This is a genomic window from Aquimarina macrocephali JAMB N27, assembly GCF_000520995.1.
GTDB lineage: Bacteria > Bacteroidota > Bacteroidia > Flavobacteriales > Flavobacteriaceae > Aquimarina > Aquimarina macrocephali.
In genome coordinates this window covers 1-57,671 of sequence record NZ_JACA01000048.1, presented here as the reverse complement: position 1 = coordinate 57,671, position 57,671 = coordinate 1, and the positions used below count along the sequence as shown (strand labels likewise).

General features: G+C 32.7%; 53 protein-coding genes and 1 tRNA gene (1 of these 54 running past the window's edge). 30 read left to right on the top strand and 24 right to left on the bottom strand.

The window, feature by feature from the left end; all coding sequences use genetic code 11:
* Both Z054_RS0122635 and Z054_RS0122630 read right to left on the bottom strand, forming a co-directional pair.
* Nucleotides 1–762, bottom strand: the 5' portion of a protein-coding gene (locus Z054_RS0122635) for a serine hydrolase domain-containing protein (protein ID WP_024772311.1). The gene continues 435 nt to the left of window position 1, outside the view; only the first 762 of its 1,197 coding nucleotides appear in the window; it begins with the start codon at nt 760–762; its stop codon lies beyond the left edge, outside the window.
* A 70-nt stretch (nt 763–832) separates the two neighbouring features.
* Complete coding sequence (locus Z054_RS0122630; RefSeq protein WP_024772310.1) at nt 833–3,526, bottom strand: DUF5916 domain-containing protein; 2,694 nt, start codon at nt 3,524–3,526, stop codon at nt 833–835.
* 281 nt (nt 3,527–3,807) lie between these two features.
* Here Z054_RS0122630 and rplM point away from each other — a divergent pair, with 281 nt between their 5' ends.
* The 9 genes from rplM (at nt 3,808) to asnS (ending at nt 15,680) form a co-directional block, all read left to right on the top strand.
* Complete coding sequence (gene rplM, locus Z054_RS0122625) at nt 3,808–4,263, top strand: 50S ribosomal protein L13 (RefSeq protein WP_024772309.1); 456 nt, start codon at nt 3,808–3,810, stop codon at nt 4,261–4,263.
* Nucleotides 4,263–4,685 carry a 30S ribosomal protein S9 gene (rpsI, locus tag Z054_RS0122620; protein WP_024772308.1) on the top strand — a complete coding sequence of 141 codons (423 nt, stop codon included), beginning with the start codon at nt 4,263–4,265 and terminating at the stop codon, nt 4,683–4,685. Before rplM ends, rpsI begins: the two co-directional genes overlap by 1 nt.
* Before the next feature lie 128 nt (nt 4,686–4,813).
* Nucleotides 4,814–5,680 carry a 30S ribosomal protein S2 gene (gene rpsB / locus Z054_RS0122615; protein ID WP_024772307.1) on the top strand — a complete coding sequence of 289 codons (867 nt, stop codon included), beginning with the start codon at nt 4,814–4,816 and terminating at the stop codon, nt 5,678–5,680.
* Between the two features lie 171 nt (nt 5,681–5,851).
* Nucleotides 5,852–6,817 carry a translation elongation factor Ts gene (gene tsf / locus Z054_RS0122610; RefSeq protein ID WP_024772306.1) on the top strand — a complete coding sequence of 322 codons (966 nt, stop codon included), beginning with the start codon at nt 5,852–5,854 and terminating at the stop codon, nt 6,815–6,817.
* Between the two features lie 454 nt (nt 6,818–7,271).
* On the top strand, nt 7,272–7,979 hold the full coding sequence (pyrH, locus tag Z054_RS0122605) for a UMP kinase (protein ID WP_024772305.1): 708 nt from the start codon (nt 7,272–7,274) through the stop codon (nt 7,977–7,979).
* A gap of 46 nt (nt 7,980–8,025) precedes the next feature.
* Nucleotides 8,026–8,589: a ribosome recycling factor gene (gene frr, locus Z054_RS0122600; protein WP_024772304.1), complete on the top strand. Its 564-nt coding sequence runs from the start codon at nt 8,026–8,028 to the stop codon at nt 8,587–8,589.
* A 91-nt stretch (nt 8,590–8,680) separates the two neighbouring features.
* A complete protein-coding gene (locus tag Z054_RS0122595) occupies nt 8,681–11,122 on the top strand; it encodes a DUF5686 family protein (RefSeq protein ID WP_024772303.1) in 2,442 nt (813 codons plus the stop codon).
* An 84-nt stretch (nt 11,123–11,206) separates the two neighbouring features.
* Nucleotides 11,207–13,615: an efflux RND transporter permease subunit gene (locus tag Z054_RS0122590; protein ID WP_024772302.1), complete on the top strand. Its 2,409-nt coding sequence runs from the start codon at nt 11,207–11,209 to the stop codon at nt 13,613–13,615.
* 622 nt (nt 13,616–14,237) lie between these two features.
* Nucleotides 14,238–15,680, top strand: coding sequence for an asparagine--tRNA ligase (asnS, locus tag Z054_RS0122585; RefSeq protein ID WP_024772301.1), 1,443 nt, complete (start codon nt 14,238–14,240; stop codon nt 15,678–15,680).
* Nucleotides 15,681–15,775: 95 nt separating this feature from the next.
* Here asnS and Z054_RS0122580 read toward each other — a convergent pair whose 3' ends face one another.
* The 9 genes from Z054_RS0122580 to Z054_RS0122540 all read right to left on the bottom strand — a co-directional run bounded on the left by Z054_RS0122580 (nt 15,776) and on the right by Z054_RS0122540 (nt 26,721).
* Nucleotides 15,776–16,534: a LytR/AlgR family response regulator transcription factor gene (locus tag Z054_RS0122580; RefSeq protein ID WP_024772300.1), complete on the bottom strand. Its 759-nt coding sequence runs from the start codon at nt 16,532–16,534 to the stop codon at nt 15,776–15,778.
* Nucleotides 16,515–17,549 (bottom strand): histidine kinase, encoded by a 1,035-nt coding sequence (locus tag Z054_RS0122575; RefSeq protein ID WP_024772299.1) that lies wholly within the window; start codon nt 17,547–17,549, stop codon nt 16,515–16,517. Before Z054_RS0122575 ends, Z054_RS0122580 begins: the two co-directional genes overlap by 20 nt.
* 133 nt (nt 17,550–17,682) lie before the next feature.
* A complete protein-coding gene (locus tag Z054_RS30505) occupies nt 17,683–18,684 on the bottom strand; it encodes a sensor histidine kinase (protein WP_161635324.1) in 1,002 nt (333 codons plus the stop codon).
* Nucleotides 18,685–18,792: 108 nt separating this feature from the next.
* Entirely contained in the window at nt 18,793–20,244 is a 1,452-nt protein-coding gene (locus Z054_RS0122565) for a hypothetical protein (protein ID WP_024772297.1), read from the bottom strand.
* A 399-nt stretch (nt 20,245–20,643) separates the two neighbouring features.
* Nucleotides 20,644–21,390: a matrixin family metalloprotease gene (locus Z054_RS0122560; protein ID WP_024772296.1), complete on the bottom strand. Its 747-nt coding sequence runs from the start codon at nt 21,388–21,390 to the stop codon at nt 20,644–20,646.
* Between the two features lie 598 nt (nt 21,391–21,988).
* A complete protein-coding gene (locus tag Z054_RS0122555) occupies nt 21,989–22,570 on the bottom strand; it encodes a hypothetical protein (RefSeq protein WP_024772295.1) in 582 nt (193 codons plus the stop codon).
* Nucleotides 22,567–23,034, bottom strand: coding sequence for an ankyrin repeat domain-containing protein (locus tag Z054_RS0122550; RefSeq protein ID WP_024772294.1), 468 nt, complete (start codon nt 23,032–23,034; stop codon nt 22,567–22,569). The genes Z054_RS0122555 and Z054_RS0122550 overlap by 4 nt, the downstream gene beginning before the upstream one ends.
* Before the next feature lie 101 nt (nt 23,035–23,135).
* The gene (katG, locus tag Z054_RS0122545) at nt 23,136–25,379 is read right to left on the bottom strand and encodes a catalase/peroxidase HPI (protein ID WP_024772293.1); all 2,244 of its coding nucleotides are present in this window, start codon (nt 25,377–25,379) and stop codon (nt 23,136–23,138) included.
* 583 nt (nt 25,380–25,962) lie between these two features.
* The gene (locus tag Z054_RS0122540) at nt 25,963–26,721 is read right to left on the bottom strand and encodes a helix-turn-helix domain-containing protein (RefSeq protein WP_024772292.1); all 759 of its coding nucleotides are present in this window, start codon (nt 26,719–26,721) and stop codon (nt 25,963–25,965) included.
* 322 nt (nt 26,722–27,043) lie between these two features.
* Here Z054_RS0122540 and Z054_RS0122535 point away from each other — a divergent pair, with 322 nt between their 5' ends.
* From Z054_RS0122535 to Z054_RS0122470, 14 genes are all read left to right on the top strand, one after another.
* Nucleotides 27,044–27,439, top strand: a complete 396-nt coding sequence (locus Z054_RS0122535; RefSeq protein WP_024772291.1) for a type III secretion system chaperone family protein — start codon at nt 27,044–27,046, stop codon at nt 27,437–27,439.
* Between the two features lie 112 nt (nt 27,440–27,551).
* Nucleotides 27,552–28,142: a hypothetical protein gene (locus Z054_RS0122530; RefSeq protein ID WP_152538647.1), complete on the top strand. Its 591-nt coding sequence runs from the start codon at nt 27,552–27,554 to the stop codon at nt 28,140–28,142.
* Nucleotides 28,143–28,255: 113 nt separating this feature from the next.
* The gene (locus Z054_RS30500) at nt 28,256–28,738 is read left to right on the top strand and encodes a MarR family winged helix-turn-helix transcriptional regulator (protein ID WP_024772289.1); all 483 of its coding nucleotides are present in this window, start codon (nt 28,256–28,258) and stop codon (nt 28,736–28,738) included.
* Nucleotides 28,738–29,274, top strand: coding sequence for a GNAT family N-acetyltransferase (locus Z054_RS0122520; RefSeq protein ID WP_024772288.1), 537 nt, complete (start codon nt 28,738–28,740; stop codon nt 29,272–29,274). The genes Z054_RS30500 and Z054_RS0122520 overlap by 1 nt, the downstream gene beginning before the upstream one ends.
* A gap of 52 nt (nt 29,275–29,326) precedes the next feature.
* On the top strand, nt 29,327–29,788 hold the full coding sequence (locus Z054_RS0122515; protein WP_024772287.1) for a GNAT family N-acetyltransferase: 462 nt from the start codon (nt 29,327–29,329) through the stop codon (nt 29,786–29,788).
* A gap of 259 nt (nt 29,789–30,047) precedes the next feature.
* Nucleotides 30,048–30,764, top strand: coding sequence for a hypothetical protein (locus Z054_RS0122510; protein WP_152538646.1), 717 nt, complete (start codon nt 30,048–30,050; stop codon nt 30,762–30,764).
* Nucleotides 30,754–31,422, top strand: coding sequence for a hypothetical protein (locus Z054_RS0122505; RefSeq protein WP_024772285.1), 669 nt, complete (start codon nt 30,754–30,756; stop codon nt 31,420–31,422). The genes Z054_RS0122510 and Z054_RS0122505 overlap by 11 nt, the downstream gene beginning before the upstream one ends.
* Nucleotides 31,423–31,766: 344 nt before the next feature.
* Entirely contained in the window at nt 31,767–32,744 is a 978-nt protein-coding gene (locus Z054_RS0122500; protein ID WP_024772284.1) for a hypothetical protein, read from the top strand.
* A gap of 362 nt (nt 32,745–33,106) precedes the next feature.
* Entirely contained in the window at nt 33,107–33,811 is a 705-nt protein-coding gene (locus tag Z054_RS0122495; protein ID WP_024772283.1) for a hypothetical protein, read from the top strand.
* Nucleotides 33,812–33,834: 23 nt separating this feature from the next.
* Nucleotides 33,835–34,500 (top strand): hypothetical protein, encoded by a 666-nt coding sequence (locus Z054_RS31855; protein WP_024772282.1) that lies wholly within the window; start codon nt 33,835–33,837, stop codon nt 34,498–34,500.
* The gene (locus Z054_RS0122485; RefSeq protein WP_024772281.1) at nt 34,473–35,267 is read left to right on the top strand and encodes a sensor histidine kinase; all 795 of its coding nucleotides are present in this window, start codon (nt 34,473–34,475) and stop codon (nt 35,265–35,267) included. The genes Z054_RS31855 and Z054_RS0122485 overlap by 28 nt, the downstream gene beginning before the upstream one ends.
* Nucleotides 35,268–35,309: 42 nt before the next feature.
* Nucleotides 35,310–35,951 (top strand): response regulator transcription factor, encoded by a 642-nt coding sequence (locus tag Z054_RS0122480; protein ID WP_024772280.1) that lies wholly within the window; start codon nt 35,310–35,312, stop codon nt 35,949–35,951.
* 540 nt (nt 35,952–36,491) lie between these two features.
* Nucleotides 36,492–37,952 carry an RNA polymerase factor sigma-54 gene (gene rpoN / locus Z054_RS0122475; protein ID WP_024772279.1) on the top strand — a complete coding sequence of 487 codons (1,461 nt, stop codon included), beginning with the start codon at nt 36,492–36,494 and terminating at the stop codon, nt 37,950–37,952.
* The gene (locus tag Z054_RS0122470) at nt 37,952–38,557 is read left to right on the top strand and encodes a hypothetical protein (protein WP_024772278.1); all 606 of its coding nucleotides are present in this window, start codon (nt 37,952–37,954) and stop codon (nt 38,555–38,557) included. The genes rpoN and Z054_RS0122470 overlap by 1 nt, the downstream gene beginning before the upstream one ends.
* Here the strand turns inward: Z054_RS0122470 and Z054_RS0122465 are convergent.
* From Z054_RS0122465 to Z054_RS0122410, 13 genes are all read right to left on the bottom strand, one after another.
* Nucleotides 38,552–39,259, bottom strand: coding sequence for a porin family protein (locus tag Z054_RS0122465; protein ID WP_024772277.1), 708 nt, complete (start codon nt 39,257–39,259; stop codon nt 38,552–38,554). The genes Z054_RS0122470 and Z054_RS0122465 overlap by 6 nt on opposite strands.
* 118 nt (nt 39,260–39,377) lie before the next feature.
* Nucleotides 39,378–39,854, bottom strand: coding sequence for an ExbD/TolR family protein (locus tag Z054_RS0122460; RefSeq protein ID WP_024772276.1), 477 nt, complete (start codon nt 39,852–39,854; stop codon nt 39,378–39,380).
* A 16-nt stretch (nt 39,855–39,870) separates the two neighbouring features.
* Nucleotides 39,871–40,077, bottom strand: a complete 207-nt coding sequence (locus Z054_RS32655; RefSeq protein ID WP_316929944.1) for a hypothetical protein — start codon at nt 40,075–40,077, stop codon at nt 39,871–39,873.
* 160 nt (nt 40,078–40,237) lie between these two features.
* Nucleotides 40,238–40,486 carry an ExbD/TolR family protein gene (locus Z054_RS32650; RefSeq protein ID WP_316929943.1) on the bottom strand — a complete coding sequence of 83 codons (249 nt, stop codon included), beginning with the start codon at nt 40,484–40,486 and terminating at the stop codon, nt 40,238–40,240.
* A 397-nt stretch (nt 40,487–40,883) separates the two neighbouring features.
* Complete coding sequence (locus Z054_RS0122450) at nt 40,884–41,366, bottom strand: ExbD/TolR family protein (RefSeq protein ID WP_024772275.1); 483 nt, start codon at nt 41,364–41,366, stop codon at nt 40,884–40,886.
* A 23-nt stretch (nt 41,367–41,389) separates the two neighbouring features.
* Nucleotides 41,390–41,998: an ExbD/TolR family protein gene (locus Z054_RS0122445; protein WP_024772274.1), complete on the bottom strand. Its 609-nt coding sequence runs from the start codon at nt 41,996–41,998 to the stop codon at nt 41,390–41,392.
* A gap of 6 nt (nt 41,999–42,004) precedes the next feature.
* Complete coding sequence (locus Z054_RS0122440) at nt 42,005–42,499, bottom strand: hypothetical protein (RefSeq protein WP_024772273.1); 495 nt, start codon at nt 42,497–42,499, stop codon at nt 42,005–42,007.
* 99 nt (nt 42,500–42,598) lie between these two features.
* Nucleotides 42,599–43,408: a MotA/TolQ/ExbB proton channel family protein gene (locus Z054_RS0122435; protein WP_024772272.1), complete on the bottom strand. Its 810-nt coding sequence runs from the start codon at nt 43,406–43,408 to the stop codon at nt 42,599–42,601.
* Between the two features lie 82 nt (nt 43,409–43,490).
* Nucleotides 43,491–43,578 (bottom strand) — tRNA-Ser (locus Z054_RS0122430).
* Between the two features lie 69 nt (nt 43,579–43,647).
* Nucleotides 43,648–44,682: an asparaginase gene (locus Z054_RS0122425; RefSeq protein ID WP_024772271.1), complete on the bottom strand. Its 1,035-nt coding sequence runs from the start codon at nt 44,680–44,682 to the stop codon at nt 43,648–43,650.
* 38 nt (nt 44,683–44,720) lie between these two features.
* Nucleotides 44,721–45,509, bottom strand: a complete 789-nt coding sequence (locus Z054_RS0122420) for a TatD family hydrolase (protein WP_024772270.1) — start codon at nt 45,507–45,509, stop codon at nt 44,721–44,723.
* Between the two features lie 110 nt (nt 45,510–45,619).
* Nucleotides 45,620–46,357, bottom strand: a complete 738-nt coding sequence (locus tag Z054_RS0122415; protein WP_024772269.1) for a tetratricopeptide repeat protein — start codon at nt 46,355–46,357, stop codon at nt 45,620–45,622.
* Entirely contained in the window at nt 46,354–46,941 is a 588-nt protein-coding gene (locus Z054_RS0122410) for an RNA polymerase sigma factor (RefSeq protein WP_024772268.1), read from the bottom strand. The genes Z054_RS0122415 and Z054_RS0122410 overlap by 4 nt, the downstream gene beginning before the upstream one ends.
* Nucleotides 46,942–47,046: 105 nt before the next feature.
* On the opposite strand from Z054_RS0122410, the gene Z054_RS0122405 reads away from it, so the two are divergent.
* The 7 genes from Z054_RS0122405 to Z054_RS0122375 all read left to right on the top strand — a co-directional run.
* A complete protein-coding gene (locus tag Z054_RS0122405; RefSeq protein WP_024772267.1) occupies nt 47,047–48,084 on the top strand; it encodes a hypothetical protein in 1,038 nt (345 codons plus the stop codon).
* Between the two features lie 149 nt (nt 48,085–48,233).
* Nucleotides 48,234–50,228 (top strand): PKD domain-containing protein, encoded by a 1,995-nt coding sequence (locus Z054_RS0122400; protein ID WP_024772266.1) that lies wholly within the window; start codon nt 48,234–48,236, stop codon nt 50,226–50,228.
* The gene (locus tag Z054_RS0122395; RefSeq protein WP_024772265.1) at nt 50,209–52,821 is read left to right on the top strand and encodes a CHAT domain-containing protein; all 2,613 of its coding nucleotides are present in this window, start codon (nt 50,209–50,211) and stop codon (nt 52,819–52,821) included. Before Z054_RS0122400 ends, Z054_RS0122395 begins: the two co-directional genes overlap by 20 nt.
* A complete protein-coding gene (locus tag Z054_RS0122390) occupies nt 52,818–53,255 on the top strand; it encodes a retropepsin-like aspartic protease (protein WP_024772264.1) in 438 nt (145 codons plus the stop codon). Before Z054_RS0122395 ends, Z054_RS0122390 begins: the two co-directional genes overlap by 4 nt.
* Before the next feature lie 472 nt (nt 53,256–53,727).
* A complete protein-coding gene (locus Z054_RS0122385; protein WP_024772263.1) occupies nt 53,728–54,321 on the top strand; it encodes a phage tail protein in 594 nt (197 codons plus the stop codon).
* An 83-nt stretch (nt 54,322–54,404) separates the two neighbouring features.
* The gene (locus Z054_RS0122380) at nt 54,405–55,568 is read left to right on the top strand and encodes an ABC transporter substrate-binding protein (RefSeq protein WP_024772262.1); all 1,164 of its coding nucleotides are present in this window, start codon (nt 54,405–54,407) and stop codon (nt 55,566–55,568) included.
* Nucleotides 55,569–55,673: 105 nt separating this feature from the next.
* Nucleotides 55,674–57,671 (top strand): hypothetical protein (locus Z054_RS0122375; protein WP_024772261.1); only part of this gene is annotated, 1,998 nt, incomplete at its 3' end.

Below are 57,671 nucleotides of genomic sequence, written 5' to 3'. Positions count from 1 at the left end.
TTTGTTTGAATAATGATTATATTTATGTGGTAAAGCTACATTATCATTCTTTTTTATTGCCGAATATGTACTTGATGCAGTACGCATCCCTGCCGGGTCAAATATTCTCTCCTTAAGAAGAGTTTCAAACGATTTTTCGGTTTGGTTTTCCATTATTTTTTCAATAACCGAAAATATTGCATTTTGATATTCATAATCAACGCCTTCTTTAGATACAACTCCTTTTCTTTTAAAATTTTTGATAATTTGTTCTAAAGACCATCCTTTTTGTATAAGCTTGGTATATGTATAAGGGTAAAGTCCTGTTGTATGTGATAATAAATGATTTACTTTAAGTCGATCTGCCTGTTCACTATTTCTTAAACTAAATGTTTTTACTGATTCTCTAACTTTTTGATCCCATTGTAATTCATCACGATCTACTAAATTTCCTGCCAAAACAGCTGTCACGCCCTTGGATAAGCTTGCGATTCTAAAGACTGTATTTACATCTACAGAATCTTGTGTATGAATTTCTTTTACCCCAAAGCCCTTTTTATAAATAACAGCATCACCTTTAACCACCACAACTGCTGCTCCAGGACATTCTGAAACATTAAAATTAGTAGCAAAAAACTTTTCATAGTGCTCTAAAAAGAAAGATATAGAGTCCTTTTTTGACACTTCTGGTTTCTCATCAAATACAACAACTCTTTCTTTAGGTTTTGAGGTAGTACAAGCCACTAAAAAAACCAGAGTTAATACAACATAAAAATACTTCATATTACGACATTCTATATTGTCGCAAAATACGTTTAATATTATTTATTGTATAAAAACTTTTTCAGAAACTTTACAATACAAAGCGATATGTTGCTTTGATTAAAAATGTGTTCTCTGGCTGCTGATTCAGAATCTGATTATCTAAACTTTTAAATAGGTCATCAGAAGCATTTCCATCTCCGGTAACACCTTGTGACCAAACTAAAAATATTTCAGAACCAGGAATATATTCCCAACGCAACACTAGATTAGAACGAAACTGAACAAATGCAAAATCAGGATTATCAATAGTATAATCTACATTACCATCTCTATCTTCATCTACAGAATACTCATCATCTGCAAACGAAATCTGATCCTGATCATACCATGTTACACGTTGGTTAAGATCTTTTGCAATTGGATTATTAACACTATTGAAATCTGTATACCTTCCTCGAGATATAAACGGTTGCCCATAATATTGAATCGTAAGGTTCGGATTAATACTATAATTTAATCGTATACTCGCACTTAGAGTTTGTTGATCAATGTTAGCGGTTATATATCTCGGCGTATCATTAAAATCGACATCGGTAACATATTGTGTTTTACTACGGCGTCGTACAAATTCTGGATTTATAGACATACTAAACGAATTAAATGGCTGATACCTAAGTCTTAACACGTATCTTTTGAAAGAAAAATTATTCTGCTTCGTCCATGAATTTACATGACCGACGGTAAAATTAAATTTCTTTCTTTGATCTGACCCAAAAAACAACACTCCTATATTTTCTTCAGAGAATCTCCAACGAGGACCACCACGCAGAACTGTATTGGTAAAAATTCGAGGTTTATGAATCATTTCTACCTCGGTCCACCAATTATTCTTATAATCAATATTTCCTCCTAAAACGTATTCAATACGATTATAGTTACCTTCGAAATCAAATGCTGATGATTGGTTAAATCTAAGATTAGCTCTTCTATAAAATTTGGTAGGTTTCAAAAAGAGATAACGAAGGTTTGCAAATTGTCTAATATCATCTGCTTGTCGTAAAAAACCGATATCATTTAATTCTAATTCTGGAGAACGCCAATAAATTCCTCCCCCATATCTCCAATTTCCGCCTCCGGATTTCCCTCCTCTAAGTTTACCACCAGTTCCGGTAAGTGAAGTACGATTAGGGTCTAAGTTTACATGATCTGCATCAATACGTTGAAAAAGATGTGTGAGTGAATTCTGAGTATTTTCGATAGCTTCTTCAGAACCTTCTACATGACTAGCTACGATATTACCTTCTACAAAATACTTTCTATCTTTCCAGTTATGTCTAAAATCTAATCCTGCTGTGTATGCAGATTTCCGAAGAAGATTAAGATTATTTTCTCTTGTTCCTGCTACTTCTGATGTTTCATCTGTATTTGGATCATCCTCATCTATATCAAAAGTGTCTCCAAGATTTCGATTCGTAGCTGTTATAATTCCGCCAATAAATGAGTTACGCTGATTAAAGTCCTTTTGTACCCTACCTACCATATAATTAGTTAATGGCTCTACAATAGCTTCTCTTTTATTTCCATTCTCATCTTCAATTTTGGCAATTTCTCTAGAAGTTACACTCTCCAAAATACCGATAGACCATCCATCTTTGGTTTTTCCGCTAAACTTTGCAGCTCCAAGAATTGTAGTATTAGTGGGCTTATCTATAAACTCATTATCAATTCCTGAAATTGACCCTTGCGGGCTTCTTCCAATTCTACGAGAATAAAATAAATTATCCTGGTTATTGGCAAAACGGTAATCAAAAATATTTTTATTTTCTACAAAAAAAGGTCGTTGTTCTCTAAAGAAAATCTGAAATCCATCTAATGCTATAGCTGCAGGATCAGCTTCGACCTGGCCAAAATCAGGATTTACAGTTAGATCCAAAGTTAGATCATTTGTGATTCCGATTTTTGCATCTAACCCTCCATTCAATTTAAAATCTTCACCATCTCTAAACGGGTTTCCTTTTTCCTCGGGATACGTATCAAATTGTGTTACTGCAAATGGCTGGATTTCTAATTGTTTTTGTGCTTCGATATTAATCAAACCATGTAATTCTCCAAATTCACTTACAAATCCAGAGGCATCTCTAGGGATACGTTGCCATACAGATCGTTCATCTTTTCGAAAAAGTAGTCTGTTTACTTGCAATCCCCATACCTGTTCTTTGCTTTTACCAAATTTCACCTGGCTTAAAGGAATTTTTATTTCTGCTGTCCACCCTTCATCATCTATATTACTTGCAGCATACCATATTGGATTCCAGCTACTATCCCAGTTATCACCATTTCGCGAAACAAACTCATCCCCTTTCACTCCAGCAGCAGTTATAGTAAAAGAAAAAGCAGTTCTTTTATCGTGATACGTATCCAGGATAAGTGTAATACGATCTCCTGCAAAACCATCTCTTCTTGATAGTCGTTTTTCTATTTTATCTGGTTCGGTATCATAACATCGATATGCTACGTATAGATATTTCTGATCATATACAATTTTGAATTTAGTTTCTTGACTTGGAGGTGTATTTTCATCAGGTTGATTTTCAATAAAATCACTAGTCCATTCTACTACATCCCAACCAGGTTCATCAATCAGACCATTAATTGTTGGTGTTTCGCCATTATTAAGTGGTTTTGTAGTATAAATTCGTTTTTTAACAGTACTAGTAGAATCTTGCGCAATGGCAATAATAGGAAACAAAAAGAGTACCAATAAATAGGCATAACATTTCATGATGATTAGAAGTTTGATGATTGATATAACTAAGATGACAGAAATTATTTTAGTTTGTCACACTTTATGCTGTTTTTTAGTAAAAAATTAACAAGAGAAGGTGATTACAGAGCACAAAACAAACAAGACAACTCCTTATTACATTAATATAGCTGAAAACCAATGAATCATACTTTAAAAATAATATCTACTACCTGTTTGCTATATAAATATATAATTGTACATTTGCACCCCTATTTTATATAGGAAAAGGAATGTTTAATTAAGTAAAAATAATTAGTGTGGACACATTAAGTTACAAAACAGTATCTGCCAACAAAGCTACCGTTACAAAAGAATGGTTGCATGTAGATGCTGAAGGACAGACTTTAGGGCGTCTTTCTTCTGTAGTTGCATTACTACTAAGAGGAAAACACAAGCCTAACTTTACCCCACACGTTGATTGCGGTGATAATGTTATCATTACCAATGCCGAGAAAATCAACTTAACAGGAAAAAAGTGGACAGATAAATCGTATATCCGTCACACTGGATACCCTGGAGGGCAAAGAAGTCTTACTGCTCAGGAATTGTATGACAAAAATCCAGAGCGTTTAATTGAAAAAGCGGTAAAAGGAATGTTACCTAAGAACAAATTAGGTGCAGTTTTATTCCGTAATTTAAAGGTATATGCAGGAGCAGACCACAGTCAGGAAGCTCAGCAACCTAAAACTGTTAACTTAAACGAATTTAAGTAATGGAAGTTATTCACAAAATTGGTCGTAGAAAAACGGCTGTAGCCAGAGTATATCTTAAAGAAGGTTCTGGAAAGATCGTGGTAAACAAAAAAGATTTAAATGATTATTTCCCTACTGCTACATTGCAGTACAAAGTAAACCAACCATTGGTTTTAACAGGAAATGATGGAAAATTTGACATCTTAGTAAATGTTTACGGTGGCGGTATCACAGGACAAGCTGAAGCAATACGTTTAGCAATATCAAGAGCAATGTGTACTTTTGATACAGATGAAGCTGAAGAAACAGAAGACGGAAGAGCAACAGGAAACAGAGGTATTCTTAAGCCAGAAGGTTTATTGACCAGAGATCCAAGAATGGTAGAACGTAAGAAATTCGGTCAGAAGAAAGCTCGTAAGAAATTCCAGTTCTCTAAACGTTAATTTATTAAAACAGTATTTGTTGTTACCTCAATTCATGAGGGGTTAGTTTAGCATCTAAATGCACAAGGTCGTACAAAAAGTAGTCACTTGAGCATTGCTAATTCAACAGAACGTAAACTATTACAAAAATGGCAAACAATATCGAAGTAAAAGAATTACTTGATGCAGGTGTACACTTTGGTCACCTTACAAGAAGATGGGACCCAAATATGGCACCATATATTTATATGGAGCGTAATGGTATTCACATCATTAACTTATATAAAACTGCTGCAAAAATCGATGAAGCTGGTGAGGCTTTAAAAAAGATAGCAGCGTCCGGCAGAAAAATCCTTTTTGTTGCGACTAAAAAACAAGCTAAAGAAATCGTAGCCGAAAAAGCAAGTAAAGCTAATCAGCCATATATTACAGAAAGATGGCCTGGTGGTATGCTTACTAACTTCGTTACTATTCGTAAAGCAGTCAAAAAAATGGCTTCTATCGATAGAATGAAGAAAGACGGTACCTTTAACACACTATCTAAAAAAGAACGTTTACAAGTAGATCGTTTAAGAGCAAAATTAGAAAAGAACTTAGGTTCTATTTCTGATATGACTCGTCTACCTGGGGCATTATTTGTTGTAGATATTACTCGCGAACATATCGCAGTAAAAGAAGCTCAGAAATTAAACATTCCAATTTTCGCAATGGTTGATACCAACTCTGATCCACGTCAGGTACAGTATGTAATCCCTGCAAATGATGATGCTTCTAAATCTATAGACAAAGTTATGACTTATGTAAGTGATGCTGTTATAGAAGGCTTAAGCGAAAGAAAAGCAACAAAAGAAGCACCTAAAAAAGATGCTCCTAAAAAAGATGCAAAAGCTGAAGCTCCGGCAAAAGCCGAAGCAACCGCAAAGGTTGAAGCTCCTGCAAAAGTCGAAACACCTGCAAAGGTTGAAGCTACAGTAGAAGCCCCAACAACTGAAGCTGCAAAGCAAGAAGAAGAATAAACAAATAGATATACAATCTATTAAAATTCGAAGTTAAACTTTTGTCTCTACGATAAAACTTAACTTTAATATAAAATTGATAAGTCGTTTGGTTCTTTACTTTTGCAGTACTAACTAAACGACTTGTTTTTTATACAAACAATACATTTTACACATTAAATATTTAAAGATATGGCAAATATTACAGCAGCCGAAGTAAGTAAATTGCGTAAAGCTACAGGTGCCGGAATGATGGACTGCAAAAAAGCCCTTGTTGAGGCCGAAGGAGATTTTGACAAAGCTATCAAGGTCCTTAGAGAAAAAGGACAAAAAATTGCTGATAAAAGAGCAGATAGAGAATCTGCCGAAGGTGCCGTTATTGCAAAAGTTAATGACGCAAAAAACAAAGGAGTAATCGTTTCTCTTAACTGCGAAACTGATTTCGTAGGAAAAAATGATTCTTTTGTTTCTTTAGCACGAGAATTAGCCGAACTAGCACTTAGCACTTCTTCTAAAGAAGAATTTTTAGCTGCAAATTTTAATGGTATGACTGTTCAGGAAAAACTTACTGAGCAAACTGGTGTTATTGGAGAAAAAATCGAAATAGGAGATTTTAAAGTATTAGAGGCTCCTTTTGTAGGATCTTATATCCACGGTAATAAAATTGGTGCTTTAACCGGTTTATCCACCGAAATAGATAGTGCAGAAACACTTGCAAAAGATATCTCTATGCAAGTAGCTTCTATGGGAGCAACTACATTATCTTACAAAGATTTTGATCCAGAATATGTTGCTTCAGAAACTCAAGCAAGAATTGCTGCAATCGAAAAAGAGAATATTGAACTTGGTCGATTAGGGAAAACGTTGAAAAATATCCCTCAATTTATTTCAAGATCTCAATTGACTGATGATGTAATTGCACAAGCAGAAGAAAAGTTGAAAGAAGAACTTAAAGCAGAAGGTAAACCTGAGCAAATCTGGGATAGAATTCTTCCTGGAAAATTAGAAAGATTTATTTCTGATAATACTACACTAGATCAAGAACAATGTCTTCTTGACCAAAATTTCATTAAAGATGAAAAGAAAAGTGTTGCTGATTATGTAAAAACACTTGGTGATGTATCTGTAGTAGCTTTCGAAAGAGTAGCTTTAGGTTAATCCAAAAATCACATAGTATTCAGACTTATCTGAAAAAATAAAAACCGCTTCTATTACAGAAGCGGTTTTTTATTCATCATTTTCAAAATATTTTCTTTCTGGTTCTTAACGTTTATAAGTTTTGAATTTCTTCAAAAACTTACCCCCAATACAGACTAACTCCCCAATCAGCCTATAATACACTAATACCTATATGGCATTAGTACACTAAAAAACGTTTTATCTCCTTTCTAAAAATATTTATCATCCCCCAACACCTTTTTTGTTTTCCTTGATGCAAACCTATAACATAATTCAACACCAATCAATACCTTGTACAGGGGAAAACCACCCTTTTTTAAATAGTTTTTAAACTCTAATGTTTAACAATTTAACTTAAAAATCCACCTTTATAATCCAAACTATTTTCTAAATTAAGAATATCGCTATATTTGCACCACAGTTAAATCTCATAATGGAATATAAAAGAATATTACTTAAATTATCTGGCGAAGCTTTAATGGGTGATCGTCAATATGGAATTGATCCTAAAAGATTGGCAGAATATGCCTATGAAATCAAACAAATCACAGAAAAAGGTGTACAAGTTGCTATTGTGATCGGAGGAGGTAATATTTTTAGAGGTGTCGCAGGTGCCAGTAAAGGAATGGATAGGGTTCAAGCGGACCACATGGGTATGCTTGCAACCGTTATTAATGGATTAGCCCTGCAGAGTGCTCTTGAAGATGCCGAAATACCTACTCGACTACAGTCTGCAGTAAAGATTAATGAAGTAGCAGAACCGTTTATACGCCGAAGAGCAATGCGTCATCTTGAAAAAGGAAGAGTTGTAATATTTGGTGGAGGAACAGGAAATCCTTATTTCACTACTGATTCTGCTGCAGTACTTAGAGCTATAGAAATTAATGCAGATGTTATTCTAAAGGGCACAAGAGTAGATGGAATATACACCTCTGATCCAGAAAAAAATGCTGATGCAACAAAATTTGATTTCATATCATTTGATGATGTTTTACGTAAAGGTCTGAAAGTTATGGATACAACAGCATTTACATTAAGTCAGGAAAATGAATTACCTATTATAGTCTTTGACATGAATAAAGCTGGAAATTTACTAAGAGTAGTTTCTGGCGAATCCATAGGTACTCAAGTAAACCTTTAATCATATTGGCTTATTTTTTGATTAGTCAGAAGAAAAGAACTAAAACATGAACGAAGAAATAGATTTTATTATAGATTCGACCAAAGAGTCAATGCAAGCAGCAATTACTCATTTAGAAAAAAAATTACTCAATATTAGAGCTGGTAAAGCATCTCCTGCCATGTTAGGTAGTGTTATGGTAGAATACTATGGCTCTCCTACCCCATTAAACCAAGTAGGAAATGTATCCACTCCTGATGCAAGAACTATTACAATTCAACCTTTTGATAAATCTGTAATCCCTGAGATTGAGAAAGGTATTCAGATAGCTAATTTAGGGTTTAATCCAATGAATAATGGCGAAAGCGTTATCATAAGCGTCCCTCCTCTTACAGAAGAACGTCGTAAAGATCTTGCAAAACAAGCAAAAGCTGAGGCAGAAGATTCTAAAGTTGGTATACGTAATGATCGTAAAAATGCCAATAATGAGATTAAAAAATTAGAAAAAGATGGATTGTCAGAAGACTTGGCAAAAAATACAGAAGTAGACATTCAAGCATTAACAGATACATATATTAAAAAGGTTGATGAGATGCTTAGTCATAAAGAAAAAGAAATTATGACAGTTTAACATTTCTAATGTATAGAAATTATAAATAAAGCGTTTTCTAATTAGAAACGCTTTTTTTGTATCTTCGTCATTTTTGAACCTATTTGGTATAATGCAGAACAAATTTTTTTGTTTATTATTTTTTGTACACTTTGTCTTAATTTCTCAAGTTAGTATTAACGGTATTGTCATTGATGAAAGTTCTAATCAACCCTTACCTTTTGCCACTATAAAAACCAGTAGTTCTTCATACGCTTTAACTTCTGTTAAGGGTGATTTTGTCATACGATGTAGTACTTACCCTGTTAGCCTTACTATAAGTTATCTAGGGTACCAAACAAAGACTGTTTTAATTACATCCAGTAATTCAGAAAAAATAGAAATACGACTTACTACTAAAGAAGAAAATCTTGAGACAGTAAAGCTCGATACTCCCGAGAACATTGCAACTCAAATTATTGTAGAGGCAATACGTAGGAAAAACAAAAATAACCCCAAGAAGTTATTACGTAGTTTTAGCTATAAAAGTTACAATAAATTAAAAATCACAGAAGATAATCAGGCTCAATTGAATACCCCAGACACTACTAGTGTCGATATGGAGCATCTATTTAACAAAGCTCATTCTTTCCTTTCAGAGAAGATAAGTTTACATCAATTTAGAAAAAATGCTGGCGAAAAAGAAACAGTTTTAGCGACTCGAATGAGTGGTTTTAAAGAACCTATCTATAATGTGTTAGGGATCAAAATACAATCCAACTCTCTTTACAATGAAGATTATACAATTTTCAACAACAAATACATAGGACCATTATCAAACAGAGCTCTTAGAAATTACTATTATAAAGTCCTGGATACTGTACAGGGCAAAAATCCAGCTTTTGCTATTCTTTTTCAACCTCGTAAGTCTAAAAATTATGCGAGTTTAGAAGGCGTACTATACATAGACACAAAAACATTTGCAATTCAAAAAGCTATTATAGAGCTGCGAGGTGAACTTAATGTGATGGCAACTCATAGTTTTAAATACTTCTCTGAACAAAAAAGCTGGTTTCCAACCAAACAAGACATCGCAATAAGACCAGGAAATGGAAGACAAAAAGTGAGTTTATTTGGAGGGCAAATCTCTGTAGGAAGATTAGGGAATGATAAAAAAAGTTTTTCTGGAAATAATGATTTTTTAGTTTCTACAACAGACTTATTTGATATCAAATTAGATTCCACTCAAAACATTAAACAAAATCAAGCAGCGATAAGGATAGATCCCGAAGCCAATAACAGACCCGAGTCATATTGGAATCAATATCGCACCAGTGCAATTACAGAAAAAGACCTAAACTCGTTTCATGTTATAGATAGTATTGTAAAAGCACAAAACATTGAACGTAGAATTGATGTTATCCAAAGTTTTAATATTGGATATTACCCTGTAGGGTTTTTCAATTTTGATCTCACTTATCCTATAAAATATAATAATTATGAAGGATTACGATTAGGAGTTGGTGGCTTAACAAATACAAAATTCTCTAATCAATTTAGACTAGAAGGGTATTTTGTCTATGGTTTTAGAGATTCAAAATCTAAATATGGTATAGGGGGAGGTTTATTGGTCAATAAAAAATCAAACTCATGGTTTAATTTTAATTATACCGATGATATTAGAGAAGTAGGTAGTTTTCTCTATCTTACAGATAGAAGGGTATATTCTTTATTCGAGCCACGTTTAGTAAATATAGATTTCTATTACAAACACAGAACATGGAGTGCTAGTTTACAGCAACAGATATTTCCTAAACTGCTTTCAGAAACTCAATTTTCTATGAGCAATATAAATCAAACAGGAGGGTATCAATATCTAAATGACGGTAATCTATTTTCGGGATATAAAACAGCAGAAGCTACAATTGCATTGAGATGGAGTCCATTTAGTAAATTTCTAAAAACACCTAATAGGTATAAAGAAATTCATGATGGATATCCAAAAATCACAGCACAATATACGCAAGGTTTTAAGGGCGTATTTGATAGTAATTTCTCTTACAGTAAAATAGGACTAAAAGCAGAATATATTATTAGCCGTATTAATCAATCTAAAACGAGTATTTTATTTGAAGCAGATATTGCCACTGGAGATATCCCACTTACACATTTGTACCATGCTTATCCCAATGCGCCAACCAAAGAAACAGTACTTCAACGATTTTCTGTAGCTGGCAGAAGAACCTTTGAAACCATGTATTTTGGTGAGTTTTTTAATGATAGATTGACAACATTACAAATTAAACATAGAATTAAACCCGTAAAAGTGACGAATTGGTTTAAACCAGAACTCGTTTTTATAACTCGTTATGCAATCGGAGATGTAAGTAATCTTGAAAATCATCAAGGGGTAAATTTTTCATCTTTGCAACATGGCTATCAAGAATCCGGATTTGAAATCAACAAATTATTTGCTGGCTTTGGGCTTAGTTTTGCATATCGCTATGGAGCCTATCATCTTCCTCGTTTTGAGGATAATATTTCGGGCAAGTTTACTTTTTACCTAAAACTATAATCATTATACAATAAATCATTTTCTTTTCAGAAATACATAAATAATAATTCCCCAATCCTTACATTTGCAGCAGGAAAATAAAGGATGGCAAAATTATTCAGTTTCGGGTTTTGGAATGCACTGGCTGGAATTATACTTCGTAATAGAGCGATAATATTTCTAGCAATAATAGGAATTACAATTTTTTTAGGTTTTCAGTGGAAAAACATGAAGTTTTCTCACTCAGAGGCGAATCTACTCCCCGATGATCATGAGGTAAATATATTATATCAAAAATTCCTTCAAAAATTTGGAGAAGAAGGCAATCTAATTGTAATGGCTGTCAAAGACAGTACACTTTTTACTTCTAAAAAACTGAAGGCTTGGAATGATTTTAATAATTCGTTCAAAAAATATGAAGAAATTGATCTGGTTGTTTCTATTGCCGATCTTAAAACTTTAAAAAAAGAAGATAACCCTGCACGATTTGAGTTAGTCCCTTTTATTAAAGATTCTAGCTATACCGAAAAACAGGTATCTAAATACGAACACGAGTTATTTAATAAGTTACCATTTTATGAAGGTCTTGTATACAGCAAGAAATCAAAAACTATCCAAAGTGCACTATATCTAAAAAAGGATATTGTAAACACCAAAAAGCGAAAAAAGTTTATTGAAGAAGTGTTACTCCCTTCTGTTTTAGCTTTTGAGAAAGAGTATAACATGGATGTAAAAGTATCTGGTATGCCATATATCAGAACTTTGAATTCTCAAAACATAATGGATGAAATAGAAATCTTCATTCTTGCAGCTTTACTGGTTACTTCATTGATTTTCTTTTTCTTTTTTAGATCCTTAAGGGCCACTTTTATATCCATGACTGCTGTAATTATTGGAGTAATGTGGGCTTTTGGAATTTTAGGGCTTTTAGAATATGAAATAACTGTACTTACGGCCATTATTCCTCCATTAGTGATTGTAATTGGTATTCCTAATTGTATTTTCTTAATCAACAAATACCAACAAGAAATAAAAAAACATGGAAATAAAGCAAAATCCCTTCAACGGGTAATTACCAAAGTAGGTAATGCTACATTAATGACTAATGTAACTACCGCTTCGGGATTTGCAACCTTTGCCTTAACCGAAAGTAAATTACTTAAAGAGTTTGGTATTGTTGCCTCATTAAATATAATTGCTCTATTTATACTTTGTCTTCTGGTCATCACCATCATTTATAGCTATATGCCCCAACCAAAAGAAAGACACTTAAAACATCTGGGCAAAGGATGGATTGAGAAGTTAATGGATTGGATGGAAAAAATGGTAAAAACCAGAAGGGTAACAATTTATTTTTCTTCTGTCATTATTTTAATCGTTAGTATTATTGGTATTTACACCATAAAAGTTTCTGGAAGTCTATTAGAAGATATGCCAAAATCTGCTGGATTTTATAAGGATATTGAATTTTTTGAAGAAGAATTTGATGGTGTTATGCCTTTAGAGATATTAGTAGATACTAAGAGAAAACAAGGAGTATTAAAATTATCTACATTAAAACGGATGGAAAAACTTCAGGAACTTCTCGAAGAAACTCCTGAGTTATCAAAACCTATTTCTATTGTTAACCTTGTTAAATACTCTAAACAAGCTTTCTATAATGGAAATCCAAAATATTATCAAATACCGACAAGCCAGGAACGAAATTTTATTTTACCATACGCCAAAAGTTTTGAGTCTAAAGTTGGAATAATGAATAGCTATGTGGATTCTACCGGCCAATATGCAAGAATCACTACCTTCATGAAAGATGTAGGGACAGAAGAAATGGAGCGTATAGAAGCGACTCTAAAACCACAGTTAGAGAAAATTTTCCCTAAAGAAAGATACGATGTTTCTTTTACCGGTAAGGCGCTTATTTTTCAGAAAGGAACCAAATACCTGGTATGGAACTTATCTCTTTCTCTGGGGCTTGCAGTAATTCTGATTGCCCTTTTTATGGCCTGGATGTTTCGATCCTGGAAAATGATTGTCATATCTCTGATTCCAAATTTATTACCATTACTTATGACTGCGGGTCTTATGGGATATCTTGGAGTACCAATAAAACCTTCTACAATATTAGTTTTTAGCATTGCATTTGGTATCTCTGTAGATGACACCATACATTTCCTTGCAAAATACCGACAAGAATTAAAATCAAATCATTGGAGAATTAGAAAATCTGTTCTTGCTTCATTGCGAGAAACAGGTGTGAGTATGTTTTATACCTCAACCGTTTTATTTTTTGGTTTTTCTGTATTCATGATATCTAGCTTTGGAGGAACCAAGGCACTTGGAGGTCTGGTATCAACAACCTTATTATTTGCCATGCTAGCAAATCTTTTATTACTTCCATCTCTATTACTTTCGTTAGAACGAAGTATTGCAAATAAGAAAACTCTTAAAGAGCCTACCCTGAAAATCATTCCTAATGATGAAGAACTTGAAGAAACTCAAGACGAGGAAGAATAAAGGAAATAAAGCACAAAGAATACGTAATATCTTCATAAAAAAAGCCCCGCTAGAAACTAGCGGGACTTCTGTAAGATAGATTACCCCAAAACCTATCGAACTAAACTTAACGTAAACACAATCGTCATAATTGCATATGCAAGATACTGCCCCTTTTTATATTTTGAAATACCTAATAGGGGGGAAAAATCCCCTTTTTATACAAACAACATAAACTTTAACACTATTTAAACAAGTAAAATTTAACAAAACAGTATTTAAGTTACTGATTTGCAGTATATTAAATATTAATAAAAACTTCCTTCTTTTACGGTATTTTATCAAAAAAACTCTAAAAAACATCTGTTTTTCAATCGAAAACATACCTATTTACGGTTTTTACGTAGAATAATATTTCCGAAAAACGTCAGATTTTGGTATTTTGATTATACTAGGTTGCCGGTCCAAAAAAGAACATCAAAATATATTTTGATTACTATACCTTTTTTGGATTCATAAGATTATGCTTCAATCGGATTAAAAAATTATCTTTGCTACCTCAAAATTCAAACATCTTTGGTTTTACGCCTACCAATTCTATTAGTAGATATAAGATCAAAAACAAATAATATTTAAAAAACAGATGAAACATACTAAAATAATAGAGGTACTACAAAGTGATAAGCTATTACAGCCCGTACTTGTTAAAGGCTGGGTTCGTTCTTTTAGAAATGATCGTTTTATAGCGGTTAATGATGGATCAACTATTAATAATATTCAGTGTGTTTTAGAAGATAATACAATCGACGCTGCTGTCCAAAGCAGGATAAATGTTGGGGCAGCAATTGCGATAACCGGTACTCTTACAGAAAGTCAAGGAAAAGGACAGCGTGTAGAGATCCAGATATCTAATGTAGAAATCGAAGGAGATGCTGATCCGGAAGAATTAAAACTTACTATCTTATCTCCAAAACGACATACACTAGAAAAATTACGTGAGCAAGCTCACCTAAGAGTTCGTACCAATACCTTTGGAGCCATCATGAGAGTGCGCTCAAAATTATCTTTTGCAATACATGAATATTTTCAAAAGAATGATTTTTACTACGTACATACACCAGTAATTACAAAAAGTGATGCCGAGGGTGCTGGAGAAGCATTTAAGGTAACCAATATGGATCTTAATAAGATTCCGAAAAATGAGAATGGCGAGGTTGATTATAAAGAAGATTTTTTTGGTGGTGAAACAAACCTAACCGTTTCTGGCCAATTAGAAGCTGAGACTTATGCTATGGGATTAGGCCAGGTGTATACTTTTGGTCCTACTTTTAGAGCTGAAAACTCAAATACATCCCGGCATCTTGCAGAATTCTGGATGGTAGAACCAGAAGTTGCTTTCTGTGACCTGGATGGCAATATGGATTTGGCAGAAGATTTTATTAAATACGTAATCCAATTTGTTTTGGATAACTGTCAAGATGATCTTGAGTTTTTAGAAAATCGTCTGGTACAAGAAGATAAGCAAAAGCCTCAGGCAGAACGTGCCGAAATGTTATTACGAGATAAGTTAAAGTTTATATTAGAAAACAATTTTAAACGAGTAAGTTATACCGAAGCCATTGACATTCTTAAAAATTCTAAACCCAATAAAAAGAAGAAATTTAAATTTCCTATTGATGGATGGGGTGCTGATTTACAAAGTGAGCACGAAAGATTTCTTGTCGAAAAGCATTTTAAATGCCCTGTGATTTTATTTGATTATCCTGCAGATATTAAATCGTTCTATATGCGACTTAATGAAGATGGAAAAACGGTAAGAGCTATGGATATCTTATTTCCTGGTATTGGAGAAATTGTAGGTGGTTCTCAACGTGAAGAGCGTTTGGATGTTCTTAAAGAAAAAATGGCTGCTCTTAATATTCCTGAAGAAGAATTATGGTGGTACTTAGATACTCGTCGTTTTGGTACGTGTACACATAGTGGTTTTGGACTTGGGTTTGAGCGTCTTGTTCTTTTTGTAACAGGAATGGGTAATATTCGTGATGTAATCCCTTATCCAAGAACTCCTCTTAATGCAGAGTTTTAATCTTCCTGCTATTTATTAAAGATTAAAAATATCAGATTAATTCCTCAACAATGAATTATATTCATTGTTGAGGAATTTTTATATTATCATGTGTTTTAATTCCCTTCAAACCACTGTTTAAAATCTGTAACTTTTTCCCGACTTACAATAACCTCTTTATCTATGTTTTGGCTTAAAGTAAGCTTTAAACGTCTGTTAGAATAGACCAATACATCTTCAATAGCATTGATATTGACGATAAAAGTTCGGTTTACTCTAAAAAAACTTTTGGGTTCCAGTAATTCTTCAAGAGTTTCTAATTTATATTCTATCATGTATTTTTTTCGGTTCTCTGCAACAAGATATGCATCCCGTCCTTCTGCAAAGAAAAAGGAAATATCCTCACTCTTAACAGAATGAATATGATTTCCCAGGCGGACCAAAAATCTATTCTTATATACAGTACTAGTCATACTCTTAACCGCATGACTAACACTAATCCCTCCCAAAAACTGAGATCGTAGAGTTTCCAATTTTTTCAATGCTTTTGAAAGATCTGTAAACAATACTGGTTTTAGAAGATAGTCTATACTATTTACCTTAAAAGCATCAATTGCAAACTCATCAAAAGCTGTAGTAAAGATTACAGGTTTATTTACTTTAACTTTATTAAAAATCTCAAAGCTAAGTCCATCTATAAGCTGAACATCCATAAAAAAAAGATCTACTTCTTCCTGATGTGAATCTATCCAAAGTACAGCTTCTTCTATTGAGGCCAGTTTACCTATCACCTGGATATCAGAATCATACTTCAGCAAGTAACGTTCTAACTTTTCTGCCGCTAAAGGTTCGTCTTCAATTATCGCTACTTTCATCAATAGTAAGTTTTGGTATATAAATTATAATATAAATATCATCTTTGATAACAGTAATTGGTATATCTGTATAGAATCGATACATATCCAGAATATCTTTGATACTATTGCTGTCCATAGTATAACTAATCTTTTCCTGATGCGGGTATTTTAATAAAACATATTTTGAATCCTGAGTCATCGTCACAACAAGTTCTGTTTCTCTCGAAACAATTGTACTTCTTATAATCTGTTCTGCACAGGATAAAAGACTCCCGGGAACCACCAAAGTATGTATCGATTCTTCTTTAATAAATTTCGTTTTTCTGTACGGCAAGTATTCAAACAAAAGTAATAATTGATCCAAGACATCGAGTTCATCATTAATAGGCACTAACTCTTTGGTTGTTTTAGAAAGGATATATCGGTATACCGCCGAAAAATGATCTACTAAAAATTCTGCTTTATTAGTATCCTTTTTCATTACCAGTATCAATGATTCTAAAGTTTCAAACATTAATGTAGGGTTTATTCCTTTTTTAAATTGAATAAAGTCCTGTTCTATCCCCTCTTTCAGGGATAGTTCTTTTGTCATTATTTCAGTATTTATTTTATGTAAAAACTGATGACTTAGATATAATGAAAGATATATTATTGTAATAACCGAAAAGATACTATTGAAAATAACAAGCTCTGAACTGTTTGGTGTAAACCCTAATACCAAATCAAAATATAGAAACATCGATCCAGAAACTAAAAGTATAGAGGTAATTACCGAAATGACAATCTGCAACATAATCTTACCTATCAATGAATTTGGAAATTTTAGTCTTTCAAAAAAGAACAAAGAAATTCTAGAATATTCCTGAATAAGATATGCTAATCCAATACACACATATAACTCCTGCCCAAGAAATTCTTCTTGTAACTGGGTCACATTATTATTAACCAATAAAATAAGCAGATACACTAGAGCACCACTACATAGAGGGCCAATGATTCTAAATATTGGATGATGTATAAACAGCTTATTCACACGCTTTCAATTTATTAATATTTGTTTCATCCATTTTTTATCGTTTTAGAGTTAAGATCTGTATTAATACAAATCAGTATAGCATCGTATCATAATCACTTTGGGTTGACACTAACATTATCAGGTATATTTTTCATAAAACAATAGGAAGTTTTACGGTAAACTGTTCATCATCTATTACCTCGATAGCCTTATTAAAAATTAGATCATACCTTAATTTAATATTACCTAATCCTATTTTAAAAGAATCCACTCCTTTAGGTTTTACTGTCTTATTATTTGATACACTAATATTATGAGTATCACAGGTAATAACTATTTTTAATACTTCAGAAGAAGTCATTTGATTATGTTTTACAGCATTCTCTATCAACATTTGAAGTGCTAATGGTGGGATTTTGCTTTTTAATACCCAATCTGGCAATCTAATTTCTAAATTAATACGATCATTAAATCGTGTACGCAATAAAAAGTGGTAAGAATTCACAAATCGTAACTCTTCTTCGACAGTTAACCATTTACTTTCGTATTTGTTTAAAATATATTGATAGGATTTAGCAAGTTCTCGAATAAATAATTCTGCTTTTTTTACATCACTAAACAACAAAGAAGATATTGTGTTTACACTATTAAACAAAAAGTGAGGGCTTAATTGCGATTTTAGTGCTGTTAATTGTAATTCGGTTTGTTTTCGTTCTAATTGTAATGCTATTATTTGGCCTTTTGCATATTGATAATAAGAATGTATTGCAAAATAGATGATCGTATAGACCAGAGAAGCAAAAAATATTAGAATGACAAGTTTTAATAATATTTCGCTATAATCTTCAATAAAAGAAATTTGTGCATTTTTTATAAAAGTATACCCATATAAAACAACACTTATGAATAGAAAGGAAATGATCGTATTGGATAACACTCCTATTAAAAGGCGAAATCCTGTGTATTTTTTCCAGGAAATAAATTTGTTAAACATTTCATTGAAGATCGTATTGATATAGGCTATAATAATCCCCAAAAGTCCTGATAGCCATAATAGCCTCGTATTATCTTCTTCTTGGGTAAACCCCAAAAAACTATACGTAAGCATTCCTAGAATGAATCCTACTAAAATGATAGTGAAATACTTTTTCACGATTGATGATGGTTGGTATATATGATGATCTATACTATACTTCATCCTACCAAAATAGTCAATAATACAGATATATAAAAGACCATTGGCAGGATGAAATATGTATTGTTATTTTAATGCACGAAGAGCTCTTCCGAAATATGTTTCTGATGAAATATTTTTACAAGCGTTACGGTACGCTTCTTTTACATTATCTCCGGATTTATTAACCGATGGAGCAAAAGCCACTAGAGTTTCTGATAAATAATGATCCGAACTTATTTGACCTGTTGCATTTTGAAGTACATCTATAAGTTGCCCGCTACTAAGGTTTTTTCTTGCTAATTTAATTAAAGCCACAGAAGCATAATGATCAGAACTAACACTTGATAATGCTCGAATAAAGATATCCATATTCTCACCATCCAAACCTTGTCTATCTACAACCTTGGTCAGGACTTCTACCAAATAATGATCAGATCCAACAGAATTTCCTGCAAGTGAAAGTAATTCACCTAATTCATTACTATTTAATTTCTTATCCAATAGTTTAGAAAGAACTGTAGTAATATAATGATCCGATTGAATATCTTCTAATGTGGACAAAAAAGAATTGTAATTACCTTTAGAAAGACCTGGAAGCTCTAGTGCTCTATTTAATACTTGTGCTTTGTAATGATCTGACCCAATTTGCTTAGAGTTTTCAATTAAAAGATTAAGGTTTGTAGCATTTAGTTCTCGTTTCTTCATTACATTGATAAGTACCTGAGACATATAATGATCAGAATCAATTCCTGTTGTTATCTTAAATAGTTTACCTATTTGATCATCAGAGAGGTTACCATCTTCAATAGCAGTATTTAATACTACAGTAGCATAGTGATCTGACCCAATACTTTTTGTTGCTTCTATATAAGCAGATATCAGCGCATTAGAGGCAAAAAAGTTTTGTTGTTTATATCTTAATAGCTCAGCTAGGTAGTGATCTGATTTTATTTCTTTTCCTGCTAATCTTAATAGTGATTCCATCTCTTGAGGAGATAGATTTTTTTCTAATATTAATTTCAAATAGGCCGATTTTACGTGGTCGCTTTCAAAAGACCTAATTTCATTAAATACCATATTGGCACCGCCCTGATTATAAAGTCGATCTATTCTACCTTTTGCTCCTAAAGTTGTTGTTTTTACAATTTCTGGCAAAATCTCACCAAGCCATTTCTTACCTTCAGAGTTGAAATCTTTTCTAGAAGAACCAACAAAATACTTTTTGTTAAGCTTTCCATTACCTTCGGATTCGATTACAATCCGGCGCTTACTTCCAAAAGCAGATTTTTTTATTTCGAGATAACCGCCATCAGAAATAGCAATTATATCTTTATCATCATTTGATAATGTGATCTCTCCTTCATAATTAATCGAGAAATTATCAAACATGCCATTTTGAACCTTAATAGTGGTTTTACCTTTATTATAATTTACGGCATAAGATTGGGCATTAATATTTGATATAAAGAGTAGAGAAGCAATTAACAGTATTACCTTAAACAGGTTTGCGACAATAATTCTTGATATTAGATTCATAACTGTTCGTTTTTTGATTAATTGATTGATTGATTTTATTAATGCAAAGGTGGAACACTATGTCGTATATAAAAAACTAAATGAATTGAACTGTACTGCTAATGTATTGAACTGTACATTAGTTTTTTTCTGTTTTTAAAATTCTGTTTTTTCTTAAATCAATTTTATTACCAGCACTTTACCACTATTAAAAAATGGTAGTTATTTTTTAAGGATGATTATCCTTTCTGCATGCGGTCGGGAAGTAGTTACTAAAAAAATTACAGGTTTATTTATGTATGGTCTAAGTATATGAATTTACTGTAGTATAGGGTATAAAGAAAATACTTTACTATATATAATTTGACATCTGTAGCATATTTTATATTTCATCATAATCAAATTATGAATTAGTTGAGCTTAATTTTTTAAGTTAATTTGATCAATTCGATTCTTTATTTTCTTTTCTTGATCTTCATTAAAATTATGTCTGGAATTCTTGTTTACAGTATTCATAATATTTTCTGATTCGTGACTATGAAATAAACCTAAAGCATGACCAATTTCATGTGGGGCAGTTGAAGTAAATAAGTTCTCATCTGTTATCAATACTCTTTGATCTCTCCCAATTCCAGCAATACCAAGGATATTACACCTTTTAACTATATATATGTTTACTTTGCTTTTATCATAAGATTCTTGAGATTGCATCAAAAATGTACTAGGTTCTGAACCTTCATTATCTCTAAGGTCATAAAGTTCTTCATTAATTAAACTTTTAGATTCACCTAACTCTAGTCCTATTCCAAATCTGTGAAAATATTCTCCATTCAAATAATTTATAAACTCTGTTTCGTCAAGACTATATGATGATTTATCTAAAGTTTCTGAAGATTCTACATAAATAATATTAACTTTTATAATCTTCTCTGGGGTTGCAAATTCTGGTTCTATAGCTACAGAATCAAGATCATCACCAGCACTACAAGATAATAAGAGTGGGATTGATACCATAAAAAAGAATCGTTGATATATTATTTTAAATGTATCCTTAGCACCATTTCCATTAACCGAAGTCTTAAGAAAGAAGTTATTGAAAAAATTCTTGATCTGAAGTATACTATCAAATATAGTACTGTCTAGTGTAGGTTTAGTAGTTTTCGTCATTGTTTTTAAGATTTGGGATACCTCCGGGGTAATAGAAGTATTGGCATTTTAAAAGAGGGATCTTTTCTTTGATCTTTAATCTTTTAAACCGTGTTAAACATTCTTCTGGGGCAATAGAAGATTATTTTACATTTTGACGAATTTATTTTTACTCTAGAACTGACATAGTTTTTCGTAATCAATTCATTATAAAGGTAGTATAGATTCTTAATATCCGAATACGGGAAAAACGTAATATGTTTACGTAATCACCAAAACACTATGTATTTCGGCGATAAATAGGTGTTTTCATTGAAATTTTAACATTTTTTCACTCAAAAATGAAGGTTAAATACTACAAGTGTTAACACAAAACAAGTGATTTTAGGGGGTTTTTCCCCCTGTTCACAACCTTGATATTTAAAACATTATCTCAATATTGTAGTTTTTTTCCTAAAGCTAAACCTTAAAATCTGACATGCTACTATCAATTTAGCTATAGAAATAAGAAAATAAAAGATATATGCTTTTTATCAATTGTGTACATATTCATAATATTGAATAGCGTATTGATATGTAAAAAATGTACAATTAGGATAACTTAGACTCTAAAATAGGGTTAATTAGAATGCTTTTTTAATAAAATTTCAGAAATTAAGTTTTCAATAATACTTTTATCAAGATCAGGTTTCTGAGCTTTGTTTTTTGCTTTTTTTATCTTTTCGTAATGTGGTATTTTACCTGTCTTCAAGAGCACTTTAAGCACTTCTTCAAAAAAACGATTTAAAATGGGAATCACAAATGTGCTCGATTTGTTTTTTTCTTTGAGATGAATAAACTTTTTGGCGTACGCCAAAAAGATTTGAGAATATTGAGAAAATGTAATTAATGCTTGGCAAAAACTTTGATATACTTCTTCTCTATTTTGATTATTTTTAAATTTAAGTTTTTTGTGATCTATTTGAGTAAGTGTATATAATAGGATACTTTCTCTAATAAATGTACTATAGTCATTATTAGAAAAATAATATACCTCCATTCCTATATTAGTATTTATCACTAATACCTCATTTCCGATACTTTCTTTTAAGAAAGATTCAAAAATAGCTACCATAGCAGAGGACATTAATAATTGCCTTTTAAAATCAATAGATCTAATATTTACTGATTTTATGCTTTCTATATCGTCATTTTTGTTCACTGAGTAAGCTTAAATAATTCGGAAATCTCTAAACCCTGATTTTTTGCATGCATTTCTGCTGTAAATCCACGGTTATCTCTAGGAGAAATATCAGCTCCGTTTTCTACTAATAATTTAATAATTTCTTTTTGACCAAAAGTCGCTGCATAAATTAGTGCAGTAGCTTCATTACTATTTTTTTGATTTACATCTGCTCCAGATTCTATAAGTAATTTCACAATATTGTAATGCCCTTTATAACAAACTCCCATTAATGCCGTATTTCCAGAGCCATCTTTTATATCGATATCCGGAGAGCATTTTAGAATTTCTTTAGTTATATCTTCAAGACCATAATAAGACGCTAATAGCAAGGGAGTAGAACCTCTGGAGTCTTTTGAGTTCACAACTTCAGGATTACTATTTAAAAGTGTTTTTACTCCTCCTAGTTCTTCAGATTGAATGAAATTAAAAATATCTTTCATGATGTATTATGTATCTATTACTTATGATTAAAATAACAGGTGGCCTAGTAACAAACCACCCGTTACTTTAATCTCCTTATAATGTATTACTATTATTATGTTTAATCGAATCGATCAAGATCCATAACTTTACACCAAGCTGCAACAAAATGATCTACAAACTTCTTTTTAGAGTCTTCACAAGCATAAACCTCGGCAAGAGCACGTAGTTCTGAGTTAGAACCAAATATGAGATCTGCTCGAGTACCTGTCCATTTCACTTCTCCCGTAGTACGATCACATCCTTCAAATACTTCCTGAGCATCTGAAGTTGCTTTCCAAGTAGTTCCTAAATCAAGTAAGTTGATAAAGAAGTCATTCGTAAGCACCTCAGGACGCTGAGTAAAAACTCCATGTTGGGATTGATCAAAGTTCGTGTTCAATACTCTAAGACCTCCTATAAGTACAGTCATCTCAGGTACAGTTAATGTTAATAATTGAGCTCTGTCTACTAACATTTCTTCTGCAGATATAGAGGACTTTGTTTTCTTATAGTTACGAAATCCATCGGCAACAGGTTCCAGAACAGAGAAGGATTCTACGTCGGTTTGTTCTTGTAGCGCATCGGCTCTCCCAGGTAAAAAAGGTACAGTAACCTTATGTCCGGCATTGGTTGCTGCTTCTTCTACTCCAGCAGCTCCTCCCAAGACTATCAAATCTGCTAATGAAATTTTCTTGTCTCCAGATTTTGAGCTATTAAATTCTTGTCGAATACTTTCTAAGGTTTTTAATACATCGGCTAACTGAGCTGGGTTATTTACTTCCCAATTCTTTTGTGGCGTAAGGCTAATACGCGCACCATTTGCACCACCACGCTTATCCGAACCACGAAATGTGGATGCTGAGGCCCAGGCAGTGGATACTAATTGAGAAACCGACAGTCCCGAAGAAAGTATTTTGCTTTTTAGACTGGCAATATCTTGACCATCTATTAATGTATCGGCAACTTTTGGGATCGGGTCTTGCCAAATCAACTCTTCTTTAGGCACTTCTGGGCCAAGATATCTTGCAATAGGCCCCATATCACGATGTGTTAACTTATACCATGCCCGAGCAAATGCATCTGCAAACTCATCAGGATTTTCATAAAAACGTCTAGAAATTTTCTCATAAGCAGGGTCCATTCGTAAAGCAAGGTCTGTTGTAAGCATAATTGGCGCATGACGTTTAGAAGAGTCGTGTGCATCTGGTACACTATCGCCCCCAGCTCCATGTTTTGGTATCCATTGATGTGCGCCTGCGGGACTCTTGGTCAACTCCCAATCGTAGCCAAATAGATTCCAGAAGAAGTTATTACTCCATTTTGTAGGAGTACTAGTCCATGCTCCTTCTAATCCACTGGATATTGTATCTCCTGCATTACCGCTTCCAAAGTTATTTTTCCATCCCAAATTTTGTTCCTCAATACCAGCAGCGGCTGGTTCTCTCTCTACATATTTATCTGGATCGGCAGCACCATGGGTTTTACCAAACGTATGTCCACCAGCAATAAGAGCAACTGTTTCTTCATCATTCATCGCCATACGACCAAAAGTTTCACGAATGTCATGAGCCGAAGCAATTGGATCAGGATTTCCATTTGGCCCTTCGGGATTTACATAGATCAATCCCATTTGAACAGCTCCCAGAGGGTTCTCTAACTCTCGGTCACCTGTGTAACGTTTATCACCTAACCACTCAGTTTCGGCGCCCCAATAAATATCCTGTTCAGATTCCCAAACATCCTCACGCCCTCCGCCAAAACCAAAAGTCTTAAAGCCCATAGATTCTAAAGCACAATTACCAGTAAGAATCATAAGATCTGCCCAGGAAATTTTCTTACCATATTTCTGTTTAATTGGCCACAATAATAAACGGGCTTTATCCAGATTAACATTATCTGGCCAACTGTTTAATGGTGCAAAACGCTGGGTTCCCGAACCGGCACCACCTCGACCATCAGAAATTCGATAAGTACCGGCACTATGCCATGCCATACGCACAAAAAGAGGGCCATAATGACCATAATCGGCAGGCCACCACTCCTGAGAATCAGTCATAAGTTCAAAAAGATCTTTCTTTATTGCTTTAAGATCAAGAGTTTTGAACTCTTTACTATAACTAAATTCTTCCCCCATAGGGTTGGATGATAAAGAATGTTGACGAAGAATATTTAAGTTCAATTGATTCGGCCACCAATCACGATTAGAAGTTCCTGAGCCTGCACCTTGTTTTAGTGTACCATTCATAAAAGGACACCCGCTCTCACCATTATCATGATGATTTGAGTCGTGAGATTCTGCACTCTTGAGGTTTTTATTTTCCATTTGCTGTAGATTTTATTAGATGATTATTTGTTCTTATGCTCTTTCAAATTTATGATAATAAAATATTATTGTTTTTATATTTTTAATATATAAAATCTATTAAACTATTAAATCCTCTTATAAAAAAGCCAAATGGGTTTATTATACTCATTAAAAGAAATACAATACCTCTAACTAAATAAATCTATTTTAATTCTTGTTGCACCTGGCATGTAGTAGCTAACTCATCTTCAATTTTGATTAAAAACTCATCTATACCTCTACAACTATTTTAATAGTATACATCATTGGGGTAACAGTATTGGATTAATTAGATATAGAAAGTATTGTTTTTATCAATATAATGCAGAGCATAAATTAGCCGATAACTCTAGCATTGTTAACAATTTATTCTGGAATAGATATTTATGATAAGAGAGTTTTTAATCTATCATCATAAATAGGATAGATCAAGATACCAAATTTAAATATTAAATACAATACAGAAAATAATTGGCATCTATGTATTAGAACATAAAGTATGAGTGTTCTCTAAAAAACATGATGTATCCAAAAGCTCTTTGGATTGAGATAAATTACAAAACTATCTAAGTTTCTCTTTCATTCGTAATAGCTCCTTCTCTATCAACAACAATTTATCTTCAACTAGGTCACCAAATTCTGGTATACGTCTAAAAAATGCGTATCGCACTCTCCACAATTCTTTGATCTCGGATAAAGGGAATGATGAATCTTCAATATTTTTATGATCGGCCCTTAGTACTGCATTACCTTTTATAACATATAGCCTTCTAAAGATTAGTTTATTCTCGACAACTACAAAAACCAGTGTGCCATTATTCAATTTTTTAATCACTGTAGGAGGAACTTTTTCTCCTATTACAACATCCTTTGGATAAAAACCTTTATCATGTGATGTCATCTCGAGACTACTTACAGTATATCCTCTAAACTCTTTAGTTGGATTTACTGGTAATTGCATAGTTGGTAATTCTTTAATAAAACCTTCTGTATTATATAAAGTAATATAATCATTGGCTGTACTTTCTGTTATACATGGGACGATTGCAAACTTTTCTCGTTTCACATCTTCTGCATACGTAGTAAGATCTCCTTTAAACTTTAGAAGTTGATTTACGGTAAGTTCATTTGTTAATAAATCATCTATCGCAATGCTAAAATAGTTAGCAATTTTAATAATTGTTTCTATTTTTGGTTCACTTCTACCCTCCTCATATGCTCCCAATGTACCTCTCTTTAGCTCAAAAAGCTCAGCAAAGGCTTGTTGACTTAAACCTTTCACTCCACGTATTTTTTTTATATTTTTTCCGAAAAAAGACATTTTTGCTAATTTTATTTGCAATTATAAAAAATAGTTGTACATTTACACTAACAATATTAGCTAATATTCTATTAAAAAGCTAATTTTAGTAGAAATACTTCACTATTTTATTCTTTTCCTAAGAAACAATGAGGATTATACTAAAAATCTTAGCACAACATCTAATTATTAACTTAAATCATTCATACCCATAATCACTCTTATATTTTATCTAGTTAATTTAGCCAAAGATATTGCAGAAAAGTTGTGCGACTTTTTGTAATATTGATATACTAAAGAAAATCAGTCACACATAATTATTCATTTATCAAAAAATCATCTAATGCAAGATCATTATCAGGTAGTAAAAAAGTATTTACTACAGCTTAAATATGATATTATCCATGAAAACAATAGGGAAGGTATTATTATGATCAGCAAAGAAACCGAAGGAATTAAAAATATGATTCTTGGAGTTGCACCACCCATTTTAATAATGGAACAACACATCTGCACTATCAAAAATAAAAATGAAGTCGTTTACCGTAGTTTATTACAAAAAAATAGAGATATCATACATGGAGCTTTTGTACTAGACGAAACCGGTGATAAAGTAATTTTTAGGGATACACTACAAATAGCAAACCTAGATCTTAATGAACTTGAAGGGTCATTAAATTCTATCGGACTTTTATTAGGTGAGTATTCTGAACAAATCATCAATTTCTCTAAGTATTGAAACCATACTACACCGTTTAGCTTTCCTCAAAGACAAATGTATACACACAGGGATTAAAGAAGTAATGTGGATTTCTTATATTGCTCCAAGTATGCAATAAACCCTAATGAAAATGAAAAAAAAGATAGATCCTAATTTAATTATAGCTATTGGAGTACTTATTGCAAGTTTTTCTGCTCTTTTTGTGTATATGAAGCAAGCTAGTATTATGAGCGATCAAACAGAAATTCTACTAGAGCAAACCAAAGCTAATGCATGGCCAAGACTATCAATCGAGACGGATCTCAATTGGATCGATAAAAAATTAGAATCTTTAAAGATTAAAATACATAATAAAGGTACTGGTCCCGCTCTTGTTGAAGGAGTTCGAGTTACTTATGATAGTGTCTACATCCGTAGTTGGGCAGATTTATTTGATAAAGTAAACGTTCCGGATTCTATTAGCACATCTATTTCTAATAAAACCATTTACAATACTGTTTTATCTGCAAATGAAAATTATTATTGGTTACGACTTATACATGATCCAAACTTGGCACGTTGGCTGTATAATCATCGAGAAAAGATAACAATTGAGATTTGTTATAGATCTGTTTTTAAAGATTATTGGTTATTAACTGTAGATAAAAATGGATATAATACTACTAAAAAATTAGACACCCCCGAATCTCCATTACCATCTGATGAAATGTTTAAAAGTTAAAATAGAATTATAAAAAAATGTAGGTTTTTTTAGATTCTTAAAGGTCTTCCTCCTTCTATTCAAATAATTCAAAAACATTTCATACATTTGCATAAGTACTTATATAAATGCTTATGCAAGATAAATTACAAGAATACGCAGAACTAGGTTTAGGATCCAGGTTAAAACGCCTAAGTGAATTTGTGATGAAAGAAATTCAAATTGTATATACTTCTTGTAATATTGACTTTGACCCATATTTATTTCCAATTTTTAAAATCATAATAGATCAAGGTCATACTACGACAACTGATATACAGGAAAAACTACATTACACTCAACCTGCAATCACTCAAGCATTAAAAAAACTAATGGAAAAAGGCTTAGTCGAGTATAAAATCGATGCATCTGATAAAAGAAAAAAGTTATTTCAATTAACAAAAATAGGTAACGAAACACATCAAATTATGATTCCGCTATGGAGAGTAATTGACCAGCAAGTAACAGCACTAACAACCTTCTCATCTACAAATCTTGCAGATCATGTTACTCATTTCGAAAGCAAACTAAGAGAAAAACCATTGCATCAACAAATACTAGAAAAGTACACCCCATAATGCATATAGTAAGAGCAGTACAGATATCAGATATTCAAAATATTCATCAGCTTTATAAAAAGATTGGTGAACAACCTGGTGGGATTATACGAGTATCAAACGAAATCACTATAGACTACATACAAGACTTTGTACATAAAAGTATATCTGATGGTTTGATATTAGCAATTCCTCATCCAAAACATGAACATCAGATCATCGCAGAAATCCATGCATATCGCATACCTATTTCTGCATTCAGGCATATATTAACAGATCTTACCATTGTTGTTAACCCAGAATTTCAGGGACAAGGTCTCGGAAAATTGCTTTTCACCAGTTTTTTAACCAAAATCAAAACATCATATCCTCATATCCTTCGCGTTGAATTATTCGTTCGAGAGAACAATACAAATACCGTTCAATTTTATGAAAAACTAGGATTTATAAATGAAGGAAAACACAATCAAAAAATTAAGAATCTTGATCATAGTATAGAGACTCCTATTCATATGGCCTGGTTTAATCCAAAATACAATAATGATCTTACACATTGATTGATATTCAAATCGTAAGGCTAATCACAAATTTTAAAGTTTTAATATCGCTATGAACACTTCTATCATTCCTTTTGACCCAAAATATGCAAAAGACTTCGCAGCTCTTAATATAGAATGGCTAGAAAAATATTTTGTAGTAGAACCGCATGATGCTGATCTATTAGAACAATGTGAGCACACTATTATCAACCAAGGTGGCTTCATTTTTTTTGCAAAAACAGACAATACCATAGCCGGTACTTTTTCATTAATCCAAGTCGAAGAAGGTATTTATGAATTAGGAAAAATGGCTGTTTCTCCAAAATTTCAAGGTCAAAAAATCGGACAGCAATTACTAGAATTTTGTATTGAATTTTCTACAACTCAAGGTTGGGAAAAATTACTTTTATACTCTAATAGAATTTTAGAAAATGCAATCTACATTTATAGTAAATATGGTTTTCAAGAAATTCCTCTAGAGGATCAACCTCCCTATCAGCGAAGTAATATCAAAATGGAGCTTGTGTTGTAAGAATAAAGCCAAAATAAGGTGTTTTTCTCTCCTCGATAAACGGAGTAACTTATTTTTCTACACATTACAAGAAATAATCTCATACTCAGATCATAATAAGTTGTATTTTTGAAAATCTATTTTAGATACACCTCTATATATCAACACATTATCCAAAATAGACTTTCAATATCATGAGTATTCTTAAAACCTAACACGAAGACTCTTACATTGGAAAATAATAATATGTTAACCAAAAGTAATCGTCATGAAAAATCCAATGTACAGCAGTAAATGGTATGCCCTATTCCTAACATTAACTACTAGCTTATTCTTTTTACATTCCTGCCAACAGGACTCAACTATAGAAGTTCTTGAGGAAGAAGAATATATAAGAAAAATCGAAACCTTAGAAACGAAAATTAAAGATTTAGAAGGAAAACTAGGTCAAGAAAAATCTCATCAACGTAGGCCAAAAAATATTATCAGCTTTGCACAAGCACAAAGAATATATAAGGCCTATGATGATAGAGCCGATTTAATTAGCGAAGTTGTTAATTCCAATTCAAACGACGGCTCTTTTAAACCCACAAGATCCATGTTTTATGAAATTTCTGAATTACGCAGTTATTTATCATATGTCGATGAGTTATCACAAAGAGCAGGCGTAACAACAACTGGACTACGTTTCTACTTCGCATTATATCCCAATACATATGTTTCCTCTACCGGAAGTGACATAAACGCAAGGCATCAAACTATCTTCATTGCTCCTACTCTAGAAAAAAAATATCACAATCGTATTTTACAAATAGGATATACACTTAACAATGAAGGTAAAGTAAAATTGTTAGATAAAAATAACGGATTTAGTCATTTAAGACGAAGTCGTGGTAAGACAGATGATGTATCCTTTTTAGGGAAAATAAATAACGATGATAAATTTAGTCTTATTGCCAACGAGCTAGGAGCAACCCCTCCAGAATATGGACAATAAAATAGAGCTTCTAATAGTATTGAGAAAAGTTGCTTTTGGTAGCGAGTGTATTGCTGCACTTATTGGGCTATTTTTTTTGTTTAGCTATAAGGCAAAAGGTCTGTTAAAATGGTTTTCTATTTTTCTTATTTATATCTTTATCAATGATATTATTGGTTATAATACAAGACATTGGTTTCCTAATTCTAACAACCTAATACTGTATAACATATCTACCTCTATTACTTTCTTATTTCTATTTTTTATATACCACCAGTATACCAAAGAAAAAACGAGTAAACGCTTTATCATGTATTTTACGATACTTTATATAATCACTCTTTTTATAAGTGGGTCCTATGAAAATTATCTAAATCAATTACAAAGTATACCGTTTCTCCTAGGCGCATTTCTATTAATGACTTCTATTATTTTTTATTTTGCAGAGTTACTAAAATCAGAACAAATCCAGGAAAGCACTAAAGATCTCTTGTTCTGGATTAGTGTCGGATTATTGATTTATTATGTAGGAAAAATGCCTTTTCGTATTGTAAGGGATTATTATGCTAATCACAATGATTTCTCAACGTTGTTTATCCTAAATAGTATTTTTACTATTATTATGAATGGCTGTTTTATAACCGGGTTTTTAATCCATAAAAAAACAGTCTTCCGATAGATGTTTTTGATAAAAGTTAACTAATGAGGTAACTATAATTGTAAATAACGTGAATAAATTTCTATAGAAGATCATTCCCCCAATTTTATAATTAATCCTCACAAGGTCTTTGAGATTTTCAAGGGCTTCTTTATTGACCTCTACTTACAATATTTATATTATCATCTACACTTAAAAAAAACAATTCTACAATAATAATTTAAACCAATTTATGCATTAGAACTTCGTGATGAAAATTTCTAGTAACATTTTCATGAGTTAAGACACTTACATAAACACAAACTAAAGAAAATAATCCGAAATACTTTCTTTAGCCATTTTTTTAACCAATAAATATATTTCACATGAAAACAAAGTCATTTTTAAAACTAGCCATGGCAGTTGTGGTACTCTCAATCGGAATTGTGAGCTGCGAAAAAGATAGCACAAATACTCAAACTACGAAAGAAGAAAAAGGAGCAATTATTGAAACTCCTGAGAAAATTATCCCAATCAGCAAAGCTATTAATGAATATAATAATTTTTATACTACACGAATAGCACCATTTGAAGCAAAATCCACTCAAGAAGAAAATCGTGCAGTTTGGTTTGATTTACAAACTCTTGAGAATTACCTGCAAAAAACAAAAACTATTGCTAATCAAAAAGGTATAGAAATTACTAATTATAGCTTTATTTTTGGAGCTGATAACGAAGGCAAGCGAACACTTTTTTTAGCTCCTATGAGTATCGACGCTAAAACAAAAACAAACAAAGCATTTACTATTGAAAATGATAAAGTTAAGTTCTTGTATGAAAATCCTTTTGACGATTACAGTTCTAGTATCGGTTCTGATAACAAAGTGCAAAGTTTAATATTAAGCAATGGCGGTTACATATCAAGTAAAGATGCAATAGTAATGTATAACAATTATTATGATAAAAAAGTTGCTCCTATAGAACATATCGTAGAAAAAGATACTCGTGTCTGTTTTTATAAACAAGGTATATTTGAAAATTATTTAAGCTATATTAAACAACAAGCAAATAACAAAGGTGTAAATCTTAATGGAGTTAATCTAGTTTTTGGAGTATATGATAATAGCGCATCATTAGGCGAATATGCAAACCATCAAACTTTGTTTTTTGCACCAACTATTGTTTCAAAAACCAAAAACAACACTACTATATCCTATACTTTTAACGGTAATGATATGGTTTCTTTAGATTTTAATCAAAATATCTTAAGTAAAATTGTAGCCAAATCTAGTAACATAGCATCATCATCTCTGGCAAATGAATTAAATGGATCTCCTCCAAGAGGGTTTGAAAATAATCAATAAATATTTATCTACAGATAGATTATTTAACAATCTTAAAAAGGGATTAACTATTATATTAAAATGGTTTAATCCCTTTTTCTTTATAAATGTACAACAGTCGAATCCCTTTTTTAGAAAGGGGTAAAACCCCCTTTTTTCAAAATTCGCATATACTCCAAAACCCAAACAACAACACCAAAAAGGCTTATTACCAATAGTTTAACTTGTTTTTATTTTAACAAAACATGCCATTACTTTTTTAAAACTACAGAATAATAGTATTTTTAATTCTGGGAAACACATTAATGCAAATCAAAAGATTTAACTAATCTATTTTCGGCAAGGGACCGAAATCTAAACAAACATCTTAATAAACCAAAAAAATGGACAAACTAATCAATCTAACTAAAACAGTAGCAATAGCCGTATTGCTTCTAGTGAGTTTAAGTTCTTGTGACAAGAAACACGATAATGACAAGTATTTAAAACAGATTAAAGAATTAAAACAAGAAATAGCAGAACTAAAAGAGCAATTAGGCACGATCGATGACACAAGACCTAAAAACATCATTACTCTTGAAAAAGCAAAACAACTTTATGATAATTATTCTGATACTCGGGTAAAATGGACAAATGAATCAATGCTAAGTCATGCAAACATAAAAAGTTTCGAAGTTACCCGATCTTTATTCTATGACATCGATAGTCTATACAATTACCTAAATTACATTAAAAGAATTTCTAAACAAGCTAAGATTAAGCCCTCTGGTTTTCGGTTTTATTTTGGTTCATACGATAAAGACTATAAGCGAGCTGGTGATACCGCATATGCGCATAGACAAACCATCTTTATTGCTCCAACGATCTTAAAAGAAACAATGCATCTAGGATACACCCTTAATAGTGATTATAAAGTTGAACTTCTACAAGAAAAAATTGGGACAGATTCCCGAGGTCAATCAGGAAATGGTGACGCTATGCAAAAGGCAAGTCTTTTTAATTTTAACTTAAGTACAAATATGTTTAGTGACAATAGCACGATTGCTAATGAAATTAACTCATCTCCTCCTAAAGGAAAAATGCAATAAATAGTAATTAAGAAGAAAAAGATATGACAGACAACTATGAAAGTTTAATAATACCCTTACGGGATATAGCACTCTATTCAGAGTATATTTCTGCAATAGTTGCAATATTATTTTTCTTTAAATATAAAAATACTCAATTAAAATATTTTGCTTTTATTTTAATATATGTAGCATTAAACGAGCTACTAGGAGGTTATTTAAGAGATTCTGGCATATCATACAATTATATAATTTATAACATATATAACATAATAACTTTTTCATACTTTTTCTTACTGTATAGAAATCATTTAAAAAAGAAGTTATATAAAAAGACCGTCATGGCTTTCTTTGTTATTTATTTATTAGCAGTTCTAATCAATGGTTTTTATCAAAATTATCTAAATCAAGCTCAAACAACACCATATATATTAGCATCTGTCTTTTTAATAGTCAGTATTATATTTTATTTTATTGAAATATTAAATTCTCAAAAAGTTCTTTATGTAAACAAAAATTTACTATTTTGGATAAGTATCGGGCTCTTCCTTTATTACATTGGAATAATTCCTTTTAGAATAATTACCAATTCTTTTGCAAGTGCTGATTCGCATAATTACTTATTCCTTATAAAATTTATTTTGGTAGTAGTTATGAATTCATGTTTTATTATCGGTTTTATATGGAGCAACAAGAAACAGGAATATTAGTAGCAACTATAATCTTAGTTATTCTTGTAATAATTATTATTTTTCTTTTTACTATTTTTCAAAAAAGGAAAAATAGTCTCTTGTTACAACAAAAGGAAGCAGAGAAAAAGTTTGAAAGAGCTATTGCAGAGACCCAGATCGAGATCAGAGAAGAGACATTGCGCAACATTAGTTGGGAGTTACATGATAATATTGGCCAGCTACTTACGTTGGCCAAAATACAAGTAAATATAGCGCAAGATGATCCCGAGAAATTAGAAGAGGTTACCGAGACCATAACCAAAAGTCTTACAGAACTGAGATCCTTATCAAAATTGATAAACCCAGATACTATAAAAAGCTTAAGCCTCACAGAAGCCATAACATTAGAAATAGAACGATTTAACCGCATGCAGTTTATTAAAGCTGCAATCACCAGTAATGAAGAAATAGAAGTGCTAGATGATAAGGCCGAGATCATCATCTTTAGAATATTGCAAGAATTCTTTACGAATACTATCAAACATTCTAAAGCTTCAAATTTGGATGTTAATGTACATTATGATAAAGAAAAATTAGTAATCCATGCAAAAGATGACGGTGTTGGTTTTGATCAGATAGACTGCCCAACCAAAAGAGGTATAGGATTAAGTAATATGCAAAATAGAGGGAAATTAATCGATGCCACTGTACAAATAACATCGCAAAAAGGAAAAGGAACAGCAATAACACTAACCTATCCATATAAAAAAGAAAGTTCGATGGCTTTAGACAATGAAGTTAACTAACTTTGTAAAGAAAACTATTCACACAAATAATAAGTATTGTCAATCATGAAATACTCAGTAGTAATTGTAGAAGATCATATTTTACTATCCCAGGCATTATCTGGGTTAGTTAATGGATTCGCTAAATTTAAAATTCTATATATCTGTAAAAACGGTAAAGAATTACTTACCCGATTTAAAGATCCTAAAAACATCCCTGATATTGTACTTATGGATATCAACATGCCTATTATGAATGGGATTGAAACTACAGCAGCATTAAAAGAACAATACCCACAAGTTAAGGTATTAGCACTCTCTGTAGAAGAAGATGAAAGTACGATTCTTAAAATGCTTAGAGCAGGTGCAAAAGGATATCTCTTAAAAGATACTGAAAAAAGCATCCTGGAAAATGCTCTTATCCAGGTACAGGAAACAGGTTTCTACCACACAAAAGATGTAACTAATTTACTACTAGGTTCCCTAAATCCTAAAGAAGAAAATAATGTAGTACTCAAAGATCGAGAAGTAGAATTTATTAAACACGCCTGTACCGAGAAAACCTATAAAGAAATTGCAAACGACATGTGTTTAAGTCCAAAAACAATTGAAGGATATCGAGATTCTATTTTTGAAAAACTAAGCCTTAAAAACAGAACTGGCTTAGTTATTTATGCTATTAAAAGTAAATTATTTGTTCCTTAGTGTTTTCTTTTTATTCCATGTATATCCTTTGTCTCGGATTTCTGTATATACATGTATAAAAAACATCAAAAGAAGGGATACACATTTTATTTTGTACCTTAATTCTATTAAAGGTTCAAAAAATTATTATTCTCATAGTCCTGCTGAGTTTGTCTAAATACAATCTCCTACCCGCTACTCTACAGAGTGCGATCTGGGAATCGAATCTCTAATTAAACTCATAAACATCTTTAAATCTGGTTTTTAATTTCATACTTAAACCTGCCGATCATAGATCTGAAAACACTTCGACAATCGTAGTATGGCTGGGAATTTCAAATCTTTTCCATAATCAAACAACATTGACCGGTTTATATCCTAAAAAATATCGTTTATTACATATTATAATTACTTTTGGCCCGTTTATTGATTACATCGAAAAATAAAATCATCCCAATTATGGTTTTATAGCATTTTTTAAATAAACTAACCATCTTATACTTCTTTAAAAACAGTGTTTTTTGTTTATTTTTGTAAGTAGAAGAACATTGACAATTTTTTATGCTAAAACAACAATTAAATTTTAAGCTTTCTCAAAAACTTTCTCCACAGCAGATTCAACTCATGAAGTTGATTCAACTTCCTACGCAAGCATTCGAACAACGTTTGAAACAGGAGATGGAAGAAAACCCTGCTCTTGATAGTGGAAAAGATAAAGCGGATGAATTTGAAGATGCGTTTAGTAATGAAAACTCTGCAGAAGAAGACTATGGAACCGAAAAAATAGAGGCAGATATCAATGTTGATGAATATCTTAGTGATGATGAGATTCCTAGTTACAGGCTTAGTTCTAACAATTACAGTGCTGATGATGAGGAAAAAAGTGTTCCCTATGCCTCCGGGACATCATTCCATCAACACTTGGTTAATCAATTAAACACCTATCGATTTAATGATGAAGAAAGAGAAATAGCTGAATTTCTTGTTGGCAGTGTTGATGAAAGCGGTTATATAAGAAGGTCTTTATCTGATATTTTAGATGATTTAGCTTTTACTCAAAACGTATATACTACCGAAGAAAAAATAGAAAATATCTTACAAATTGTTCATCAACTGGATCCCGCAGGTGTTGGCGCTCGTAATTTACAAGAATGTCTTTGGATTCAGCTGGATAGAAAAGAAACTACCATCCCAATAAAATTAGCTTCAGGAATCCTAAAAAAAGCATTTGATCATTTTAGCAAAAAGCATTATGATAAACTTTTAGTGAAATTTGACATTACTGAAGAACAGCTAAAAGAAGCAATTGATGAAATTGAACATCTTAATCCTAAACCGGGAGGAGCCTATGCAGGAAACAATCGCTTGATTGAACATGTAGTTCCCGACTTTACAATCAGAATCGCAGATGGAGAACTTGAGCTGACTTTAAACGGTCGTAATGCTCCAGAACTTCATGTATCCAGAGAATACAACAACATGCTTCAGGGGTATAAAGCCAGTAAAGAAAAGTCGAAATCACAAAAGGATGCTGTTATGTTTATCAAACAAAAATTAGATGCTGCAAAATGGTTTATCGAAGCTGTAAAACAAAGACAGCAGACACTTTTTATTACTATGAGTGCAATAATGCACTATCAAAAAAGTTATTTCCTTAGTGGAGACGAAAGAAATCTTAAACCAATGATTTTAAAAGACATTGCCGATGAGATCTCTATGGATGTAAGCACCGTTTCAAGAGTAGCAAATAGTAAATATGTTGATACTCCTTATGGAACAAAACTTATCAAAGAGTTCTTTTCTGAATCAATGACCAATGATCAAGGTGAAGAAGTTTCTACTAGAGAAATTAAAAAAATACTGGAAATAACTATAGGTGAAGAAGACAAGAAAAAGCCCCTTACGGATGAAAAGCTTGCCAAAATCCTTAAAGAGAAAGGATATCCTATAGCCAGAAGAACTGTAGCCAAATACAGGGAACAATTAGATATTCCTGTTGCCAGACTACGAAAGAAAATTTAATGAATTTTTTTCTTAGAAGTGTTTCTTATATTTTACATCCATTATTGATGCCCCTTTTGGGCGCTATAATTTATTTTAGTACCGCTCCAAGATTTATTCCTATCGAGATTATTAGAGCCAAAGTCTTTGGATTAATTATTCTTACTATTCTAATACCCATTGTATTATTCTTTTTATTAAAAAGTACAGGAACCATCACCTCAATACATCTCGAAAACGTAAAACAGCGTAAAATTCCACTATTACTACAATCCATTTTACTTATAGTGGTTATCAAAATGGTCATTGATGTATATCATTATCCCGAGTTATATTTTTTCTTTTTAGGAATTCTGTTTTCGTCATTAAGTGCAATTTTCATGGTATTGTTTAATATAAAAGCAAGTTTACATATGATTGGTATTAGTGGAATTACCATGTTTACCGTTGCACTAAGTATTCATTTTGGGCTTAATTTAACTATTCTAATAGCCATGTTGATGATTTTTAATGGACTGGTAGCCACATCCAGATTACACTGCAAAGCACATAGTAATCTAGAATTAATCCTTGGGTTTCTAATAGGAATAATCCCGCAACTTACTTTAGCAAATTTCTGGCTATAAAATATAAAACATCAATCCTATTTTTGCAGTATTCAATCCTACAGATTCTCCCTGAATTACAGCATCACTATTGAATAAGGTATTTAAACTATAGTAGAAATGAAAATTAAAGGTATTCCATCCAAAAGTGAACGTTACTCCCACTCTCCATCGATTTAATTCATCCAATTTTGTTTGCCTTACCCTATTTCCTGGTTGTTTAAAATTAGATTTAAAAGAATACAGGTATCCCACTCTAACGCCCGTATAAATCCTATAAAATTTATGGGCTTGAGGAGTAGATGTACGCCATCTAAACTCAAAAGGAGCCTCTACCAAATGCGTGGTAAATCTATTAGTACTGTAATCGATACCTTCTAAACTACTAAATATACTCTGTTCTGTATTTTCTTGTTCTCCTATAAATAAATTCTGATTATACACATTTAATGAATAGCCAACTCCCAGACCTATAGCAACATTACGTCTTTTATTGATTGGCATATCCCGTATAAACCCCAAATGTAGCCCTCCCGAAAAACCAGATTGACTTACACCTTTTGGTTTATTAAGTAACAGGTTAAATGTTACTCCTACGTAAAACTGATCTTCTCGATATAAAGAATCTATTTCTATTTCTTGAGTAGAATCCTGCTGGGTCTCCTGTCCCGAAGAAAGAAACACAAACAAATAACATACAATGAATGCAAACAATTTTTTCATATAGGTCACTAAAATAAATCTATTTCTTTAGAAATAAGAGAAAGTTTATAAAAACAAAACGAAATCACACAAAATCCTGCCCAAAGGCAGGATTCTTATTATTAATTAAACAGGTATGCTAAAAATTATCATTTGCTTCTCCGATTTTGGTGGCATAATTAATTTTAAGTGCATGAACTTTCCTTAGCTCATTCTTAATATCACCGACCAGTCCCATTTTGGTATTCTTATCTATCTTTAAAGAAGTTATTAAAAAAGGAAGCAGTGCATCTGTTTTAGAAGCTCTTTCTGCCAAAACAAACGCTTTTATATCCCTTATATCTGCAAACTTATCATTAAGTTGAATTCTAGCTTCAGAACCTATATTCTTGTACCTAGAGCTTGGTTTTCCCGCATATACATTCATAATTAAATTCTTATTATCTAATTTTTCTATTTGATCTGCGACAGGTAATTTGTTCTCTATCATTAATGTATTGTTCCGTATTACCGTAGCAACCATAAAGAAAAATAATAGCATAAATACAATATCGGGTAGTGATGCCGTAGAAATCTCAGGCAACTGAGTGTTTTTCTTGTTTTTAAATTTAGACATAATTACAAAAATTAAGTTAGTATTGATTTCTAGGTTCTGCTTCAGAAAGTTTTTCTGGGAATAGGGATTGAATTTTCTTAATTCGTTCCCTTAACACCTCTTTATCATTAAGATTACGAGCGCCTTTTAAGATTTTCTTCATTTCTGTAAATGAGATACCATATAGTCTTTTTGCCTCTCGATTACGCAACTCGGTATATGCAGCTACTAATTCATTTTGCACGGCTACATAAGTTGCATAATTTGTCTCACGACTATTAATAAGAGATATAATCGCCTTACTTGGATGATCAGAAGATGTAACATCACCTTCTCCCTTACAATAATCACAAGCTAAACCATCTGACTTTCCTCCATTATCCAGAAATGCAATAGTGGCGTCTTTAAGGGCCGAAATTTCTATTATAGTGCCCTTCTACCAACAACTCATTAAGTTGATTTAGTTCCACCTTAAAGAGATTTTTTTCCTTAATAATTGTTTCTGTAGGGTCATCATCTGCGGGAGGTGGTAATTTTCTAGTGATCCCATAATCTGTTTCCATCTTAGTAGAGACTAAAAAAAAGATGAGTAATAAAAATGCGATATCGGCCATAGATCCCGCATTAACACTTGGTGCAAATCTTCTTGTCATAATAAACATATTTAGTTAATAATTACTTACAGAATCAAAAAACTATGATCATAAGTGACAAGAAATATGCAGAAGAAAAACATGCTGAAACTATATCCGAAAAACCTTTATAACCCACATATATTATCTCTTAACAGAAACAAAAAGTAAGCTATATATTTTTAGAGGGTTTGAGAATTCATTTCGTATTATAACCATTTTATCTATATATTCAATATCACTTTGGAAGGTTAGATATTGATGCTATAAAATGATAGATCACAGCTACTATAAAATTAGCAACAATTGTTATGCCATTTTTGGGAAATAGCGGAAGGAGTAGTACTAAAAAATCCTGCCTATTGGGCAGGATTTTTTAATATCATTTAGACATTTATGCTACGATAATAATAGTATACTATTTAAAATTATCTGAAGCTTTACCAGATTTGGTTGTATAATTAATCTTTAATGCCTGAACTTCTCTTAATTCTTTTTTGATATCACCTACAAGACCCATATTGGTCTTTCCATCTATCTTAAGAGCTGTAATTAGAAACGGAACTTCTTCCTCTCTTTTTGCCGCTCTCTCTGCCAACACAAACGCTTTTACTTCGCTTACATCAGCAAATTTATCATTAAGCTGGATTCTAGCTTGACTACCTGCACTTGCACGATATCTTGAACTAGGTTTTCCTGCATAAATATACATTACTAGATTTTTTTTGTCTAGTTTTTCTATTTGATCTGCAAAAGGTAATTTATTATCTATCATCAGCGTATTTTTACGCATCACCGTTGCAACCATAAAGAAAAACAATAACATAAATACAATATCCGGTAATGATGCCGTAGAAACGGGAGGTAATTCACCACTCTTTTTCTTTTTAAACTTAGACATAAGAATTCTGTTTTATGTTATTTCTATTTTTTAGGCTCAGCTTCTGAAAGTTTTTCAGGAAACAAAAATTGTATCTTTTTGATATCTTCTTTAAGTTTAGTCTTACTTCCAGAATAATTTACATCTTTAAAATCGGCTTCCATTTGTACAAATGTTTTACCATAAAGACGCTGTGCTTCTCTATTACGCAATGTAGTATACGCTGCCACCAATTCATTTTGAACTGCTATATATGCACCGTAATTTGTCTCTCTATTATTATTTAAAGATATAACCGCTTTAGTAGGATTATCCGAAGAAGAAGGATCTCTATCTCCTTGACAGTAATCACAAGCTTCTTCTCCTCTTCCACCACCATTATCTAAGAACTTAATAGCAGCTTCCCGAAGATCTTTCAATTCCATAGGAGCTTCTTCTACCAATAAATCGTTGTTCTTATTCAATTCTACAACAAAAATATTTTTTTGTTTAAGAACTGGCGGCTCTATTTCTTCCTCTTGAGGAGGAGGGAGCTTACGGCTAATACCAGTATCGGTTTCGATAGTAGTAGTAACCAAGAAAAATATAAGAAGTAAGAATGCAATATCTGCCATAGATCCTGCATTAACTTCTGGTGCTGCTCTTCTTGCCATAATTGTTTACTTAATTAGTTTCTTAATACCAGAAAAGAACATCAACCCAACTGCAATAGCAGCCAAAAAGTAAAATGTATACAATCCTGTTCCTACCCATTTAGAGCCACTTTCTGAAAGCATTCCTCCATCATTTAAAGGAGCTTCTACTCCTTCTGCCACAACAAAACCAATGCCCACAACAATAAGGAAAGCAACAATACCAATTGCAGTATTTTTAAGACCTCCTGGGTTTTTAGCTAAAGAAGAGAAAACGGCTATCAAAGTAACTACTATTACACCTATAAAGACAACAACTGTAAGAGTATATAACGGGTTCACCAATGATGTTGCTTCTTTTAAAACATCCATCGATCCTCCTTCTCTAACAAAATCTTTGGTTTCTGTAATACCATATTTCTCCATAAGACCATCAAAGTTATTGCTCATTAAGAACAATAAAAGTGCGCCTATAGCACCTATAGCCATTACGATATATGATAATATTTTTGAAATTTTCATGTTACTAATTTTTTGTTTGGATTACTCACAGGCAACCCTTAATTAAATAAAAGTGTAAATTAAAAATCTTCTAAATCAGATTTTTATTAGAAACATCAATTATTTCTTTTTCTTGTAATCTACCAAAATATCGATCAAAGTAATCGAAGCATCTTCCATATCATTTACAATTCTATCAATTTTTGCAACGATATAGTTATAGAATATTTGAAGAATAATTGCAACAATAAGTCCAAATACAGTAGTAAGAAGTGCTACTTTAATACCACCTGCTACAAGAGAAGGTTGCATATCATCTGCAGCCGCAATTTTATCAAATGCCGTAATCATACCAATTACCGTTCCCATAAATCCAAGCATTGGAGCAAGAGCGATAAATAATGATATCCAAGATACATTTTTCTCTAATTGTCCCATTTGAACACCTCCATACGCTACAACTGATTTCTCTGCTGCGTCTATACTTTCGTCTGCTCTGTCAAGACCTTGATAATAAATCGATGCAACAGGTCCTTTTGTATTTCTACATACCTCTTTTGCAGCTTCAATACCACCACTGTTTAATGCATCTTCTACATTTTGTTGTAATTTCTTAGTATTTGTTGTAGAAAGATTTAAAAAGATAATTCTTTCAATTGCTATCGCAAGACCTAAGATCAAACATAAAAGTACGATACCCATGAATTGAGGACCTCCTTCAATAAAACGTCTTTTAAGGTTTTGATGAAAAGATAGTTCATCTGTAGTAGCCTCGGATACCGCTTCTTCTTGAATTGTTGTCGTATTAGTTATAGGAGCAATTAGTAATTGCACATTTGCCGTTAATAACTGGGCAGGTGCAGTAGATGCTTGTAAGTTTCCAAAAGTCATTACTGCTGCGATTGCCAGAATAGAAAATAATCTTTTCATTGCGCTGATTCTTAATTTTAATTAGTTAAAGGGTTAAAGATATAAAAATAATATAAAATTTATTAAAAAATTGATAATAATGCAGAGAGGAAGGGATTCGAACCCTCGATACGCTTTTGACGTATACACACTTTCCAGGCGTGCGCCTTCGACCACTCGGCCACCTCTCTAGGTTTTCTCCTAAAAAAATAAGGATGGGCAAATAACAAAAAAAATGTTAACTATTGAAATTTGAGGCGTTAATTTTCTGACATTTCACCACGTAGAGAGGTTTCATAAATGGTTTTGAGGGCTTTAAGTGGTAATTTTTCCCCCAATAAATACATCAATTTTGCTACTGCTGCCTCTGTAGTAATGTCTTTTCCTGAAATAACACCTGCTTTTTTTAGTGCAATACTAGTATCATACTTACCCATTTCTACACTTCCACCTATACATTGTGTAACATTAACTACTGGTATTCCTTTTTGTATAAGATCAAAAATTATAGTGGTAAACCATTTTTTTGTCGTTGTATTACCTGCTCCATATGTTTCTAAAACAACTCCTTTTATAGCTTCTAAAGAGAAAATACTTTTTAAAATGCTCTCATTAATTCCCGGAAACATCTTAACAATAACAACATTATTATCAAAATGTGTATGGTATACCATCTTCTTTCGTCGGTTACACGTTAGTAAAAAAGGTCTATTAACCTTAAGATGCACTCCAGATTCTACCAAAGATGGATAATTAAGTGATTGAAATGCTTCAAAATGCTCTGCATTAATCTTAGTAGTTCTATTGGCTCTAAGTAATTTATATTCAAAATAGAGTCCTACCTCTGTAATTACAGGCTTTCCTTTTTCTTGTAATGCCGAAATCTGAACTGCTGTGATCAGATTCTCTTTTGCATCTGTTCGCAAATCTCCTATTGGTAATTGAGAGCCTGTAAAAATAATAGGCTTAGCCAGGTTTTCAAACATAAAACTAATCGCAGATGCTGTATAAGACATGGTATCACTTCCATGTAAAACAACAAACCCGTCATATTTTTTATAATTGACGTTGATAATTTCTCCTAATTCTTTCCATCGATCAACATTCATATCAGAAGAATCAATAGGTTTATCAAAGCTAATGGTATTAATATTACAATCTAATTGTTTGAGTTCTGGAATGTTTAACAATAACTCATCAAAATCAAAAGCTACCAGAGCACCAGTCTTGAAATCTTTGACCATTCCAATGGTTCCTCCAGTATAAATAAGTAATATGTTTGGCGAAGTAATCATATGGCAAATGAACGAAAATTAAATCATATTTTATTGGTCTAAATACCAAATATATCACTAGAGTTTTTGGTAGTGATTGCGGCTATTTCTTCAATAGGTTTTTGATATATCTCTGACAGTTTTTCTAGGATATTAAGCAAATAAGAACTTTCATTACGTTTACCTCGATACGGAGTTGGAGCCAAATATGGAGCATCTGTCTCCAGAACAATATGATCTAATGAAATCTGATTTAAAAATGTATCTATTTTACCATTCTTAAAAGTAACAACTCCTCCTATTCCTAATTTCATATTATACCCTATAGCTCGATTGGCGTCATCTATGGTTCCTGTAAAACAATGAAAAATCCCAAATAGGTCATCACTTTTTTCTGATTCTAATACTTCAAAAACTTCTCCAAAAGCTTCACGACAATGTATTACAATGGGTAACTTGTGCTTTTTTGCCAACTGGATTTGATACCTAAAAGCTTCTTGCTGGGCCGCCAAAAAAGTTTTATCCCAATATAAATCTATGCCTATCTCCCCTATTGCATAAAAACTCTTACCCGTCTCTTTATTAGAGCGTTTTTTGAGTTCATCCTCTACAAATACAAGTTCCTCTTTGTAGTTCTCTTTTACATGTGTAGGGTGCAGTCCCATCATCAAAAAAACATGTTCTGGGTACTTGGTTTCTATTGCATACATAGCTTTGGTATATGTAGAATCAATAGCAGGAACAAAAAAGCGTGTCACACCATTTTTTATAGCACGTTGCATCATTTCATCCTGATCTTCATCAAAGGCTTCGCTGTAAATATGGGTATGAGTATCGGTTAGTATCATGCCGCAAAAGTATTAAATTAGAGTTAATACCAATCAGCAATGTATTGCTTTTGTTATTGAACTTATTTAAGATTCGCCTTACAAGAGGCAAATTAATAGATCATAACACATTACATTTTTTTCAACAATTCTTGGGCCCGAACGTAATCTTCGGCATCTTCAGGTATATTCTTTAACAATGCAGCGCATTGATCATATTTTTTTTGTTTTAGCTGGTTTAATGATTCAAACCATAATGCTTTGTATTTATACCCCGAGTTTCCTTGATATAATTTTTCTAAAACCCGAGTAGTTGCTACATATTTATCCTGTTCCAATAATGATAATCCATAATAGAATTGATATTCTGCATTATTTTCATCTTTTGATAGTAATATCAATAGGTGTTTTTCGGCTTCAGCATAATCTTTTGAGTTAAAAGCATGTTCAGCATTCTTACTATTCTTTTCTGTATTTCCTCTTTCTGTAATTGATAATTCAGGAATATTTGCGAAATCATTATATGTAGGACTGCTTTGACCAAAAAAGTATACTCCAAAAATTATAGCTACACTTGCAGCCGCGGCATATGCCCAAGCAGGCATTCTTATCACTTTGGTTTCTTTTGTAGTTGCTTTCCTGTTAAAGTGTGAATCTCCAATTATTTTCAAATTATTTTCTAATGCTTCTTCCTCTTTTTCTGAAGCAAAACGTGTATCAAGATGTGAATTCAACTCTTGATATAGTTTAAGTTCTTTTGCGATAGACTCATTCTCGCTAATTAATTTTGTTAGTGTTTTTTCTTCGGTAGCAGAAAGCTCGTTGCTACAAAACCGATCAAACAGCTCGTATTTTTCTTCTGGGGTCATAACAAATTCTTTATTTTATTAAACTTAGGAGTGTTTTGAACAAGTTTTGTTAATTGGCCAATACATAAAGACTTCTTTTTACGAACATATCCATAGGACTGTCCTAGTTTTAAAGCTACTTCTTCCATAGATTTTATAGTAAAAGTTGCTTTCAGTAATTCTTTACAAGCTTTACCTAATTGATCAAACATCTCTTTAAAAAGTTCATGTTTTGCATTAAAAACCTCAGTTTCTTCTACAAAACGAACACCCTCATCATCTATAGATACAACCTCTTCATTAATTGTTACCCGATTATTAGAATGCTTTTTTAATTCATTCAACCATTTACGCTTACACAATAAGAAGAAATAGGCATCAAACGGACAAGTAAGTTGTAGTCCTTTCTCTTTTGCTTGTTTATAAATAGTGATTAATGTTTCCTGGATAATATCCTGAGCTTTGGATTCATCTCCACTATTGTTTTTTATATACCCAACTACTTTCGGAGCGAATTTATCATAAATCTCGGATAAGATTGCTGTATCATTCTTCAAAAGAGCTTCAATGTATTTCTGATCAGAATGAAATTTGGTGTTTCCCATAAATAGTGAATATAAGCAACTAATTTAAAAAAAGTTATCAAAATAAGGGTAACAAAAAATCAAAGCTATTGATCTGATGGTGTAAACAACAAAATTTCGAAAATTATGAGAACATCAAATAGAACGATTGCAGTACCGAAGAATAGTAGGAATGCAAAAAAAGCAATGATGAATTTTTTACTTTTAAGTATAACTATTCTTTTATTAGGAAGCTGTAAAAATGATGACAATGATATTAGCATTGAAAAAATCATAGGTGGAATAGAGTTACAAAAAGCAATTAAGGACAACCGTGAAGGAGCAATGCAGACTTTTGCAATGAACGCTGAATCCGGAGGGTATATGTACGGAGAAGAAGGTACGCAGCTACATTTTCTTCCAAATAGTTTTTTAGATCAAAATGGGGATCCCGTTAGCGGAAGTGTTACTATCGAATTAATAGAAATCTATGATAAAGCCAAAATGCTACTAACCAAAATGCCAACCAATGGTAAACGTCCAAATGGTAATATTGAAACTTTAAAATCTGCAGGAGAATTTTTTATAAATGCAAAGCAGAATGGAAATCAACTGCAACTTGCAAGTGGATTTGATATTTTTTCACCAAATGAAGATTTTGACCCTGAAATGAGGCTGTTTAAAGCTGAAGAAAATGGTTGCGACAGCGATGCAATAGACTGCGATGTTGTTTGGGAAGAAAATGAGGAAGGGGATATTGATCTTGGTCAAGGAGAAGGACCTAACGGAACAGGGGTAATGGGGTATTCTGGTTTCATCAATAATTTTGGGTGGACCAATATCGATCGTTGGTATAATGACCCTAGACCAAAAACTATTATTTATGTAGATGTTCCAGAAGGGTACGACGATACAAATTGTAATGTATATGTGTCTTATGATGGTGAACCAACCGCATTAGCACTATTGGATATTTATAATGAAGAAACCGAATTATTCTCTGAGCATTACGGGCAAATTCCTATCGGATTAGAGGTACATTTCATATTTGTATCTGTTCAGGATGGTGCGTATACATATGCAATCCAGGGTGCAACCATTGTTGAAGATCACGTAGAGATGATTGGATCTACGACTACAGGTACTGAAACCGAATTAATAGCATTAATAAATGGGTTACCATAAATCAAAAATCATACTGGAATATGTAAATTAGTTAGCGGGGGTTACGGCAAATTCCAGTATATATTCCGGGAGGTAATCTCCCGGAATATTTTTATCAATATTTCTAATTTAACTTTTTACTTATCTTTAGTAACTACTAACAACAAATCATGAGGGGCTACATCATCTTATACTGTACAGTATTATTTCCATTTCTGTGTTTTGGACAAATACTTACAAATGATACCATACCAAGAATTGCACCTATATCCTATGAAATTAATGGGAACCAAGTAATCTACGGAGCAGAGATGCCTCCTCTAAATCAAATTGCCGGTGCTCCAAAAGCTTTTTACACCTACTATTGGGAATTTGGTGATGGTAATTATAGCTTTAAAGAAAAACCTGCTCATCGGTATAAATCTCCAGGAACATACGAAGCCAAACTTTGGGCTACTAATAATTATGATAACGGGAAACCACCAGCAAGTAGACCCAAATCAATAACCGTAAGTGATGCATCCGACGAGGCTTCTGTAGACTCTAATTCTCCTTTTATTGAAGATCATGATTTAATTCTAAAACGAAACCGTGAACCTATCCCCGATCAGGAAATGGTATTTATAACAGGTTATAAGAATACCAACAACTATGTTTCTAGTGGTAAATTATACTTATTTTATAATGATAATCAATTCAAAAATGATAACTTTATTCTAGAAGACACCCGATTGCACCATGGGGAAAAGATTATTCCGCTACCCATTATTTCTGAAACGCTCTCTCAAAACGATAACCATACTTTATTAGCCTCTTCAACTCATACCATTCTACAAAATAGAACATTATTTGTTCAGGACACTACCAAAAGAAAAAACCTTCCACTTACTCTAGAAGAATCCAAATCATTATATCGCAATTATCAAGTTATAGCATTTAATGATATGCAACCTGGTGAAGAACGAAACATTTTCAGAACCTTAAAAACAACACCTGAAATGATCAAAGATACCAGTGCCATTGTTACACTAAGAAGTATCTATGTACCTGATGAAAATTTTGACAACCATACCGTGAAGGATACAGAAATGGAAATTGTTACTTCTCATGATCCAAATAAAATGTCTTCTAATGGTTGGCTAATGAACTACCGGTTAGTACGATTTAAACGTCTCAAATTTAAAGTACGTTTTCAAAATAATGGAGAAGGCCCTGCCAACACTATAAAACTAGCAGTAGACACTCCAGAAATGTTTGACAAATCCACATTACGAATTGACGGTATGTATCCCGAATGCCCTATTTGCCCTAAAGAAAGAGAAGTTAATTATAGTTGCCTTGATACTATTTTGAAAAAAGACAAGATCATTTTTCAGTTTAACCGAATTTATCTCCCCGGAAGCCAACAAAAGAATGTAACCGAAATAGATTCGACCAAAGGATTTGTAAAGTATTCTATGAAATTTGGCAAAGACTTTCATAAAAAAAAGACCAAAAGCCGTACTGCAATATATTTTGATAAAAACGAACCTATCATCACCAACTATGCAACTACCCGATTTATGCCTGGTATTTCTATTGGTGCAAAAGCAGGATATATTGTGGTTCCCGAACTCAATAACCAAAAAGAATACTTTGTAGGAGCAACATTATCTCCTTTTAAATCTTACAGAGGGTATTATCAAGCCGAGATAATGGCATCTGCATCTTCTTATGATGAACTACGAAACTTCGAAACTACATCTATAGATGCAAATGGTACCGAGAGCTTAATTCAGTTCTCTGAAGCCAATACATTTAATAACATTTCTATTTATGCTGTTCCCGGATCATTTCGCTATAATTTCAACAACTTTTTTGCCATGGGAGCGGGTATTCAATTAAAAATGGATATTACCAGCAAAAATGATCAGGAAACCACAGGAGAAGGTTTTACGATTATTAGAAATAATGGCCCAACTCCCCCAGAAATTATTCGAAACCCTGATCTTGATGTTGCAGAAACACAAGAAATAAAAGATGACTTTACAAATATACAGACCGGTGTTTTTGTTGGAATTAATTTGGGGGCTGTAAGAATAGGACCAAGCTTGGGAATTAGATATGTTCATAATTTTGATAGTCCAAACTCTCAAATTCAATTCTATGGAATTTGGAAGTTTTAGAACATTTCTATGCATCTCTGCTCTGTCCCTATGGTTGGGTAATCCAATAATACAGGCACAACAAAAAACAAAAACCTCAGCGTTTTTATATGATCAATTAGATCACTTTATACAAAAACCTTCGAATTCTGAAGCGCTAAGGTTAAGCAAAATTATTGCTTCAAAAAAAAATCAGCTTCATACAAAAGCAGATCAATTAGCTTGGGTAATCGTAAATTGTAATCTGGGGTATTATCACAATCAATTTAACCATAAACCAACGGCCATTTTACATTATGAAACTGCCTGGAAAACATATTATGAAAAAGGACTGATCGATTATGATATAATCGAAAATTGCCTACAACCACTTGGTAACATCTATACAGAAGTTGGGGATTTACCAAAAGCTGAGACCACAATAAAAAACTATTTATATTTAGCTGAACAATCTGAGAATACTTCAAAAATTATTTCGGGGATAACTAATCTTTCTATCGTATATCATAATCAAGGAAATTATCCAAAAGCTCTCGAAATACTTAAACAAGGTTTAGATATTGACCCAAAAAACATCAATTTACTAACAAACACAGCCACAAATTATCTGGATTCTGGTGACTATAACAAAGCAAAAACTTTTGCAGATAAAGTAATCGCCATAGATGCAAATCAAATAAACGCTTATCAGATTCTTGCAGCCGCTGCTTTAGAGAAAAAAGATTTTAAAAATGCTAAGGATTATATTGTACAGGCCAAGTCTCAATTACTCAAAAACAAAAGCACATCGGCCAGAACTACTGTTAAATGGCAATTGGCATATATCGATATTTTATTATCCAAATCAGAATTTGGAGAAATTCAAAAAAACCTGAAAGAAATATATGCCTCTCTCCTACCGGGATATTCAGCAAATACTGATTTACCATCTAAAGAACACCTTATTGCAGATAGGCTTCTGCTAAAGGCTTTAGACATTCAAGCCTATATTTATCAACAAACAAAGAAGCCTCTTCTAGCTATAACCGCCTTTGATTTAGCCTTTGAAGTAAACTCTAAACTAAATGTTTTATACCCGCTTCAGGACACTAGGATCATTCAACATGGTCAAAACAGAAACAGAACAGAGACCTATATTGATATTCTTTTTACCATTTACAAATCCAAAAAAGAGGAAAAATATAGTATCCAGGCATTTCGGGCAGCCGAGCATTCTAAAGCTCCTTTTGTAAACCAAGCTTTAATATCAAAAAAAATACTATCTCAATACAAAAGCGATTCTGTAGTCTCAAATAAAAACCGACTTAATACTGAATTAATATCGTATGAAACTCTAATTTTAAAAGAAAAGCTAAAAGGGGAAGATGCCAGTATTGCTCAAATTCAAAAATGGACTACTGCCCATGACACTACATCTATTGCTCTTAAAAAGGTTCTCAAAAAACTTCAGTACACATATCCCAAATTACTTCAGTATCAAAAAAGCATTTCTATCCCTTCTCTTCAGAAAAAATTAAAAAAAGATCATACTACTTTGATTGAATATTTTTACGGAAATCGAAACGTATATCAATTTGTAATCACCCAAGATTCTTTTGAGATCAAAAAAATAGAAAATCCTGTTTATTTAAAAAGCATCGTCAAAAAGTACATTCATTATTTCGACAATGCTTCAGTGATTACCCGTGATATAAACGAATTCACAAAAAGTGCTGCCGAGCTTTTTAACGTATTAAAAATTCCCAAGCAACCTAAAAGGTTATTAATCATTCCCGATGGTCTTCTCTCTTTTATTCCTTTTGAAACCTTATTACTAAAAGACACTACCTCTATGAATTTTAGCAAAATGTCTTTCTTATTAAGATCCACCGAAATAAGTTATGAGATTTCGGCTAGTAAATATTTAAGATCTAATCCTAAAAATCTTCAGGGAAAAACAGTTCTGGGTGTATTCCCTGTTTTTGAAAATACCGAAACAGAGCTCTCATTTTCAAAAAACGAAAGCAAATCTATACAGCAATACTTTAGTGGTGATTTTATAGAAAAAGAACAAGCAACTTATCTAAGGTTTATTAAACTGGCAAAAGAACATGATATTATTCATTTGTCTACGCATGCCGAGTCTGGAAATTTTTCCAGACCAGCCTCTATACAATTTAGAGATCAGAACATTCTGGTTAATCAACTATATGGAACACAACTTAATGCTAACCTGGTAGTTCTAAGTGCCTGCGAAACCGGTGTTGGCAGATTAGCAAAAGGAGAAGGCCCTATTAGTATTGGCAGAGGTTTTCATTATGCAGGAGTAGAAAATATACTCTTTTCACTATGGAAAGTAAATGACAAAACTACTGCTACAGTAATGAAAAACTTTTACAAAAACCTTAATCATTCTATTCCTAAAGCAAAAGCGATACATCATGCCAAGCTAGACTATTTGGATACGGAAGGTATTTCTAATGTTCAAAAATCACCTTATTATTGGGCTGCATTTGTATATTATGGCGAGGTTGAACAGTCTTATTCTCTAAACTACCTTTGGTATAGAATAAGTATTGTTTTATTTATTTTAATTATACTACTTTTACCCAAGTTTCTTCAAAATAAAGCATGAGTACACTTCGAAAATTTTTAAACCAAAAAGAATATCACAGAATCAAATTAGTTTTTACAAAGACAAATCATTTTGAAGTTAAAGCAGTATTAAATGGTGTAGAAGGTAATTTTATTGTTGATACTGGTGCTTCTAATTCTTGTGTTGGGTTTGAAGCTGTAGATAAGTTTTCTCTTTTTGCCCAGGATAGCGATGTAAAAGCTGCTGGAGCAGGTGCTACTGATATGCTAACACAACTTTCTCAAAAAAACGCTATACAAATTGGAAGCTGGTCGAGAAAAAGAATATCTCTTGTTTTATTTGATCTTAATCATGTAAATGCAGCATTAATAGCTCATCATGCAGAGCCTGTAGACGGTATTATTGGAGCTGATATCCTTAAAAGAGGAAAAGCAATTATTGACTACGAAAAAAAATGTCTGTATTTGAAATAAGTATAATTATCCAATAGTGTATATAGCGTATAGATTAAAAAAAACAGTTTAAAATTAAGATTTGTTATTATTTTTTAACTAAATTTAAGTTATAATTGATTTTCTAATCAATGGTACGGATTCTGCCATTATACAAATGTTTCCTTCAGTAGTTATTACATCCAACATCTTAGTATACAAAACTTATACTTTGATATTCTAAATTGTAAATACGCTCACTAATTACCTAATTACCCCTAAACAAACTTTATAGCAAAAAGATCTATATCTAAGAATGTTTTGAGCCACCCCTATTATTGCAAATTTCAGGCAATCATTTTCGAGCTGTTTCAAGCTAATACATTTGTCAAAATCAAGTAGTTATACGTATTGACTAGTTTTTAACTTTCTGTTTTCTTTGAGAAGGCAGAAGACCAAAAACAAGGCTGTCGTATTATATTTTAATGAATCTTTAACTTAAAAAATTAAAATTATGGAATTTTATCTTTCGCAGATTGTGTACTGGGCTTGCAGTTTTGCCCCCAGAACTTGGGCATTTTGTTCTGGTACTTTATTAGCTATATCTAGCAATACAGCACTATTTTCACTATTAGGAACCACTTTTGGTGGGGATGGTCGTACAACTTTTGGTTTACCAGATTTAAGAGGAAGAGCTCCTATTGGTTTTGGTAACGGGCCTGGCTTGTCTGATTATCGTTTAGGAGCAAAAGGAGGCGCAGAAGTTGTTACTTTAAACATACTACAAATACCTTCACACAATCATTCAGTTACCGCCTCAGAACTAAACATAGTAGTAGATATAAAAGCTAATAGTGGTCAGGCAGATATACATACGCCTGGTAATGGTTCATCATTAGCAGCTCCATATGATAGTAATAATCTAGCCGAAGTAATGGGTTTTAATTCATCAACTCCCGATGTAAGTTTAGCTGGAGCAAGTGCAGCAATTTCAGGATCCATGAGTACTGGTATGACAGGAGGAAGCCAATTTCATGAAAACAGAATGCCTTTCTTGACATTGAATCCTTGCATTTGCATACAAGGTCTTTTCCCATCTAGAAACTAAATATTAATACCTATAAGATATATATAAACTAAGTATGTTGTCTGAAAGAGTAATTCAGACAACATACTCCATCTTCAAAAATTATGACTCCAATCAAAATTGGTTTTTTAACACCATATTCAAGCATTTATCCTAATTTTTTCCCACACCTTGCCACTGGTTTTTATCTTGGTCTGGGTCAGAAACCAGGAAGAAGATCAGATATCGAGCTCATTCCAGAATTTGCAGGTTCAGGAGGAATATCCTCAGTTATTGAAGCCACAAAGAAATTACTCAATTTTAGTAATGTTGACATGGTTTCAGGAATGATTAGTTACCGCTCTCTTCCTAATTTGGTTCAACTTATCGATAACAGAAAAGATGTCTTGGGGTTCTTTTTTGATATGGGAGAAATGTTACCAAGTTTTGATTACCACAGCCCAAATGTATTTTTTAATTCTCATCAGCTATATCAAAGTCAATATGCATTAGGGTATTGGGCACAAAAAGAATATCAACAACCAGGGTTGATTATTACACCTATATACAATTCTGGATATCACTTACACACCTCTTTTCAAGCTGGTATTAGTGCTGCGGGAGGCAATACGGTTTTACAATCCGTTATTCCATACAATACAAATAACCCACATCACCTTAATATTGAATTGATCTTTGATAAAATAAGAAAAGAAGCTCCCGCATATGTACATGCTTTGTTTGTCGGACCACAAGGAAATGAATTTTTAAACATTTGGAAATCAAAACCATGGACAAAAGACATTCCTTTATTAGTAGCAGAAAACATGTTATACCTAGATATGTTAGATGATGTAAAACACCTCGAACTAAATCTATATGGAGCCATGTTATGGAACCCAAACGCAGAAGATAAAATTAATAAACAATTCGTAAAAAAATTTAAACAAAACACTGGGCAACCTCCTAATCTTTATGCTTTACAAGGATACGAAACCGGGCTTTTGTTTAAAGAACTATTACGGCCTCTTAAAAAAAGGCAGTGGGATGTTGTAAAAGAAAAACTGCAAAAAATGAGCATTGAAAGTCCACGAGGTATTAAGAATTTCTGTTCTAAAGAAGGCTTTATAACTCCTGATATTGATATTGTGAAAGTAAAAACCAATACTTCTGGAATCTATAATACGATCATAGATATTGGTAAAAAAATGAATGTAAATAATCCTATTACCAATCATATCGTAGGAGAACTGGATTCTGGTTGGGTGAATCCATATTTATGTATATAAAACTTCATTCTTTTTAATTACACACCATACTGAATTTAAAATAAATCAAAAAACACTTAGCAAAAAAAAGGAAAATTTGAATACACCTCTTAAAACCTTTATCCAATGAAAAAAATTACACTTTTATCTATGATGATCCTTAGCTCTTTTGGTATCGCTATGGAGTCCTCTATAGATAGCAAAAAACCATGTATCTCTTCAGAAGGAGATCCTTATATTATAGATTTCGTTTCTGGTATATTTTCGAAATTAAAGTTAGAATGTGAGACTATAGATGCTTACAAAATTGCAGAAGCTGTAAATGAGTTTGATATACTTGCTCCTACGCAGCCAACAACTCCGGGTACTGCCGTGACTTTTTCTGGGAGCAATCAAATGCTAGAACCCTCGATTGTAGCTTTAAGCACTACCAAATTTGTTGTAGCATACAGATCTTCTGCTGCCGGTATTCCGGGAGAAGCGGTTGTAGGAACACTCTCTGGGAATTCTATTACCTTTGGGAGTAGTACTCAATTTGCCGCAACTGTAGGAGGAACACACACTGCTATTTCGGCAATTAGTGCCACACAGTTTATCGTTGCCTTTGAAGATGAACGTGGAGCTTCTGACGTAGGAGAAATGAGAATAGGTACAGTATCAGGTAGCTCTATTTCTTTTGGCAGTTCATTTGATTTTGCATCTGGAGATGTTGATGCAATAGAGATGGAAGCTTTATCCTCAACAAATCATATCGTGGTCTATAGAGATGTTGAAGATAGCAATAACGGAAAGGCAAAGGTGATAACGGTTAGCGGGGCAACACTTTCTTTTGGAGCTGCGTCAACTTTTTTAACAGCCCCAACAATCTGGACAGGTCTTGATGAATTATCATCCAGTACTTTTGTAGTCGCTTATCAAACAAGTACCACTGGTGCTGAAGGAGGAGCTGTTATAGGATCTGTATCAGGTACAACCATAACCTTTGGTAGTGCAAATGTTTTTGAAACTAATTGTGTACAAGTAGATGTCGTTGCAATTTCACCGACCAAATTTGTTGTGGCTTATGATGATAATGATGATGGAAATGGCTATGTACAGGTAGGGTCTGTTAGTGGAACAACAATAACAGGATACGGGACACGTCAACAATTAATCACCGCTGTCAATGCAATACGACTAGCCCCATCTGTTACTGATAAATTTATTGCAATGTATATTCCGGCTAGTGGTACTGATCCAACATATGCAAGAGAAGGAGAGGTTACAGGGACTGATATCACATTAAGTGCTCAAACTACCATTCATAGCGGTAATAGTGATAATCAGGCTATGGAAGTAATAGAAATTGATGATGGAAAACATATCTATATCTATCAAGATGAATCTAACAGTAGTATTGGTACAGCTATTTACGGTGAAGCTTCAGCACCTGCACCAGATACCGATCCTCCCGTAGTGACAAGTATTTCTTTGGTAGGTACTCCAGCTATCAATGCTGCTTCGATACAATATACAGTCTCATTTGATGAAAATGCTAATAATATTTCTACAGACGATTTTTCTCTAACGACCACCTCAGGAACAGCTTCAGGAACAATATCCAGTGTAAATACTTCATCAGGAACTAGTGTTACCGTAACTATAAATACAATTACTGGCACAGGAGGTATTCGTCTGGATCTAAATGGATCTACCAACATTGCAGATGATTTAGCCAATTCTGGACCAGCTGCATTTAATACAGGAGATATACATACAGTGGATCGGGATGCTCCAACGGGATATTCAGTCGCAATAAATCAGAGTCCTATCAATGCGGGGAATGACAATGCAGTAAGCTATACATTTTCTTCTGCTGAAGCTGGCGCTACATATAACTATACCTTTAGTACTTCTGGTGGAGCTGGAACAGTGACCGGATCGGGAACTGTAGCTTCTGCAGGAGCAACTATTTCAGGAATCGACTTGACCGGACTAGCAGATGGAACCATTACATTAAGCGTAACGCTTACCGATGTAAATGGAAATACAGGAAGTGCTGCAACTGATACTGAAACCAAAGAAACCGTTGCTCCAACAGGGTATTCGGTTATAATAAATCAGAGTCCTATCAATGCGGGGAAT

What these genes read in the sequence shown, in the direction of transcription:
- Z054_RS0122630 (WP_024772310.1), bottom strand. Translation starts at nt 3,526, where the DNA reads ATGAAATGTTATGCCTATTTATTGGTACTCTTTTTGTTTCCTATTATT.
- rpsI (WP_024772308.1), top strand. Translation starts at nt 4,263, where the DNA reads ATGGAAGTTATTCACAAAATTGGTCGTAGAAAAACGGCTGTAGCCAGA.
- rpsB (WP_024772307.1), top strand. Translation starts at nt 4,814, where the DNA reads ATGGCAAACAATATCGAAGTAAAAGAATTACTTGATGCAGGTGTACAC.
- tsf (WP_024772306.1), top strand. Translation starts at nt 5,852, where the DNA reads ATGGCAAATATTACAGCAGCCGAAGTAAGTAAATTGCGTAAAGCTACA.
- pyrH (WP_024772305.1), top strand. Translation starts at nt 7,272, where the DNA reads ATGGAATATAAAAGAATATTACTTAAATTATCTGGCGAAGCTTTAATG.
- frr (WP_024772304.1), top strand. Translation starts at nt 8,026, where the DNA reads ATGAACGAAGAAATAGATTTTATTATAGATTCGACCAAAGAGTCAATG.
- Z054_RS0122595 (WP_024772303.1), top strand. Translation starts at nt 8,681, where the DNA reads ATGCAGAACAAATTTTTTTGTTTATTATTTTTTGTACACTTTGTCTTA.
- Z054_RS0122590 (WP_024772302.1), top strand. Translation starts at nt 11,207, where the DNA reads ATGGCAAAATTATTCAGTTTCGGGTTTTGGAATGCACTGGCTGGAATT.
- asnS (WP_024772301.1), top strand. Translation starts at nt 14,238, where the DNA reads ATGAAACATACTAAAATAATAGAGGTACTACAAAGTGATAAGCTATTA.
- Z054_RS0122580 (WP_024772300.1), bottom strand. Translation starts at nt 16,534, where the DNA reads ATGAAAGTAGCGATAATTGAAGACGAACCTTTAGCGGCAGAAAAGTTA.
- Z054_RS0122565 (WP_024772297.1), bottom strand. Translation starts at nt 20,244, where the DNA reads ATGAATCTAATATCAAGAATTATTGTCGCAAACCTGTTTAAGGTAATA.
- Z054_RS0122560 (WP_024772296.1), bottom strand. Translation starts at nt 21,390, where the DNA reads ATGACGAAAACTACTAAACCTACACTAGACAGTACTATATTTGATAGT.
- Z054_RS0122550 (WP_024772294.1), bottom strand. Translation starts at nt 23,034, where the DNA reads ATGAAAGATATTTTTAATTTCATTCAATCTGAAGAACTAGGAGGAGTA.
- katG (WP_024772293.1), bottom strand. Translation starts at nt 25,379, where the DNA reads ATGGAAAATAAAAACCTCAAGAGTGCAGAATCTCACGACTCAAATCAT.
- Z054_RS0122540 (WP_024772292.1), bottom strand. Translation starts at nt 26,721, where the DNA reads ATGTCTTTTTTCGGAAAAAATATAAAAAAAATACGTGGAGTGAAAGGT.
- Z054_RS0122535 (WP_024772291.1), top strand. Translation starts at nt 27,044, where the DNA reads ATGCAAGATCATTATCAGGTAGTAAAAAAGTATTTACTACAGCTTAAA.
- Z054_RS0122530 (WP_152538647.1), top strand. Translation starts at nt 27,552, where the DNA reads ATGAAAAAAAAGATAGATCCTAATTTAATTATAGCTATTGGAGTACTT.
- Z054_RS30500 (WP_024772289.1), top strand. Translation starts at nt 28,256, where the DNA reads ATGCAAGATAAATTACAAGAATACGCAGAACTAGGTTTAGGATCCAGG.
- Z054_RS0122520 (WP_024772288.1), top strand. Translation starts at nt 28,738, where the DNA reads ATGCATATAGTAAGAGCAGTACAGATATCAGATATTCAAAATATTCAT.
- Z054_RS0122515 (WP_024772287.1), top strand. Translation starts at nt 29,327, where the DNA reads ATGAACACTTCTATCATTCCTTTTGACCCAAAATATGCAAAAGACTTC.
- Z054_RS0122510 (WP_152538646.1), top strand. Translation starts at nt 30,048, where the DNA reads ATGTACAGCAGTAAATGGTATGCCCTATTCCTAACATTAACTACTAGC.
- Z054_RS0122505 (WP_024772285.1), top strand. Translation starts at nt 30,754, where the DNA reads ATGGACAATAAAATAGAGCTTCTAATAGTATTGAGAAAAGTTGCTTTT.
- Z054_RS0122500 (WP_024772284.1), top strand. Translation starts at nt 31,767, where the DNA reads ATGAAAACAAAGTCATTTTTAAAACTAGCCATGGCAGTTGTGGTACTC.
- Z054_RS0122495 (WP_024772283.1), top strand. Translation starts at nt 33,107, where the DNA reads ATGGACAAACTAATCAATCTAACTAAAACAGTAGCAATAGCCGTATTG.
- Z054_RS31855 (WP_024772282.1), top strand. Translation starts at nt 33,835, where the DNA reads ATGACAGACAACTATGAAAGTTTAATAATACCCTTACGGGATATAGCA.
- Z054_RS0122485 (WP_024772281.1), top strand. Translation starts at nt 34,473, where the DNA reads ATGGAGCAACAAGAAACAGGAATATTAGTAGCAACTATAATCTTAGTT.
- rpoN (WP_024772279.1), top strand. Translation starts at nt 36,492, where the DNA reads ATGCTAAAACAACAATTAAATTTTAAGCTTTCTCAAAAACTTTCTCCA.
- Z054_RS0122470 (WP_024772278.1), top strand. Translation starts at nt 37,952, where the DNA reads ATGAATTTTTTTCTTAGAAGTGTTTCTTATATTTTACATCCATTATTG.
- Z054_RS0122465 (WP_024772277.1), bottom strand. Translation starts at nt 39,259, where the DNA reads ATGAAAAAATTGTTTGCATTCATTGTATGTTATTTGTTTGTGTTTCTT.
- Z054_RS0122460 (WP_024772276.1), bottom strand. Translation starts at nt 39,854, where the DNA reads ATGTCTAAATTTAAAAACAAGAAAAACACTCAGTTGCCTGAGATTTCT.
- Z054_RS32650 (WP_316929943.1), bottom strand. Translation starts at nt 40,486, where the DNA reads ATGACAAGAAGATTTGCACCAAGTGTTAATGCGGGATCTATGGCCGAT.
- Z054_RS0122450 (WP_024772275.1), bottom strand. Translation starts at nt 41,366, where the DNA reads ATGTCTAAGTTTAAAAAGAAAAAGAGTGGTGAATTACCTCCCGTTTCT.
- Z054_RS0122445 (WP_024772274.1), bottom strand. Translation starts at nt 41,998, where the DNA reads ATGGCAAGAAGAGCAGCACCAGAAGTTAATGCAGGATCTATGGCAGAT.
- Z054_RS0122440 (WP_024772273.1), bottom strand. Translation starts at nt 42,499, where the DNA reads ATGAAAATTTCAAAAATATTATCATATATCGTAATGGCTATAGGTGCT.
- Z054_RS0122435 (WP_024772272.1), bottom strand. Translation starts at nt 43,408, where the DNA reads ATGAAAAGATTATTTTCTATTCTGGCAATCGCAGCAGTAATGACTTTT.
- Z054_RS0122425 (WP_024772271.1), bottom strand. Translation starts at nt 44,682, where the DNA reads ATGATTACTTCGCCAAACATATTACTTATTTATACTGGAGGAACCATT.
- Z054_RS0122420 (WP_024772270.1), bottom strand. Translation starts at nt 45,509, where the DNA reads ATGATACTAACCGATACTCATACCCATATTTACAGCGAAGCCTTTGAT.
- Z054_RS0122415 (WP_024772269.1), bottom strand. Translation starts at nt 46,357, where the DNA reads ATGACCCCAGAAGAAAAATACGAGCTGTTTGATCGGTTTTGTAGCAAC.
- Z054_RS0122410 (WP_024772268.1), bottom strand. Translation starts at nt 46,941, where the DNA reads ATGGGAAACACCAAATTTCATTCTGATCAGAAATACATTGAAGCTCTT.
- Z054_RS0122405 (WP_024772267.1), top strand. Translation starts at nt 47,047, where the DNA reads ATGAGAACATCAAATAGAACGATTGCAGTACCGAAGAATAGTAGGAAT.
- Z054_RS0122400 (WP_024772266.1), top strand. Translation starts at nt 48,234, where the DNA reads ATGAGGGGCTACATCATCTTATACTGTACAGTATTATTTCCATTTCTG.
- Z054_RS0122395 (WP_024772265.1), top strand. Translation starts at nt 50,209, where the DNA reads ATGGAATTTGGAAGTTTTAGAACATTTCTATGCATCTCTGCTCTGTCC.
- Z054_RS0122390 (WP_024772264.1), top strand. Translation starts at nt 52,818, where the DNA reads ATGAGTACACTTCGAAAATTTTTAAACCAAAAAGAATATCACAGAATC.
- Z054_RS0122385 (WP_024772263.1), top strand. Translation starts at nt 53,728, where the DNA reads ATGGAATTTTATCTTTCGCAGATTGTGTACTGGGCTTGCAGTTTTGCC.
- Z054_RS0122380 (WP_024772262.1), top strand. Translation starts at nt 54,405, where the DNA reads ATGACTCCAATCAAAATTGGTTTTTTAACACCATATTCAAGCATTTAT.